The sequence below is a fragment of the Brevundimonas sp. UBA7507 genome, assembly GCF_002478355.1.
Classification (GTDB): Bacteria; Pseudomonadota; Alphaproteobacteria; order Caulobacterales; family Caulobacteraceae; genus Brevundimonas; species Brevundimonas diminuta_D.
Genome location: NZ_DLNP01000005.1, coordinates 56520 through 110641 on the forward strand (window position 1 = coordinate 56520; position 54122 = coordinate 110641).

The window sequence follows — 54122 nt, forward strand, 5'->3', positions numbered from 1 at the left end:
GACCTATAAAGTCGGACTGAACTGGTCCATCACGCCGTCGTATAGAATACGCGCGTCTTACGGCACGTCGTTCCGTGCGCCTGCGCTTTACGAATTGTTCCTAGCGAACCAGACCAGCTTCTTGGGCCAAGCTTCGATCGACCCTTGCATCAACTACGGCACGTCCAACAACAATGAGCTGAAGGCCAACTGCGCTGCTCAAGGCATTCCGGATGATTATAGTGCAGCGGGGTCTTCGTCTGCGACCATCATCACTGGCGGTGGTTTGGGCATTCTGGATCCAGAAACGGCTAAAGCAACCACGATCGGCCTGATTTGGACCCCATCGTTCATCGATCTGAGCATTGCGCTCGACTATTGGAAAATCCAAGTTAACGATCAAGTCGACCAGTTTGGTGCAAGCAATATCGTGTCGGGCTGCTACACTTCGGAGAATTTTCCAAATGAAGCGCTCTGCTCGTTGTTTCAACGCGACCTCAATCCCAACTCAACGAGCTATCTGCAGATTCTGCGAGTTAATGACAGCTACGTGAATATATCGGAGCAGCAAAACGAGGGTCTTGATCTCAACATTCGCTACAAGAAAGAGTTCTCGTTCGGCGACCTGACGGTCAATGGTCGCGCCAGCTATATTCTTGATTGGACCCAACAAACTTTCGGCGATTCCCAGGTTACACAACTTGAAAGCCGAATCGGACGCCCTGAACTAAACGGTCAAGTCTCCGCTCGTTTTGACCGAGGAGACTGGACGGGCTTCTACAGCGTCGACTTTGTCGGCGAAACAGACAACGCGCCGTTCTTCGCGACTCCGGGGAACCAGGGCACGTATCTGGGTCAACCGGTATGGTATGAGCGTTCCACACCCTTCTACATGTCTCATAATATGTCCGTGCGTCGCCGTATTGACGACCTGACTCTGCAGCTCGGCGTCCGCAACATCTTCAACGAGAATCCGCCGTTGGTCTCGGCAAGCAGCGGCTCTACGAGAATCGGTAATACGCCATTGGTCAGCCAATACGACTGGCAAGGCCGCTCAGTAACGTTTACGGTCTCCTACAACTTCTAAGGTTGCCGTAACACAGACGACAGAAGGGCGACGGCTTTGCCGTCGCCTTTTTTCATTTAATTGTCGAAAATATGACAAAAAATCTAGGACGCACTCACCAGCGCCCCTCACCACTCTCAATCAAAAGTAATGGTTGTTTTTTACAGGTTATCCCGCAGCCACCCCGCCGCGCGCGCCACCATGCCGCCGCGGTGAACCTTTGGCGCATCCGCAGCCGTGATCTGGCGGGACATCAGCTTGCGGGCGGAGACGGCCTCGCGCGGGCCATAGGCGGCGCGCAGGAGGACGCCTGCGGCTGAGCAGAAGGCCGGGCCGGCGGCCGCGTCGGCCAGGTGGGGCGCGCGTTGCGGGCGGCCCAGGCGCACCGGGCGGTCGAAGACGCGCACGGCCAGTTCGCGCACGCCGTTCAGTTGACTGGCGCCGCCGGTCAGGACCAAGCCCGCGCCGGGCTCGAGACCCATGCCGGCGTGTTTCAGGCGATCGCGCAGCAGCTCCAGCGTCTCTTCCACGCGCGGAGCGATGACGGTCTTGAGCATGGCGCGCGGGACGATGACGGGACCGGCGGAGGCGTCCTCGCCGCGCGGCGGGGCCTCAAGCATTTCGCGGTCTTCGTTGGCGCTGGCCATGGCCGAGCCGTGCAGGGTCTTGAGCCGTTCGGCGCCGACGCGCGAGGTGGACAGGCCGCGCGCGATGTCGGCGGTCACATGGTCGCCGCCGACGTTCAGGCTCTCGATGTGCAGCAAGGAGCGCCCGCCCCAGACGGCCGCCGAGGTCGAACCGCCGCCCATGTCGATGCACAGGGCGCCCAGCTCCATCTCATCCTCTTCCAAGGCGGCGAGGGAGGAGACGACCGGCGCGGCGGCCACGCCCTGCAGGTCCAGGTGCGCCAGTTCGAGGCAGTGGCTGAGGGCGTTGAACGAGCCCTCGGACATGGAGACGACCAGCAGGTCCAGCCCCAGCGAGCCGCCGCGCATCGAGCGCGGGTCGTGAACGCCCCTGGCGCCGTCCACCGACCAGGCGATGGGCAGGACGTGGATCGGGCGCCGGTTCGGCAGACGGATCTGGGCCAGGGCCATGCCGATGGCGCGCGCCAGATCGGCGTCGCTGATCGGGTGAGAGCCGAGCGAGACGCGCGCCTGCACCCGGTGGCTGGCCATCTGGCCGATGGCCGTGGTGACGACGACGCCGGAGACGGGGGCGCCCGCCGCGCGCTCGGCGCGTTCGACGGCGTGGCCGATGGCCTGGGCCGTCTCGTCCATGTTGACGATGGCCCCGCCCTTGACGCCGCGCGACTGGACGTGGCCGGCGCCGGCGACACGGATGGTGCGGTCGGCGTGGCGCACGCCGTCGGGCTTCATGATGAAGCAGGCGACCTTGGCCTGGCCGAGATCGAGCGCGGCCACGACCGGCGCGCGCGGCGCGCCCCTGCCCTGTTCCGGCTTGATGTCTCGGCTGCGTCCAACCATGGGGTCGTGTCCTTGAGGGTCAGATAGTCAAACGGCGCCTTCGGAAGGGCGGACGGCCACTTCTTCCGGCGTGCGAAGGTCGATACGGGCAAAGCCCAGGTCCAGCAGGCGTTCGCGCTGATCCAGGGCGTCGAGGCGGATGAGGGCGGATTCCTGATCCACGGCGGGCAGCTGGATCAGGGCGCCGTCCTTGAGGCGCAAGTCCCAGCGGCGCTCGTCCACCCGGACCAGGGCGTCGACCTTGGCCATCAGGCGCGGACGCTGGGCCAGCAGGGGCAGGACGTCGGAGGCCGCCTGATCGGCGCCCTTGCCCACCACCAGCGGCAGGCGCGGGTATCGGCCCGCGTCGGCGCCGGGAATGACGATCCCTTGCGCGTCGATGACATGAGCCTTGCCGCCGACCTGCCAGACGGCGAGGCGATCGTGCTCCTTGACGTCCACGATCAGGGTGTCGGGCAGCAGGCGCACCACGCGCGCCTCCTTGACCCAGCCGACCGACTGCACCCGGTCGCGCACGGCGGCCAGATCCAGGCTGACGATAGGCTGATCGGCGTGGACGCCGACGGCGGCGCGCACGGCGGCGGCGGCCTCGGGCGAGGCGCCGGTGACGTGGACCTGACGCACCTTCAGGCCCATGCCCGTCGTCACGGCGTCAAAGCGTTCGGTGACGGCCGTCGAGATACGCTCGGCCCGCGCGCCGGTGGCCAGCACGGCCGCCAGTATGCCGACGCCCACCACCAGGGTCGCCGCCACGACGCGCGGCGACATGTCCAGACGGCCGATCTCGGCCGCGCGGCCGGACGGAGCGCCGCGCGCGCCGCCCTTGCCCGAAGACTGTCGCCGACCGCCGCGCACTACCGCGGGCATGAGGCGTCCTCCACCATCCAACGAACCAGTTCGCGATAATCCATACCGACAAAGGCCGCCTGCTCGGGAACGAGCGAGGTCGGGGTCATGCCGGGCTGGGTGTTCACCTCCAACAGAACGAGAACGTCGTTAACATCGTCATAACGGAAGTCGGCGCGGGAGACGCCGCGGCACCCCATGGCCGCGTGGGCCAGCTCGGCCTGACGTAAAGCCTTGTCAAAGACGTGCGAGGGCAACTCGGCGGACAGGACGTGCCGCGAGCCGCCGGGCGCATATTTGGCCTCGTAGTCGTAGAAGCCCTTGGTCGGGGTGATGTCGGTGATGGTCAGGGCGCGCGGGCCGGTCGCCTCGCCGATCACGCTGACCGCCAGTTCCTTGCCGGGGATGAAGGGCTCGACCATGACCTGATCGCCATAGGCCCAGTCCTCGGCGCCGACCTCGACCACCGGGCGGTTGGCGCCCTCGCGCACCACATAGACGCCGACGGAAGACCCCTCGGCGTTCGGCTTGACCACATAGGGCGGGTCGATGACGTGGCGGCTGGCGACCTCATGCCGGTCGAACAGGCCGCCGCCGGGCACGATGACGCCCGCCGCCTGCAACACGGCCTTGGACTTGTCCTTGTCCATCGCCAAGGCCGAGGCCAGGACGCCGGAGTGGGTGTAAGGAATCTTCAGCGTCTCCAGGATGCCCTGGACGCAGCCGTCTTCGCCCCATTTGCCGTGCAGGGCGTTGAAGACGACGTCGGGCTTCAGCACCGTCAGCACCTGGGCCAGATCGCGCCCGGCGTCGACGCGCGTGACCTTGGCGACCTGTCCTTCCAGGGCGTCCGCGCAGCCGCGCCCCGAGGACAGCGAGACCTCGCGTTCCGACGACAGGCCGCCCATCAGGACAGCGACATGGAGGGTGTTCAGGGGCGTACGCATGGCGACATCCGAAGACTAGCCCACCCCTATGCCCTGAATACGGTTAACCGGTTGGAAACGATAGCGGCCAGAAGCGGAATTTAAGCGCCTACTTCCGCCCGATCCGCTTGATTTCCCAGTTCAACTGCACGCCCGTCTTTTCCAGCACGTCGGCGCGGACGGCTTCGCCCAGGCCCTCGATGTCGGCGGCGGTCGCCTCGCCGGGGTTGATCATGAAGTTGGAGTGCAGCTCGCTGAACTTGGCGCCGCCGCCCCCATGCGGTGCAGGCGCGGCGTGCAGCTTGCCGCGCCAGCCCGCCTCATCGACCAGCTTCCACGAGGAATGACCGTCGGGATTCTTGAAGGTCGAGCCGCCGGTCTTTTCACGGATCGGCTGGGTCTTCTCGCGGCGCTCGGTGATCTCGCTGATCCGGGCGGCGACGGCCTCGGGCGCGTCGGGCGTCCCGCGATAAGTCGCCTCGACCCAGATGATCTCGGCCGGGGCGTTGGAATGACGATAGGTATAGCCGAAGTCGGCCAGGGTCAGCTCGACCCGCTCGCCCTTGCGGTTCAGCCCCCAGGCCGAGACCAGCACGTCCTTGGTCTCCGAGCCGTAACAGCCCGCATTCATTGTCAGGGCGCCGCCGATCGAACCGGGAATGCCCGCATAGAACTCCAGCCCGGCGATGCCCGCTTTGGCAGAGGCGCGCGCCACCATGCTGTCCAGCGCGCCGGCGCCCGCCGTGACCGTGACGCCATCGGTCGCCACCTGCCCCCAGGCGCGGCCCGCCAGACGGATCACCACGCCCTCGACCCCGCCGTCGCGCACGATCAGGTTGGAGCCGACGCCGATGGCCGTCACCGGCACATCCTCGGGCAGGGCCTTGAGGAAGTCCGCCAGATCGTCGGCGTCGGCCGGAATGAACAGGGCGTCCGCCGCCCCGCCCACGCGGAACCATGTGTAGGGCCCCAGCGGCTCGTTCAGCAGCAGCTTGCCGCGCACGGCGGGGAGGTTGTCAGTCCAGGCCATCCAATAATCCGCTCATCCCGGCGGACGCCGGGATCCAGTGCTTTGGCTGCATCCAGCCGTTTGACGTTGATCCGATGTAGGGCGGCAAGGCTTCGTCGTGAAGCTCTCGCTGGATTCCGGCGTCCGCCGGAATCCAGCGAGAGCGTGAAATTCAGCCCAGCGCCTCCAGCTGCGCCGGCAGGGCGTAGGCCCAGCTGGTGATGTCGCCGGCGCCCAGAAGAACCACCAGGTCGCCCGGCTTGGCCTCGTCCTTGATGACGCGCGGCAGGACGGCGGCGTTCTCCAGCGCGGCGACGTGGCGGTGGCCGTAGCGGCGGACGCCCTCGACCAGGGCGTGCTTGTCGACGCCCTCGATCGGCTGCTCGCCCGCCGGATAGACGTCAGCGACCAGGACACTGTCGGCGTCCGAGAAGCAGGTGGAGAAGTCCTCCATCAGATCGCGCAGGCGGGTGTAGCGGTGCGGCTGGACCACGGCGATGACGCGGCCGGTGTTGTCGGCGTTCTGCACCACCTGGCGCGCGGCCTTCAGCACGGCGGCGATCTCGACCGGGTGGTGGCCGTAGTCGTCGATGACGCGCACGCCGTGGGCCACGCCCGTGGTGGTGAAGCGGCGCTTGACCCCACCGAACCCGGCCAAGCCTGTGCGGATGGCGTCATCGTCCACCCCGATCTCGCGCGCCACGGCGATGGCGGCCAGGGCGTTGGAGACGTTGTGCCAGCCCGCCATCGGCAGGTGCAGGTTCTCAATGCGCGCAGGCTCGCCCAGGGCGGCCATGCCCTGCCCCTGGATCACCACGTCGAAGCGCGAGCCGTCCGGGTCCATGCGCACATTGTCGGCGCGGACCATGGCCTGCGGGTTCAGGCCGTAGGTGACCAGGCGGCGGTTGTCGATCTGGGCCGCCAGCTTCTGCACCTCGGGGTGGTCCAGGCAGACCACGCCGAAACCGTAGAAGGGAATGTCCTCAATGAAGTCGCCGAACGCCTTCTTCACGGCGTCAAAATCGCCGTAGTGGTCCAGGTGCTCCGGGTCGATGTTGGTGATGATCGCCACGGTGCATTTGAGGCGCAGGAAGGAGCCGTCGCTCTCGTCCGCCTCGACCACCATCCAGTCGCCCTCGCCGACCTTGGCGTTGGTGCCGTAGGCGTTGATGATGCCGCCGTTGACCACCGTCGGGTCCAGCGAACCGGCGTCCAGCAGCGCTGCGACCATAGAGGTCGTCGTCGTCTTGCCGTGCGTGCCGCCGACGCCGATCGAGAACTGCAGCCGCATCAGCTCGGCCAGCATCTCGGCCCGGCGGACCAGAGGAATGCGGCGTTCGCGCGCCACCGCCAGCTCGGGGTTGGTCGGCTTGACCGCCGTGGAATAGACCACCGCCGAGACGCCCTCCGTCACATGGGCGGCGTCGTGGCCGATGTAGATGCGGGCGCCCAGCTTTTCGAGCCGCTCGGTGTTGGCGCTGGCCTTGGCGTCAGAGCCCTGCACCTGATAGCCGATCTTCAGCATGATCTCGGCGATGCCGCTCATGCCGATGCCGCCGATGCCGACGAAGTGGACAGGCCCGAGGGCGAACGGAACGGGGCGAAGACGACGGATCATCTTCGCCCCATAGCTCAAACAGGATGCGATTTGCACCATGCCTTCGCGGGGATGAGCGGGTTTATAAGGTCCACTCGCGCCAGAAGGCGTGTAGGGCCGCGATATCGCCGCTGCACAGCAGGGGCATGGCCTCGCCCAGGCGGGCGTCGTCCCAGTCCCACCACCTCATCTCCAACAGCATGGCGATGCTGGCGTCGTCGAACCGCTTGCGGATGACCCTGGCCGGATTGCCGCCGACGATGGCGTAGGGCTCGACATCGCGCGTCACCAGCGCCCGCGTGCCGATCACGGCGCCGTCGCCGACCTTCACGCCCGGCATGATGACGGCCTCGCTGCCGATCCAGACGTCGTTGCCGATGACGGTGTCGCCCGCCTTCTGGAAGGCGTCGATCGCCCCCGCGAAATGCGGAACCTCAGGCATGTAGAAAAACGGGAACGAGCTCGCCCAGTCGTTCCGGTGCCCCTGATTGCCCGCCATGATGAAGGCGGCCCCGCTGCCGATCGAGCAGAAGGCGCCGATGATCAGCCGGTCCACGCCCGGCTCGGTCATCAGATAGCGGGCGCAGTCGTCAAAGCCGTGGCCGTGATACCAGCCGGAATAATAGCTGTAGCGCCCGACGATGATGTTGGGATTGGTCGCCAGATCGGACAGCAGTCGGCCCTTGAACGGGCTTTCGAAAACCTGAGTCATGGAAATCTCTATGTGCGCGGCCGCACTCGCTCAGCGCCGGGCGGCCTTGGAATTTTATCGAGGGTATAAAGCGCGCAGCCTTCATGCGCCGGGCCAGGCCGGGTCGCACAGGGTGCGCCGCTCGGGGGCGTCAGGCCCGCACGGACGCTATCGGAGACGCTGAACCGCCATCTGCATGAGCAGGACTATGGCCGCACGCGCGGCAGACGGCAAATCGCCGCCGCGTGAATCTTGGTTACTCCGCCTTAACCGTAAGGATTCACCATAAGCGTCTCATCTGTCCGGGGCCGCTTTTCCATGTCCGAGTTGAAGACCGACGTCATCCTGCGTGGCGACTGCATCGAGGTGCTGAAGGGCCTGCCGGACAAGTCGGTGGATATGGTCTTCGCCGACCCGCCCTATAACCTGCAGTTGGGCGGCGACCTGCTGCGTCCCGACAACTCCAAGGTCGACGCCGTGGACGACGACTGGGACAAGTTCGACAGCTTCGCCGCCTATGACGCCTTCACCCGCGCCTGGCTGGGCGAGTGCCGCCGCGTGCTGAAGGACGAGGGCAGCCTGTGGGTCATCGGCAGCTACCACAACATCTTCCGCCTGGGCGCGGCGATGCAGGATCTGGGCTTCTGGGTGCTGAACGACATCATCTGGCGCAAGTCCAACCCGATGCCGAACTTCAAGGGCACGCGCTTCACCAACGCCCATGAGACCCTGATCTGGGCCGCCAAGTCGCGCGAGCAGAAGCGCTACACCTTCAACTACGACGCGCTGAAGGCCTTCAACGAAGACACCCAGATGCGCTCAGACTGGACCCTGGCCCTGTGCACCGGCGGCGAGCGGCTGAAGGACGAGAACGGCGATAAGGCCCACCCAACCCAGAAGCCTGAGGCCCTGCTGCACCGCGTGCTGCTGTCGGCCAGCCGCGTCGGCGACGTGGTGCTGGACCCCTTCTTCGGCACCGGCACGACCGGCGCGGCGGCCAAGCGTCTGGGCCGGCATTTCATCGGCATCGAGCGTGACGAGACCTACGCCAAACTGGCCGAACAGCGCATCAAGGCGGTCATTCCGGCCGCGCCGGAAGACCTGGTCGTCACCGGCTCCAAGAAGGCCGAACCCAAGGTGCCCTTCGGCGCCCTGGTCGAGGCCGGGCTGCTGGCGCCGGGCGACAAGCTCTACTGCCCCAAGGGCGAGCGCGAGGCGCGGGTGCGGGCCGACGGTTCGCTGGTGTCCGGCGCCCTGACCGGCTCGATCCACAAGCTCGGCGCCCTGCTGGAGAACGCCCCGGCGTGCAACGGCTGGACCTACTGGCGCTTCAAGACGGATACGGGGCTGCGCCCCATCGACGCCCTGCGCGCCGAAATCCGCGCAGGGATGCAGTAAGGCGGCCGCTTCTCACCGCCTCATAACCTACAGGCGGCGTTGAAGAATATCGTTCCAGCAACGCTGGAACCCGGCGATCCTGGGCGGATTGAGGTTTCGGCGTCGCGTCTTCACGCGACGCAGGAGCCTGCCATGAAAATCGCCCAAGTCACGCCTTTGTACGAGGCTGTGCCGCCCCGGCTTTACGGCGGCACGGAGCGCGTGGTCGCCCACCTGACTGACGCCCTGGTCGAGCTGGGTCACGACGTCACCCTGTTCGCCAGCGCCGATGCGCGCACGCGCGCACGCCTGATCCCCGTCCGGGATCAGGCCATCCGCCTGGACCCCGCGCCGCTGAAATCCGATCTGGCGGCCCACATGACCCAACTGGCCGAGGTGCTGGACCGCGCCGACCGCTTCGACGTCATCCATTTCCACACCGACATGATCCATTTCCCCTTCTTCGAGGGCTGGGCGGACAAGACGGTGACGACCCTGCACGGGCGGCTGGACCTGAAGGATCTGGCCCCGATCTACGAGCGCTGGACCGAGTACGGCCTGGTGTCGATCTCCGACGACCAGCGCCGCCCCCTGCCCCAGGCCAACTGGCGGGCGACCGTGCATCACGGCATGCCGGGCGATCTTTACCGCTTCTCGCCCCGGTCGCAGGGCTATCTCGCCTTCCTGGGCCGCATCTCGCCCGAAAAGAGGCCCGACCGCGCCATCGAGATCGCGACCCGGCTGAACAAGCCCCTGAAGATCGCCGCCAAGATCGACGCCGCCGACCGCACTTATTGGGAGACGGAAATCGAACCGCTGGTGCGCGGCAATCCCATGGTCGAGTTCGTCGGCGAGATCGGCGACGATCAGAAGTCCGCCTTCCTGGGCGGGGCCGAAGCCCTGCTGTTCCCCATCGACTGGCCCGAGCCGTTCGGCCTGGTGATGATCGAGGCCATGGCCTGCGGCACGCCTGTCATCGCCTTCGCCTGCGGCTCGACGCCCGAAATCATCGAGGACGGGGCCACCGGCTTCCTGGTCTCGACCATGGACGAGGCGGTCGCCGCCGCCGCCCAGGCGCATCGGCTGGACCGGGAGGCGATCCGCGCGCGGTTCGACCTGCGCTTCTCGGCTACGGCCATGGCGCGGCGGTATCTGGACGTCTACGCCGACCTTCTGGCGCAGCGGCCGTTCGCCGCCCCGATGCGGACGATCGAGGAAGAACGCAGCTTCGCCGCCCTGGCCTAACCTATCGGCCCGATGACGAACGCCGTTTTCATCTGAACTGAACCGCGCGCCGACCGTTCGCTTCTGATCCCAAGCGGGGGGACGAACCGCAAGCGGAGACGCTTATGGACGACGCCTATTCGGTCCAGGCTGCGGCCGCCGATACCAACGACCAGGACGGGCTTGAAACCCTGATGGCGCTGAAGGACGGCGACGCCTTCCTGGTCGCCGATCACTGGGGAGACGTGAAGTCGGGCGCCGACGGCCTGTTCGAGCGGGACACACGGCTGCTGTCGCGCTTCGTCCTGACGGTCGGGCGGGCGCGGCCGTCGCGGCTCAGCTCGGGCGTGACCAAGGACAACGTCTTCTTCACCTGCCACTCGACCAATCGACCCTTGCCGCCGATGGGCGGACGCTCGGCCCCCGCGGGGGTGCTTCATCTGGAGCGGCGGCGCTTCCTGTGGGACCGGCGGCTGTTCGAGCGGGTGCGGATGGTCAACCACGGCGTCGAGGACATCCTGCTGCCGCTGACGTTCGAGTTCGACGCGGACTTCGCCGACATCTTCCAGGTGCGCGGCACGGTGCGGCCCCAGCACGGCGAAATCCATCCGCCGGTGATCGACGGGCGGCGCGTGACCTTCAGCTACACCGGCCTGGACGGCGTAGGACGCACCAGTTGCCTGGCGTTCTCAGAGCCGCCCGCTCGCCTCAGCGCCAATCGGGCCGAGTTCATGTTCAGCCTGCCGCGCGGCCGCAGTCTGGACCTGTTCGTCGAATGCGGCCTGGACGCCTGCGAACAGCCGGACGAGGCGCGCTGGCGCTGGCACGCCATCCTGGCGCGGCTGGCCATGCGGCGACGGCTGCGGCGCGGCGCCATCGTCGAGGGCGGGCGCAACCAGGGCTTCAACGACTGGCTGCGACAGTCGCGCGCCGACATCGCCCTGCTGGTCACCGACCTGCCGACCGGCCCCTATCCCTATGCCGGGACGCCCTGGTTCTCGACCCCGTTCGGGCGCGACGGCATCATCACCGCCTGGCAGATGCTGTGGATCGACCCCGGCCTGGCCAAGGGGGTGCTGACCTATCTGGCCTCGCGTCAGGCGACCGAGACCAACGCCTTCATGGACTCCGCCCCCGGCAAGATCATGCACGAGACGCGCGGCGGCGAGATGAGCGTGCTGGGCGAGGTGCCCTTCGGCCTCTACTACGGCGGGGTCGATACCACCTGCCTGTTCATCGCCCTGGCCGGCGCCTACGCCAAGCGCACTAACGACTATGGGACCATCCGCGCCCTGTGGCCCCATCTGATCGCGGCGGCGGGCTGGATGAGCGACTACGGCGACAGCAACGGCGACGGCCTGATCGACTACGCCCGCGCGGCGGACACCGGCCTGTCGAACCAGGGCTGGAAGGACTCCGAAGACTCCATTTTTCACGCCGACGGCCGCTTTCCCAAGGGGCCGGTCGCCCTGCTGGAGGTCCAGGGCTACGCCTTCGCCGCCTGGAAAGCCCTGGCCGAGATGGGCGCGGTGCTGGGCGACGGCCGCGCCCTCGAATGGGCGACGCGGGCCGAGGCGCTGCGCGCCCTGGTCGAGGACCGCTACTGGATGGAGGACGAGGGCTTCTACGCCATCGCTCTGGACGGCGACGGGGAACAGTGCCGCGCCGTCGCCTCCAACGCCGGGCATCTGCTGTTCACCGGCCTGCCTTCGCACGAACGGGCGCGACAAGTGACGCGGCGGATGCTGACGGCCGAGTTCCGTTCGGGCTGGGGCCTGCGGACCCTGGCCAAGGGGCAGGCCCGCTTCAATCCGATGAGCTATCATAACGGCTCGGTCTGGCCGCACGACACGGCCCTGGCGGCGGCGGGGATGGCCCGTTACGGCGAACGGCGGGCGGTCGCCATGCTGCTGGGCGAGATCTACGGCTCGGCCGCCCATTTCCAGATGCGGCTGCCCGAACTGTTCTGCGGCTTCGTGCGCGAGACGGGAGAGCCGCCGATCGCCTATCCGGTCGCCTGCCTGCCCCAGGCCTGGGCGGCGGGGTCGATCTTCCTGATGATGCAGTCGGTGCTGGGCCTGAGCATCGACGCCGCCGAGGGGCTGGTCGAGGTCAACAATCCCGCCCTGCCCGCCGGGCTGGACCGGCTGTCGATCACGCGGCTGAAGGTCGGCGACGGGGTGATCGACCTGCACTTCCAGCGCCTGAACGGCCATGTCGTGGTCATGCCGCGCGAGCGCAGCGGCGCGGTGAATTTACGAGCCACCGGCTAACCCTCTCCCGATGGGAGAGGGCTTGAGCCTCCAAGAGCGAAGCGATTGGAACAGGCGAAAGGGTGAGGGTTCACAGGTGAAGTCGGCCAGAGGCCGTGGCAGAACGGCGAGACGGCAGCCTTCGGCCGATTGATGGGACAAGCCCCTCACCCTTTTCCGCCAGAACGACGGCTGCGCCGCCGTGCGCTCAAGCCGGCTCCCGCCGGGAGAGGGTTCCTAAAGCCCGCTCCAGCGCCTTCCTGAACACGGTCGGCAGGGCCTTCGCCGCCTCAGCCGCTGTCGTCCACAGGAAGTCGCCCTGCCCTTCGGCCACATGCACTTCCAGCGTCAGGCTGAAGTGGGTGAAGACGTGCTCGACCGATCCGGCCGCCCGCCAGTCGCCTTCTATCGGTGGAGCGAAATCCGGCGCCGCCCCCCAGTCCGAGGTCGGCAGCCCCGCCATGCCGCCCAGCAGCCCCTTGTCCGGCCGCCGCGCCAAAGCGACGCGCCCCGCATCATCTGTCAGCACATAGGCGTGGCCGCGCCGATGCGGCCGCTCGGCCTTCTTCGTCTTCAAGGGATAACGTTCGGGCGCCCCTGTCTTCAGCGCCTCGCAGCCGAAGGCCAGCGGGCACTGATCGCACAGCGGCGACCGAGGCCGACAGACGCCCGAGCCGAGATCCATCAGCGCCTGCGCCCAGTCGCCGGGCCTGTGGTCGTCGACGAACAGGGCGGCCAGGCGGCGCAGTTCGGGCCGCGCGGCGGGCAGCGGCGTTTCGACCGCGAACAGGCGGCTCATCACCCGCTCGACATTGCCGTCGACGACGTTGGCGGGCCGGTCGAAGGCGATGGCGGCCACGGCGGCGGCGGTGTAGGCGCCCACCCCCGGCAGGGCCAGCAGCTCGGCCTCGGTCTGCGGAAAGACGCCGCCGTGATCCGCCGCCACGGCGCGGGCGCAGGCCAGCAGATTGCGTGCGCGGGCGTAATAGCCCAGCCCCGCCCAGGCGGCCATCAGCTCGGCGTCCTCGACCGCCGCCAGGTCGCCCACCGTCGGCCAGCGCGTGGTGAACCGCTCGAAATAGGGGGCCGCGTGCGGCACCGTCGTCTGCTGCAGCATCACCTCAGACAGCCAGACGCGATAGGGATCGGTCTTCGCCTCAGCCCCCGGCGGCGCGCGCCACGGCAGGCTGCGCGCATGAGCGTCATACCAATCGAGCAGGGCGGCGCGGAGAGAGGGGACGTCGGTCATCGGTCAGGCTATATAGGACGAATGCGTCGTCCCCTGCCCACCGAAAGCGAAGCGCGCCAGATCCTGGCGCAACGGCGCACGCGTCCCGCTCCGCGCCCGCCGCCTCCGGCTGGTCGGTCGCTGGCGCCGCTGATCAAGAAGCTGGACGCCCAGTTCGGGCGCGGCGCCTCGGCGCTGGAGCCGCGCTGGGTCGAGATTGTGGGCGAGCGGCTGGCCCGCGTCACCCGCCCGCAGAAGCTGACCAAGGGGCGCGGCAATGCAGGCGGGACGCTGGAGCTGCGCGTCGCCGGCCCCGCCGCCCTGCTGGTCCAGCACCAGTCGGCCGACATCATTCAGCGCGTGAACCTGTTCCTGGGCGCCGGTTCTGTCGAGAAGCTGCGCATCGCCCAGGGGCCGGTGAAGCCTCTGCCCGTTTCGGGCGCCAAGCCCCGCCCGCGCGGCCGGGCCGTCCTGCCGCCCCTGCCCGCCGCGACGGAAGCCGAACTGAACGCCTCGGTCGAGGCGGCGCCCGACAGCCTGAAAGCAGCCCTGGGCAAGCTGGGCCGCGCCGTGCTGTCGCAGCCTCCACGCGACGAGGGGCGTTGACAAACCTTCGCCATCGGCGTTCTCGACATTCAGATGATTTCGCCTGCGCGCACGAATCGCGCGACGTTTCTGAATCTCATTTCTGACAAGGACCAGCCGATGGCCCCGATCTTCAAATACGCCGCCATGAGCCGCCGCGCGGCCCTGTCCGCCGCAGCCCTGGCCTCGATGGCCGTGCTGGCGGGCTGCTCGGCCGGCGGCGCTGGCGGCGAGGTCGAAGGCGACATGGCCAAGGGCGCCCCCGAAGGCGCCAAGGTCACGGTCGTGGAGTACGCCTCGGTCACCTGCGGCCACTGCGCCGTGTGGAATGAAGAGGTCTGGCCCGAGTTCAAGACGAAGTACGTCGACAACAACAAGGTCCGTTTCGTCTTCCGCGAATTCCCGACCCCGCCCCAGGACATCGCCGTCGCCGGCTTCCTGATCGCCCGCTGCGCCGGTCCGGACAAGTATTTCGACGTCGTCAGCGACATCATGGCCAGCCAGAAGGAATGGCAGGCGGGCGTCGCGCCGCGCACCACCCTGTTCCGCGCCGGTCAGGCGGCGGGCCTCAGCGAGCAGCAGATCAACGACTGCATCCGCGACAAGGCCGCCATCGAGGCCATGGAGAAGCGCATCCAGGCCGGCATCAGCGCCGGCGTGACCGGCACGCCCTACTTCACCGTCAACGGCGTGAAGGTGGCGGACAGCTCGCTGTCGGGCCTGTCGGAAGTCATCGACGCCGAGCTGGCGAAGTAAGTCGATGCTGCGGTCGCGCCTGACGTTCAAAGCCCTGTTAGGCGCAGCCGCCCTGGCGGCGGTCGCCGTCGCCAGCCCCTCGGCGGCTCTCGATCCGGCCGTGACGCGCGCCTCCGCGACGGCGGCCGTGCCCGCCGTCACAGCGGCGGACCGCGTGATGGGCCGGGCCGATGCGCCGGTGACGGTGATCGAGTACGCCTCCTTCACCTGCAGCCATTGCGCCCATTGGACCAACGACGTCCTGCCGCAGTTCAAGGCCCGCTACATCGACACGGGCAAGGTGCGGCTGGTGTTCCGCGACATGCCCACGCCTCCGGCCCAGATCGCTGCGACGGCGGCGGGCATCGCGCGCTGCGCCGCCCCGAACCGCTTCTTCGACGTGGCCCACAGCCTGATGAGCGGTCAGGCCGCCGCCTTTGAAAAAGGCGACGCCCGCGACTGGTTCGCCGCCGCCATCGCCGCCAGCGGCCGCACTCAGGAGCAGATCGAAGCCTGCATGAAGAACCCCGCGACCAGCCAGGCCCTGCAGGCCGAGGTCGACGGCGCCGCGGCGGCAGGGGTGACGGGCACGCCGTCCTTCTTCGTCAACGGCAGGCGGGTCAGCGACCATTCGCTGGAGGCCCTGTCAGCGGCCATCGACCCGCTGATCCGGGCGCGCTGATCGAGACGCGATGCAGTTCCAGCGCCTCCGGCTCGTCGGCTTTAAATCCTTCGTCGACCCGGCCGAGGTGCACATCGAGGCCGGGCTGACCGGCATCGTCGGGCCAAACGGCTGCGGCAAGTCGAATGTGCTGGAAAGCCTGCGCTGGGTCATGGGCGCCAACTCGGCCAAGGCCATGCGCGGTCAGGGCATGGAGGACGTGATCTTCGCCGGCGCCGCGGGCCGTCCGCCGCGCAACCACGCCGAAGTCCAGCTGACCATCGACAACGCTCAGAAGCGCGCGCCCCAGCCCTTCACCGACAGCCCCATGCTGGAAGTCTCGCGCCGGATCGAGCGCGGGCGCGGCTCAACCTACCGTATCAACGGCAAGGAGGTGCGGGCGCGCGACGTTCAGTTGCTGTTCGCCGACGCCTCGACCGGGGCCAACAGCCCGGCCTTGGTCCGTCAGGGCCAGATCAGCGAACTGATCGCCGCCAAGCCCCAGAACCGCCGCCGCATTCTTGAAGAAGCCGGGGGCGTGGCGGGCCTGCACACCCGGCGCCATGAGGCGGAGCTGCGGCTGCGGGCGGCCGAGACCAACCTCGACCGCCTCGACGACATCGGCAAGGAGCTGGAGTCGACGCTGAACCGGCTGAAGCGCGAGGCGCGTCAGGCCGAGAAGTACAAGAAGATCTCGGCCGAGATCCGCGCGCTGCAAGCGGCGCTGCTCTACGTCCGCTGGACCGACGCCAAGACGGCGGCCGAAACAGCGGCGGCCGAACTGCGCGCGGCCGACCGGCTTGTGGCCGAAACCACCACGGCGGCGGCGGCGGCCCAGACGGCGGCCCTGAACGCGCAGGAAGGGCTGAAGCCTGCGCGCGAGGAAGACGCGGTGGCCACCGCCCTGCTGAACCGCGCCATCATCGAGCGCGACCGGCTGGACATGGCCGAACAGGCTGCCCGCGCCGAGGTCGACCGCCTGAAGGCCGAGGTCGCCCGCATCGAGGCCGACCGCGTGCGCGAGGACGGCATGGCCGCCGACGCCGGGCGTGAGCTGGAACGGCTGGACCGCGAGCTCGAGAAGCTGAAGGCCGAGATCGCCGCCGCCCCCGAACGCGGCCCTGAACTGGAACGCGCCCTGCTGGAGGCCGAAGACGCTCGCAAGGCCGCCGACGCCGAGGTCGAACGGCTGGCCGGGACGCTGGCCGCCGTCGAGGCCCGCGCCAACGCCGAAAGCGCGAGGAAGCGCGACGCCGAGGCTCGACTGGCGCGCGTGAAGGGTCAGCACGAACAGGCCCGGCGCGAACGCGAGGCCCTCGGCCCGCTGGAGACGCCCGAGATCGAGACGGCCAAGGCGGCGCTGGAAACCGCTCAGGCCGAACTGGCCGCCGCGCGCGAAGCCGTCGAGGCCGCCGAGACGAAACGCAGCGACATCGCCCGCGCCGAGCAGGAGGCGCGCACCGCCGCCCGCGCCGCCGAGGACCGGCTGGGCCGCCTGCAGACCGAAGCGCGCGGGCTGGCGCAACTGCTGGTCACGGGCAAGCGCGAGCATCCCCCGGCGCTGGATCAGGTGTCGGCGGCCAAAGGCTATGAGGCCGCGCTGGCGGCGGCGCTGGGCGACGATCTGGACGCCGCGCTGGACGCCCGCGCCCCGGCGCACTGGGCGGGCGCAGACGCCGCGCCGCCGGACTGGCCGCAAGGGGTCGCGCCCCTGTCCGCCCATGTGACGGCGCCTGATCAACTGGCGGCGCGGTTGGCCTTCTGCGGCGTGGCCCCGCGCGAACGGATCGCCGAACTGGCCCGCGACCTGCCGCGCGGGGCGCGCCTGACGACGGTCGAGGGCGACCTCTATCGCTGGGACGGCTTCATCAGCCGCGCCGAGGCGCCCCGCCCCGCCGCCGTGCGTCTGGCCCAGCGCACCCGGCTGTCGGAACTGGAAGCCGAGATCGACCTCGGCAAGCCCGCGCTGGAGACGGCGCAAGCGTCGCTGAAAGCGGCGGGCGAAGCCTTCCGCGCCGCCGAGGACGAGGTGAAGGCCGCGCGTCTGCGCCCCTTCACGCTGGACAAGCAGGTCGTCTCGGCCCGCGACCGGCTGGAATCCCTCATGCGCGATCAGGCCCGCAAGGAGGCCCGCGCCCAGTCGCTGGACGAGACCGTGGCCCGGCTGGACGGCGAGGTTCAGGAAGCCGAGACCGCCTTCGCCGAAGCCAGTTCGGTGGAGGCGTCCTCCGACGTCGTCGTCGGCCTGCGTCAGGAATTGACCGAGGCGCGCGGCGGGGCCGAACGCGCCCGGCTGGCCGCGCAGGCCGCCCGCTCAACCCGCGACGAGGAGGCCCGCGACCGCGCCATGCGCGAACAGCGGCTGGGCAGCCTGACCCGCGCCCGCGAAGGCTGGGTCACGCGCTCGACCGACAGCAGCGCCCGCCTCAAGACGCTGGAGCGCGATGCGGAGAAGGCGCAAGCCGCCCTGACGAAGGCGCAGGCCGCGCCCGCCGGTTTCGCCGAGCAGCGCAACGCCCTGATGGACTCCCTGGCCGAGGCCGAGAAGCGCAAGCAGGCGGCGACCGACGCCGTCGCCGTGACCGAGGCGGGCGCGCAGGAGGCCGACCGCGCCGCGCGCGCCGCCGAAACCGCCGCCTCTCAGGCCCGCGAGAGCCGGGCGGGCCTGTCCGCCCGCGCCGAGGCCGCCGCCGAGAAGCTGGCCGAAAGCGCCGCCAACATCCGCGAGACGGCGCAGATGTCGCCCGAGGAACTGGGCAGGAAACTGACCGACGACGCCATCGCCCGTCCGCCCGACGCGGCAGGCGCCGAGAGCCTGCTGTACGGCCTTGAACGCGAGCGCGAGGCGCTGGGCGCCGTCAACCTGCGCGCCGAGGAAGAGGCGGCCGAATACGGCGACCGTCTCAGCGCCATGAAGACCGAGCGCATCGATCTGACACAGGCGATCGCCAAGCTGCGCGACGGCATCGACGAACTGAACGCCGAGGGGCGCGAGCGGCTGATCGCCGCCTTCGATGTCATCAACACCAACTTCAAGACCCTGTTCGAGGCCCTATTCGGCGGCGGCCAGGCCGAGCTGAAACTGGTCGAGAGCGACGATCCGCTGGAGGCGGGGCTGGAGATCTACGCCTGCCCGCCCGGCAAGCGGCTGTCGGTCATGAGCCTGATGAGCGGCGGCGAACAGGCCCTGACGGCGGCGGCGCTGATCTTCGGCGTCTTCCTGGCCAATCCGGCGCCCGTCTGCGTGCTGGACGAGGTGGACGCGCCGCTGGACGACGCCAACGTCGACCGCTTCTGCCGGATGCTGCACGAGATGCGCAGCCGCACCGACACCCGCTTCATCGTCATCACCCACAACCCGGTGACCATGAGCCGGATGGACCGCCTGTACGGCGTCACCATGCCCGAGCGCGGCATGAGCCAGTTGGTCAGCGTCGACCTGCAACAGGCCGAAGAGATCGTCACGGCCTGACCTGGAGGCGCGTGGTCGAGGCGGACGCGAAAAACAGAGTCCAATTCGTCTGAATCGTCTGAAATCGGCCCGGTCGTCTCCTTGTCAGCCCGCGCCGTCGTCGGCGCGCTGAGGAGTATGCGGGATGGCTAGAAGACGGCCGGTCGATCCCGTCCAGTCGAGACAAAGTCCTCGGAATTCAAATCCTCGACCAGCGGCATTGCGATGGCTGACAAGGGCGCGGTTCAGCGTTTCCTGCGCCGCATGGCCTCTCGCACATCCGCCAACGCCGGGCCGATCAGGAACCAGGGCTCGATGCAGTAGCGGGTGAACAGCCGCTTGGGATCAGCAATCAACCGGAACAGCCATTCGACGCCCAGCCGTCCCATCCAGCGCGGGGCGGCCTTCTGGACCCCGGCCTCATAGTCGAAGGCGGCGCCGACCGGCAGGATCGGAACCGGCGGCAGAGAGGCCAGATTATCCGCGATCCACAGCTCCTGGCGCGGCATGCCCATGCCGACGAACAGCACGTGCGGGGCGAAGTCCTTGATCGCCGCCAGAACCGCCGTATTGCCCAACGACCCCGGCGTCGCGTCGAAATAACCGCTGAGCCCCTTCACCATCGCGCCCGGATAGCGGGTCGTCAGTCGCCGCGCCGCCTCTTCGGCCACGCCGTCCTCGCCGCCCACATAGAGGATGCGCCAGCCCTTGCGGTCAGCCAGGCTCCAGAAATGATCGCGCCAGTCCAGATAGGTGCAGCGGTGCTGCGGGCGCGCCGGATGGCCCAGCAGGCGAGCGAAATGGATCAGCGGCGTCGAGTCCAGTTCGATCAGATCGGCCGCCTCGTACAGGCGTCGCATCCCCGGCGTGCGCCGGATCAGATAGAGGCTGTGCAGATTGTGGTTGGCGACGACGCTCTGCACGCCTGCCTCGACGCTGCGTTCGAGGTGCAGCAGCACCTCTTCAGGACGCACCAGGTCGACCGGCTCGCCCAGCAGGGTGATGCGTTCTTCCGGACGGCGCGTCTGACGAAACGGCGCACGAACCCGTCGCCGCCGATCAGGCGGAGGGCCGGAGGGATCGAAACCGGAAGGCGCGTGGTACATGACGTCTGTCTAGCGCAGCCGTTTCAACGGCGGGTATGCGGACAGGGTTAACCGCCGCCGCTCGTTCGGTCATGTAAAAGGACGTCATCTTGCCCCTCGCCCTGCTGTTGACCGCCGCCCTCGTCGCCGCGCCCGCCCAGGAGACGCCCGTGATGGAGTTGGCCCTGACCGGCGCGGGCCGGTTTGCGGTCTTCGCGGATCGGGCCTCGATCACGCCCGACGGCGACGGCATGCGGATGCGGTCCCTGCAGGTCAGCGAAGAAGACATGATGATCGGCGGCGTCGCCTATGTCGGGGGCTGGTCCTGGTGGCGGTTCGACTGCGCCGCGCGCACGGCTGACCGTCTCGACTTCGCCTCCCTGCGCGCCGACGGGACGGAAGGGCCGCGCACCGCGGAAACCGCCCCGCCCTACGCCTCCGCCCCCGGCGGCGACGCGGACGAACTGGCCGCCGTCGCCTGCGGCTCAGTTCGGCCCAAGACGCTCGCTTCCAGCGCGGCGGAGGCTGTGCTCATCGGCCGGGCGCGAATGACGGAAGACTGACCCTCTGCATTGACCCCCTGACAGCAAAACGCCCGCCCTTCGACCGAAGAGCGGGCGCTTCATGTCTTGGTCGATGAGTAGAATTACTTACGCGACGCGCGGGCCGGCTTACGACCGCCTTGCCCCAGACCCATCTGCTTGGCCAGTTCCGAACGCGCTTTGGCGTAGTTCGGGGCGACCATGGGATAGTCTTTCGGCAGACCCCACTTGGCGCGGTATTCCTCGGGGCTCATGTTGTATTTGGTGCGCAGGTGACGCTTCAGCGACTTGAACTTGCGGCCGTCTTCCAGGCAGATCAGGAAGTCAGGCGTGATCGACTTGCGAACCGGGACCGCCGGTTCCTGGGGCTCGGGCTCGGGCTCGACCGGAGCCACCGAAACGCCCGACAGAGCGGCGTGGATCTGAGCGATCAGACCCGGCACGGCGTCCGCCGAAACGGTGTTGTTGCTGACATAGGCCGACACGATGTCAGCGGTCATCTCGAGCAGTTCGGGTTTTTCTTCCATCTGCATCAGCCTCTTGCATGCCCCATTTTCAATCGACTGATCTGAATCGACCTGCCGTCGATCAGTTTCATACTTATGTTTCACATTGAAAGCAATGCAACGCGCGTTGCTCGCTTATGAAGCGAAATCAACGTCTGAATTCAGCTCGCACAGGAATGGCGATTTCAACGACCGAAGTTATCCGCCAAGGCGAGAGCCGCCGCACGTTCAGGCGCCGAGTATTCGTCGATAGTCTGGTCTTCTCCATCGCGGATCGCGCGTAACAAGGCCGGGGTCAGCGCCGATGACAGCGACCAGTTCCAGTAACGCAGCACTGTCTGAGCGCGATCGACCGCCAGCATTTCATAGGTCAGTTGAACTCGATCCCAGTCGGGATGCGCCGCGCCGTCGGCGGTCGTCTCAGGCCGCCGCATGGATCGCCACAAGGCCCGAAGATTTGGCCGCGTCAGCCCTGTCGCCTTGCACAGTATAGCCACGGGTTCTCCGCCAGGATCGCTCATGATCTTGGCGGCGGTCAGCGGTTTGACGCCTGACAGATAGCCGATCTCGCTGACCAGTTCGCGCGACAGGCCCTGCGCCGCGGCCGCCGCCACGGCGGCTTCAAGATCAGCAAAGGGGCTCTTCTCAATCGCGGCGCGGTTTCTCTGGCGCCGTTCAATGAACTGAAGGGCCTTGCGCGCCACGGGATCATCCCAGCCCTCTGCCGCCGCCATGGCGAAGACGTCCTCGACGCTGGTCTGCATCACTTCGCGCGAGACGGCGAACCGTTGCAGGATGACGCGTCGCTCGTCCGGCCCGCACCACCAGAACATGACATAGGCGCCGGAGGGTCTTAACTCGTGTCGCTTCAGCAAGGCCGCGCACAGGTCGCGCGACGAGCGGCTGAGGGCGATCACGCCCTCAAGGCTGGTCTGGGTCAGACGTGCGGAGGGGTTGGCCAGGACGGCGGCGATCACCGCCTCTTCACCCCAGCTCAGAAGAGTGTCCGTCACGGCCTCGGACAGGTCGCGCCGCGTCGCCATCATCAGTCGATGCTGGATCGTGGCGTCTCGCGCGCAGCCGATCAGGTCCGCATCCGACAAGGCGGCGCAGTCTTCCAGCAAGGGCGCCGCCACCTGAGGCTCGTCGCGAATGAGCAGGCGTTTCAGCGCATCCGGCAACTCGCCCAAGGAGGCCAGGCGCAGGGACACGCGACGACGTTCCTCCAGCGGCGCCGGGCGCAGGACATCGACCAGAAGATCGCCGGCCACCGCCCGCTCGAACGCATTGATCCGGCTGGCGGGCAGGCTGACGACATCGGCCAGCCGGCGCAGCAACACCTGCCGCGCCGTGCGGCTGCGCGGCGCGTGCGTCTCTTCCAAACTGGCCTGGATCTCGCCCATGCCCGCAACCTAGACGCCAGCGGTTAACCAGCAGTGCAGTTGCGGGGCCCGGACGCGCCGTTACAGCCCTTCGAACAGGGCCGTCGACAGATAGCGTTCGGCGAAGCTGGGGATGACGGCCACGATGGTCCGGCCCGCATACTCATCCTGGGCCGCAAGGCGGAAGGCCGCCGTCAGGGCCGCGCCCGAGCTGATGCCGACCGGAATGCCTTCCTCGCGCGCGGCGCGGCGCGCCATGTCGAAGGCGTCCTCGTTCGTGACCTGCTCCACGCCGTCGATCACGGCGCGATCGACCACGGCGGGGATGAAGCCGGCGCCGATGCCCTGGATCTTGTGCGGGCCGGGGGCGCCGCCCGACAACACGGGCGAGGCCGTCGGCTCCACCGCGATCATCTTCACCGAGGGCTTCTTCGCCTTCAGCGCATGGCCGACGCCGGTGATGGTGCCGCCCGTGCCGACGCCGGACACCACCACGTCCACGGCGCCCGCCGTGTCGTTCCAGATCTCCTCGGCCGTCGTGGCTTCATGGATGGCGGGGTTGGCCAGGTTCTCGAACTGGGCCGGGCTGACCGAGCCGGGGATTTCCGCCAGCAGTTCCTCGGTGCGGGCGATGGCGCCCTTCATGCCCTTTTCGGCGGGCGTCAGCTCCAGCCGCGCGCCCAGCAGGGCCAGCATCTTGCGGCGCTCGATCGACATGCTCTCGGGCATGACCAGGATCAGCTTGTAGCCCTTGGACGCCGCCACGAAGGCCAGGGCGATGCCGGTGTTGCCGCTGGTCGGCTCGATCAGGGTGGCGCCCGGCTTGATCTTGCCCAGTTGCTCCAGCGCCTCGACCATGGCCACGCCGATGCGGTCCTTGACCGAGGCGATCGGGTTGAAGAACTCCAGCTTGGCCAGAACCGTGGCCTTGGGCTGCAGCGCCGCCGTCAGATTGGGCAGCCGCACCAGGGGGGTGTCGCCGATGGTGTCGACGATGCTGTCATAGACCCGGCCCCGGCCCGCCTTCTTGTGGCGGCTGGCGTCATAGGCGGCTTGAGAAGCGTCGGACATGGGAAGGTCTCCGTGCGGCGATGTCGGCTCAACAGATAGGCCTTATACGCCGCGAGCAAAGCAGACCCGCGCAGGAATTCTGACGCAGGCTTTAGATGATCTCATCGCACCAGGGCGCGACGGGCGGGATCGAAGGGCAGAACTTCGCGGATCGAGATCAGGGTCTTGAAGGCGCGGACGCGCGCGTCGTCGTTCAGCATCTCGCGGGTGAAGACCTCATAGGCCTCCATCGTCGGCACCACGACATAGAGGATCAGGTCGGTGTCGCCCGTCACATACCAGGCGGCCTGAACCTCCGGTCGGGCGGTCAGCTTGTCGATCAGGGCGTCCAGCACGGCGGTGCCCTCGCGCTCCATCTCGACCAGGACGTGCATGGTCAGGGCGCGGCCCAGCCGGGCGGGATCGACCACGGAGACGTCGGCGATGATGACGCCCTCGTCGCGCAGCCGCCGCAGCCGCCGCGACACCGCCGATTCCGACAGGCCGACCTTTTCCGCCAACACGCGCGCGGGCTGAAGATTGTCGCGCCGGACCAGGGCCAGCAGTCGGCGATCGAAGGAATCGAGATCGATGTTTTCTTGCATTTGGTACAAACATACGCCTGTTTCTTGCGTCATGGCAGGTGAAATCAGCGAGAAACACAGACGGTTTTTGGTTAGGTTCCGCGCCATGTCCTCCCTGACGCTCGCCCTTCGCACGCCGCGCATCGCGGCCATTTTGCCCTACCTCGCCCTGATCGGCGGGATGGTGTCGCTTTCGGCCGGCACCTCCTTCGCCAAGACGCTGTACCCCATGGTCGGACCAGCCGGGACGGCGGCCCTGCGCGTGGGACTGTCGGCCCTGTTCCTTCTGCTGGTCTTCCGCCCCTGGCGCAGCGCCTTCACGCGCAGCGACCTGCGCGCCCTGGCCGTCTACGGCGGCGTCATGGGATTGATGAACCTCAGCTTCTACATGGCGCTGAACACCATTCCGCTGGGCGTGGCGCTGGCGATCGAGTTCATGGGACCGCTGTCGGTCGCCCTGTTCAACTCGCGCCGCCTGATCCATTTCGTCTGGGTCGGTCTGGCGATCCTGGGCCTGGGCCTGCTGTTGCCGCTGGACGGCAGCGTGGCGACGCTGGACCCGGTCGGCTGCGCCTATGCGGCGGCGGCCGCAGTGTTCTGGGCGGGCTACATCGTCTTCGGCAAGCGCGTCAGCCACCTGCCCAGCGGCGCGACGGTCGCCATCGGCATGTCCGTGGCGGCCATGACGGTGGTGCCGTTCGGCATCGCCGGCGCGGGCCTGGCGCTGTTCGACCCGAGGATCCTGGTCCTGGGTCTGGTGGTCGCCCTGGTGTCCAGCGCCCTGCCCTATACGCTGGACATGATCGCCCTGCGCCACATTCCCAAGCGCACCTTCGGCGTGGCGGTCAGCGGCGATCCGGCCATCGGCGCCCTGGCCGGGCTGTTCGTCCTGGGCGAGCACCTCAGCACCCTGCAATGGCTGGCCATCGCCGCCATCATCACCGCCTCGGTCGGCGCGGTGCTGACCTCCCCTTCCGATGAGGCTCAGCCGCTGCAAGATCCGGCCGCCCCCGCCTGACGACAGACGCGCGCGCATGAAATTCCTGCTGTCCCGGCTGCAACGGCCGGTCCCCAACCTGATCGCCTGCCTGGTGTTCGGCGCCGTGCTTGCCCTGTTGATGCGGGGCGCGGTGAAGCTGCTGTTCTAAACTCTAGAACTCCGTCCATTCCTCAACCGCCGGGCCGTTGACCACGGCGCGCAGGCGAGCGCGCTGTGCCTCCAGCGCCGGCGGCGGGCCGCCGCGCTTGGCCGGCTCGCGCACCACGCCGCCGTCGGCGCCGTCGGCGCCCGTGCGGAAGCGACCGACCAGTTCGGCCAGATGTTCGGCCTCGGTCTTCAGATTGGCGGCCGCCGCCGTCGTCTGCTCGACCATGGCGGCGTTCTGCTGGGTGACCTGATCCATCTGGTTCACCGCCTGATTGACCTGACCCAGGCCCGAGGCCTGTTCCTGGGCCGAGGCGGCGATCGCGGCGACCAGAGCGTCCATCTCATTGACCTGTTCCGCGATCGTCTCCAGGGCGCGGCCGGTCTCGGCGACCAGTTCGACGCCCTGCATCACTTCGGCGCCCGAGGCGGCGATCAGGGTCTTGATCTCCTTGGCGGCCTCGGCCGAGCGCTGGGCCAGGGCGCGCACCTCGGAGGCGACCACGGCGAAGCCGCGCCCGCTGTCGCCCGCCCGCGCCGCCTCGACCCCGGCGTTCAGAGCCAGAAGATTGGTCTGGAAGGCGATCGCGTCGATCACGCCGACGATGTCGCTGATCTCAGCCGAGCGGCGGCTGATGCCGTCCATGGCGGCGACCGCCCGGCGCACGACCTCGCCCGAGCGATCCGCCTCGGCGTGGGCCTGAGAGGCGACGGACGCCGCCTGACGAGCGCCCTCGGCGCTGCGCTGAACGGTGGCGGTGATCTGATCCAGCGCCGCCGCCGTCTCTTCCAGGCTGGCCGCCTGCTGTTCGGTGCGGCGCGACAGGTCGTCCGACGCCCGGCTGATTTCATCCGAACCGCCACGCAGCGTCGTCACCGCCGCCAGCACCTGCTCCAACGCCGCCCTGAGACTGGTCACAGCGCCGTTGAAGTCCGCCTTTACCGCCTGATGGGCGCCCTCCATCTCCTGTTCGATGGCCGCGCGCAGATCGCCGTCCGACAGGCGTGAAAGCTGTTCGGCCAGAGCGCCGACCAGCCGGGCCTGCGCTGCCTCAGCCGCCATGCGCGCCTGCTCCGCCCGCTGCGACGCCTGTTCGGCCTCAGTGATGTCGACGGCCAGCTTGACCACCTTCAGCGGCCGCCCCGCGTCGTCCAGCACAGGATTGTAGGAAGCCTCGAGCCAGACCTCGCGCCCGCCCTTGGCCATGCGGCGGAACTTGCGGGCGACGAAGCGACCCTCGTTCAGCTCGCGCCAGAAGGCCGCGTAGTCGGACGTCGCCGCCTCGGCCGGGTCCATGAACATCCGGTGGTGCTGGCCCCGGATCTCGTCCAGGCCATAGCCCATGGTCTGCAGCAGATTGTCGTTGGCGTCGCGGATCGTGCCGTCCAGGTCGAACTCGATCACCGCCTGGGATCGTCCGATCGCCGCCATGCGGCGGTCCAGTTCCTCGAGCCGCTCTCGATCCGCAGCCTGTTTTAACCGACGACTTCCACTGAACATCCGAACCGCTCCCTTTCAGAATAACGGCGATGGATTAGACGAGCCTGTCGATAACAACGGCGCTTCAAAGGTTTCATCTTTGTTACTTGCAATCATAGGTTGAAAAATTATGCCTGACTTCATCGCCTGTTAACCATGATCGGGCATGTTTGCGGGAACGGCTGCGCCTCTTGCGGCCAAGGGGCCCTCTTTGCGCAATCTCGTCGCCGCCGTCGAAGCGATCGACCCGCTGGTCGTCACCGGCAAGGTGGCGGGCGTCAGCGGCCTGTTGATCGAGTCGCGCGGCGGCCTGTCGCGTTTAGCCGTCGGCGCGCGCGCCGAGATCGAACGGCGCGGCCAGCCCCCTCTGCCCGCCGAGGTGGTCGGCTTTCGCGAGGCCAAGGCCCTGCTGATGCCCTTCGGCCCGGTCGAGGGGGTGGCGCCGGGCGCCGACATCCGCATCATCGACGCCGCCGCCAGCGTGCGCCCCACCACCGCCTGGCTGGGCCGCATCATCGATTCCTTCGGCGAACCGATCGACGGCCTTGGGCCGCTGACGCCGGGCCTCGTCCCCTACCCCATGCGCGCCCCGCCGCCGCCCGCCCATTCGCGCGGCCGGGTGGGCGAGCGGCTGGATCTGGGCGTGCGGGCGATGGACGTCTTCACCACCACCAGTCGGGGCCAGCGTCTGGGCATCTTCGCCGGTTCGGGCGTGGGCAAGTCGGTGCTGCTGTCCATGCTGGCGCGTCAGGCGACCTGCGATGTCGTCGTCGTCGGCCTGATCGGCGAACGGGGCCGCGAGGTCCGCGAGTTCATCGAGGAGACCCTCGGCGAAGAGGGGCTGAAGCGCGCCGTCGTCGTGGTCGCCACCAGCGACGAGCCGGCGCTGAAGCGGCGCCAGGCGGCATACATGACCATGGCCGTGGCCGAGTTCTTCCGCGATCAGGGGCTGGAGGTGCTGTGCTTGATGGACAGCGTCACCCGCTTCGCCATGGCCCAGCGCGAGATCGGCCTGGCGGCGGGCGAACCGCCGACGACCAAGGGCTATACCCCCACCGTCTTCACCGAACTGCCCAAGCTGCTGGAGCGCGCGGGGCCGGGGCCGATCCGGCCGGACGGCACCGAGGCGGGACCGATCACTGCCCTGTTCACCGTGCTGGTGGACGGGGGCGACCATGACGAGCCGATCGCGGACGCCGTGCGCGGCATTCTGGACGGTCACATCGTCATGGACCGCAAGATCGCCGAGCGCGGCCGCTTCCCCGCCATCGACGTGCTGAAGTCCGTCAGCCGCACCATGCCCGGCAACCAGTCCCCGCCCGAGCGCGAACTGAACCGCCGCGCGCGCCAGTGTCTGAGCGCCTATTCCAACATGGAAGAGCTGATCCGCATCGGCGCCTATCGCACCGGGGCCGACCCCATCGTCGACCGCGCCATCGCCCTGAACCCGGCCCTGGAAGGCTTCTTGACCCAGGACAAGGACGACGTGACGCGCCTGAACGACAGTTTCGACAGACTTGAAACCATCCTGAACCAGGGCATGGTGGACCAATGATCACGGGAGACGACGCATGACGACCTGGGCCCAATCCCTGATCCGCATCTCCAACTATGAGGTCGAGACGCTGCAGAAACGGCTGGCCGAGATCAGCGCCCGCAAGGCCGAGGCCGAGATGCGCGTCGCCGTGCTGGACGCCGAGGCCGAGGTCGAGCGTGAGAACGCGCGGCACGATCCGTCCTCCGGCATGATGCTGCAGGCCTATCTCAACGGCTGGAAGCAGCGCCGCGCCGGCGCCGAGGCCGAGGTCGCCGCGATCGCCGCCGAGGAAGAAGGCGCCCGCGACGCCCTGACCGGCGCCTTCGAGGAGCTGAAGAAGTTCGAGCACGTCGCCGAGACCACCCGGCTGAACAAGCTGACGGCCGCCGCCAAGCGCGAGGCCGCCGCCTATGACGAAATGGGCCTGCGTCGCCGCGCCGAGGGCTAGACGTGATCGACCGTCGCGCCCTGCTGGCCTCAACCCTCGCGCTCGCCTCCTGCGGCGCGGGCGAGGCGCCCGTCCCGCCGCCGACCGACCCTGTTCGGCCGCTGAAAGCCGTCGCCCCCTTCCCCGTCGGAACCGTCGCCATGTCGGGCCAGCTGTCGGATCAGGACTGGTTCCGGCTGGTCTCCACCCACTTCTCCCAGCTCACGCCTGAGTGGGAGATGAAGATGGAGTACATCCTCCAGAAGGACGGCTCCCTGCGCTTCGACGCGCCGGACCGCATCGCCTATTTCGCGCGCGATCTGAGCATCCGTCTCTTCGGTCACGCCCTGATCTGGTATGCGCAGGATCACCCTTGGTTCACCGCCCTCGTCGACGACCGCCCGCGCTTCATCGCCGAGCATGACCGCTATATCGCCGAGGTGGCCGGGCGCTGGCGCAGCCAGATCGTCGGCTGGGACGTGGTCAACGAACCGGTCGAGGATGACGGAAGCGGCTATCGCGACTGCGTATGGAGCCGGGGCCTGGGCGGCGTCGACGCCTATATCATCCGCGCCTTCGAACAGGCGCGCATCGCCGCGCCCGAGGCGACCCTGTTTCTGAACGATTACAATCTGGAGAACACGCCCAAGAAGGGCGCCGCCTTCCTGCGTCTGGTCGAGCGGCTGCTGAAGGCGGGCGCCCCGGTTCAGGGCATCGGCGTCCAGTCCCACCTCGACATCGAGATCCCCAAGGGCCAGATCGCCGCCTTCATGAACGAGGCCCGCCAGTTCGGCCTGCCCATCCATGTCTCCGAACTGGACGCGTCGCTGAAGCGCGGCGGCCGGATGCCGGACCTGCGTTCCCGCGCCCAGCGCCGCGAGCAGCAGACGGCGCGCGTGGCGGAACTGGCCGAGGCCTTCGTGAGCCTGCCCCCCGCACAACGCTTCGCCTTCACCGTGTGGGGCGTGCGCGACAGCGATTCCTGGCTGCGTCGCGGCGAGAATGACGACGGCCGGGACAGCCCCCTGCTGTTCAATGACGAGGGGCGGCCGAACCCGCTGTTCGGCGTGCTGTCAGGCGCGTTCGGCGCCTGACGCCTCTCCAGGGCCGGGCCTACAGGCTGATCGGGTTCAGCACGCGCACGGGCTGGCCACGCTCCAGGCCCAGTTCTTCGTAGGTCCAGCTGACCGTCTTGCCCTCAGGTACCAGGGCCTTGCACAGATCAGGCGAACGCCGGGTCAGGGTCAGTTCAACGGGATCGCCGTCCTTGATCCGAACCTCGAAGCTGGACGCCTCGGTGCAGCCGTTGGAGCCGACGACGACGTTCAGGCGCTGGCCGTCGAAATCGACCTTGCGGACGGCTTCCAGAGGCTCGGTCCGGGCGGCGCTCTGGTCCGTGATGACCGAGACCTTTTCGCCGCCCTCGTTGGAATAGATGATGCAGCCGCCCAGGAGCGGAAGCAGGGCGACGGCGGCGACAGCAGCGGTCAGGCGCATCAATTCGCCTCGGACGGGGTCGAGTGGATGACGCGGGTGGTCGGTTTTTCGCTGGCGATGATGATGCAGCCCGACAGCATGGGCGCAGCGACCGCGGCGACGGCGAGGGCGATGATGAGACGACGCATAGGTGTTCCCCTTTGATGCTTGGCGGCAAACTGCCAGCGTCGCGGTTGGGGATCACGTGAATAATCGGAAAGGGAGGGCTTGAACCAAACCGCCACAGTCATAGCTACTGAGACCCGCCTCCCCGGGGATTCATCAAGAGATTCCTGCATGAGCCTGCTGTTCACCCCGTACGCCGTCGGGCCGCTGACGCTGAAGAACCGCATCGTCATCGCTCCCATGTGCCAGTATTCCGCCATAGACGGCGTCCCTCAGCCCTGGCACGCCCAGCATGTGGCCAGACTGGCTCTGTCGGGCGCCGGACTGGTGGTGATCGAAGCCACGGGCGTCGAAGCGGCCGGCCGCATCTCCTGGGCCGACACCGGCCTGTGGAACGAGGAGCAGGAAGCCGCCTTCGCCCGGATCATCCGCGACATCCGCACCTATTCGGAGACGCCGATCGGGATTCAGTTGGGCCATGCCGGACGCAAGGCGTCGACCAATCCGCCGTGGATCGAGCGTGGCGGACCGGCGCCGGCGGACAAGGCGTGGGAGACCTTCTCCGCCTCGGCCCAGCCCTATCGCCACGACTGGCATACGCCGACCGCCCTGGACCAGCAGGGCATGGACCGCGTGGTCGCTGCCTTCGTCGATGCGGCCGAGCGCGCCGACCGCGCCGGTTTCGACCTGGTCGAACTGCACGGCGCCCACGGCTATCTGCTGACCCAGTTCCTGTCGCCGCTGTCGAACGAACGGACGGACGAGTACGGCGGCTCACTGGAGAACCGGATGCGCTTTCCCCTGCGTGTCGCACTGGCCCTGCGCGACGCCTGGCCCCGAACCAAGGCCCTGGGCGTCCGCTTCAACGGTTCGGACTGGACCGAGGGCGGGATCACCCCGGACGAGGCCGCCGCCTTCGGCCAGGCCCTGCACGAGATGGGCTATGACTATCTGCATCTGACCAGCGGCGGCAACGTCGCGACCGCCCGCATCCCCGGCGACCAGCCTGGCTATCAGCTCCCCTTCGCCGAGGCGGTCAAGGCGACGGTCCCCGAGGCCAGCGTCATGGCCGTGGGCATGATCGTTACGCCGCAGCAGGCCGAGGCCGTGCTGACCGAAGGCAAGGCCGACCTGATCGCCGTCGCCCGCGCGGTTCTGGACGACCCGAACTGGGGCCATCACGCCGCCGTCGCCCTGGGCGCGGAAGAGGCCCTGCCCGTCCAGTATGAACGGGCGGGCGCCGCGTACTGGCCGGGTTACGCCGCCGTGCACTCGACCTGAGGCCCGGCGGCTTCGGTCATCGCGACCCGGGCCGCGCCGTGGTGCAGAGCGTCAGCTTCGGGTTGGGGCCGACCCAGCAGATAGCCCTGCACCTCATTGCAGCCCTGGGCGCGCAGGAAGGCCAACTGCTCGGCGGTCTCGACGCCTTCGGCCAGCACGGGGATCGACAGGCTTTCGCCGATGGTCAGAACGGCGCGGATGATGGCTCGCGACTGCGGCGCCTCGCCGTCCAGTTCGGTCATGAAGGAGCGGTCCAGCTTGATCTTGTCGAAGGGGAAGGCCTTCAGCGTCGACAGCGAGGAATAGCCCGTGCCGAAGTCGTCCATGGCGATGGTCACGCCCAGCGCCTTCAGCTGACGCAGCACATGGGTGGTGCGCGCCATGTCGGTGATCATGGCCGTCTCGGTGATCTCCAGCTCCAGGCGCGACGGCGCAAGGCCGGTCTCCAGCAGGATCTGATGCACCAGGCGGGGCAGATCGACGTGGCTCAACTGCACCGGCGACAGGTTGACCGCGATGCGATGCGGCTCGTCCCAGGCGGCGGCCTGACGGCAGGCCTGACGCAGCACCCATTCGCCGATCGGCAGGATCAGACCGTTCTCCTCGGCCACGGGGATGAAGTCGGCCGGCGAGATGTAGCGGCCTTCATCGTTCTTCCAGCGCAGCAGGACTTCATAGCCCGTCGCCTTGCCGGTCTCGACCGAGGCCTGGACCTGATAGTGCAGTTCGAACCGCTCGTTCTCGAGCGCCTCGCGCAGGGCCTGGGTCACGCGGCGCCGGGCGCGGACCGCCTGGTCCATGTCGGCCTCATAGAAGCAGATATCCTGGGTCAGCGAGGCCTTGGCCCGGTACATGGCCAGGTCGGCGTTGTTGATCAGGGTGGACACGTCCTGGGCGTCTTCCGGCCACAGCGAGACGCCGATGCTGGCGCCGCATGACACATCGGCATGGTCGAGCGTCACGGTCTGGATCACAGCCTGACGCAGGCGCTCGGCCACCGCGCGGGCTTCGTCGCGGGTCGCGACCGAGGCCAGGGCCAGGAACTCGTCGCCGCCCTGGCGCGCGATGAACTCGCCCTCGCGCAAGGCGCCCTTCATGCGTTCGGCGATGATGCACAGAAGCTGGTCGCCGACCGCGTGGCCGTAGAGGTCGTTGACCTCCTTGAACCGATCCAGGTCCAGGGCGAACAGGGCCAGGCTCTCGCCCTCGGCCGCCGTCTGTTTCTGGCGCGTCAGACGCTCCAGGAAGGAGGCTCGGTTGGGCAGGCCGGTCAGGCTGTCGTTGCGGGCCAGGTGGGCGATGCGACGTTCCTGGGCCATGCGGGCGCGCAGGTCGCGCACGGCGTAGATCATGGTGCGGCCGCGCGCCGTCAGGTCGCGACGGGCCGACAGTTCGACCGGAATCTCCTGGCCGCCGGCCATCAGAATGGTCTGGGTCACAGCGCCGTCATCGAGACGGTGGGCGTCCTGCACCCAATCCCCCAGATCGGCGCCGATCAGGCTGTCACGGTCGGTTCCGGCCAACTCGGCCAGGACTTCGTTGACGGCCACGATGACGCCGTCGCGCTCGATCGCCATGCCGTCGACGCCGGTCTCGAGCAGGTACTGCAGCCGCTCGCGGTTCAGCGCCAGGGCTTCCCGATCCAGGGCGTGGCTGGCGGCGCCGGCGCCCAGCACCAGCAGACCGACGCCGGCGACGCCCAGCGCCAGCACATGGCGCGCGTCCTCGCCCGTCAGCATGCCGTCCAGCGGTCCCAGCGGAATGACGGTCATCGCCGCCATGGCCGTGAAGTGCAGACAGACGATGCCCAGCACCATGGCCGCCCCGCCTTTCAGCCGCGCGAAGCGTTCTTCGGTCGAGGCCAGGCGGAAGGCCAGGGCGCCGAACGTCACCGAACCGATGATGGAGATCGCCAGATAGACGGCCGACCAATGCACCACGCCCTCGACCGACAGGGCGGCCATGCCGACGAAGTGCATCCCGGCCACAGCCATGCCGAACAGGGCGCCGCCCGCCTCGACGGCGAAACGGCGGCGCATGGAAGCCGTCGCCAGGGCCAGGCCCACGCCCAGGATCGCCACCGCCAGGGAGACGCCCGTCAGCATCGGCTCATAGGCCGTCTCGACGCCCGGTCGATAGGCGATCATGGCCACGAAATGAGTGCACCAGATCGTCGCCCCGCCAGCGACCGCGCCCAGGAACAGCCACGAAAGGCGCGACAGCCCTCCGTTTTCGCGGACCCGCCGCAACAACCCTGTGGTGATGAAGCTGCCCAGCAGGCAGATCAGGGCAGCCAGGGCCACGAGCCCCAGATGGTGCTCGTTAGTCAAACAGGTCAGGACACGCATGGAAGACGCCGGAGGAAACAAGGAGTCCGGCGTCCTAAAGCCCAGGCGTTAACCCTGGCTGTTTCGATATGAATAATGAAGTTTGAAAAAAACGACCCTTAAGCCGCCTCAGCCCTTACTGGCTGACGACCACGGCCTCGCCGTCCATCATGTAAGGGTTGTTGACCAGCACGTTGGCGCCGGACGGAAGGCCCAGTTCCTGAAAGGTCCACTCCATCTGCACCCCGCCCCGAACCGGACGGCTGCAGCGATCCTCATCCAGACGACGCAGGGTGATGACCGCCGAATCCTTGAGCTGGGTGATGAAGGGCTTCACGTCGCTCTTGTCGGTGCAGCCGTTCGAGCTGACGCGGAACACAGCTAGATCGCGCGTGAAGGCGGCCGCATGGATCGGCTCCAGCTGCCCCGGCATGCCCTCGGTCCGCACCAGGGCGCCCGGCTGCGAGGCGCACCCGGCCAGGGCGGCGACAGACAGCGCCGCAGCGACGCAGAAAGCGATCCGATATCTCATCTCGGCCTCCTGCGGCTCGATCCTGACAGCGAGGGCAACATGCCTTGGTTTGGCCCAAAAGGGAACCGCCGCTGCGCCTGATTAAAAAAGAGGCCCCGGCGAGCCGGAGCCTCTTTTCTTGTCTTGAACCACGACCCGACGGATCGGGCGGGATCGTCGAACTTACGAGGAGTAGTATTCGACGACCAGGTTCGGCTCCATCTTCACCGGATAGGGCACGTCGGACAGTTCCGGCACGCGGCCGTAACGGACCGAGAAACCACGATCGCCCAGTTCCAGATAGTCAGGCAGATCACGCTCGCTCGACTGCTGGGCTTCGAGCACCAGCGCCATGTTGCGCGACTTTTCCTTGACCTCGACGACGTCGCCGACCTTCACGCGGTACGAACCGATGTCGACCTTCTTGCCGTTGACGGTGACGTGGCCGTGCGAGACGAACTGACGGGCGGCCCAGACGGTCGGCACGAACTTGGCGCGGTAGACGATGGCGTCCAGACGCGATTCCAGCAGACCGATCAGGTTTTCCGAGGTGTTGCCCTTGCGACGGGCGGCTTCAGCGTAGGTCGCCGCGAATTGCTTCTCGGTGATGTTGCCGTAGTAGCCCTTCAGCTTCTGCTTGGCCTTCAGCTGCAGACCAAAGTCCGAGACCTTGGACTTACGGCGCTGGCCGTGCTGGCCGGGGCCGTAGGAACGCTTGTTGACGGGAGACTTGGCGCGACCCCACAGGTTTTCACCCATGGCCCGGTCGAGTTTGTACTTGGCGCTATGGCGCTTGGACATGTGTCACTCTTCATCATGATGCGGCCCGGCTGCTCCCCGATTGGAGCGGCGATCTCAACGGCGGTCCACGCATCGTCCGTAATGGACATCGCGCCTCGGGCGAAACCCGGTGCGAGAAGGCCGGGCTTATGAAGGCGACGGACCCTGGAGTCAATGTCGGCGGCCTCTGCTCCTAGATGACAGAAAGGAAACTTGAGCCTGAAGCCGCTGTTCGTGCAGTTGCCGCCGACAAGAAGAAACGACTCGGGAGGCCATCGGCATGACACGCAAACCCTGGCTCACGGCGGCGGCCCTGGCCGTTCTGGCGGCGACGGCGGCGCAAGCGCACGACGCGAACCGGCCCTCCGCCCTGGTGGTCTCAGGCCGGGTTATCGACGGCTCGGGCGCGGCGCCGATCGTCGGAGGGCGGGTGGTGGCCGTGGACGGCGTCATCACCTGTGTCGGCCGCGCGGCCGACTGCCCGACGCCGCCCGGCGCCGCCGTCATCGACGCCGGCGACGGCAGCATCATACCCGGCCTGATCGACCTGCACGTCCACCCGCGTCCGCACTACTACGGCTGGTTCCTGGCTTCGGGCGTGACCACGGTGCGGTCCGCCAACACCACAACGGAGATGGCCCGCGCCCTGAACGACCTGCCCGCGCCGCACGCGCGGCTGGTCTGGGCCGGGCCGATGCTGGACGGCGAGAACAGCATCATCAAACGCTTCTACCCCGAGGCGACGCCGGACGCGCCCTCGCCTGCGCGCGCCGCCGACGGTCCCTCGCTGGATGGAGTAGAACTGCTCATCGCCGCGACGCCCGAGCAGGCCGTCGCCGCCGTCGACGCCCTGGCCGCTGAAGGCGCCGACTGGGTCAAGCTGTACGAGCAGCTTCCGCCCGACGCCTTCGCAGCCGCCGTCCGACGCGCGAAAGACCTGGGGCTGCCGACGATGGCCGACCTGGGCATGGTCTCGACCCGCGGCCTCAGCGGCGCCGAAGTCGACCTGCTCCAGGCCGCCGCCCTGGGCCTGGACAGTCTTGAACACGCCAGCGGCGCGGCCCTGGCCTATCGCCGGCTGGGTGGCGACCTGGAGGCGGAAAGCCTGGATCCTGCGCTGATCGATCAGATGGCGCGCGCCCTGCTGTCGACGGATACGGCGCTGATCCCCACCCTGTCCGTCTTCCATTTCACCGCCGAGACGCAGTCGCCCGATCCGGTGCTGACCGATCTGCCGCTGGGCGATGCGGCAGGGACGGTCCGCGACGGCCTGGATCAGCAATGGCGCGGCGTTCATCAGCATTTCCACGCCAATGCCGAGAGCAACAGCAAGGCGAGGCGGGACGCCCGCGTCGGCGCAGCCGTGGCCCTGCGTCTGGCCCAACTGGGCGGCCGCATCGGCGCCGGGTCGGACACGCCGGCCGGCGCCTACAACCTGCCCGGCGGGGGCCTGCACCTGGAGATGGAGCTGATGACCCGCGCAGGCCTCAGCCCCCTGCAGGCGCTGTCGGCCGCGACGGGAACGGCAGCCGACATCCTGAAGCGCGACGACATCGGCCGCATCGCCGTGGGCCGCCGCGCCGACCTGCTGATCGTCGACGGCGACCCGTCGCGGGACATTCGCGACACGCGCCGCCTGCGCCACATCGTTCTGGACGGCCGCGCCTATGCGCCCGACGCCCTGAAGCGTCAGGCGATCACGGACGGCGAGGCGCGGCTGGCGGCGCTTCTGGCGGAAGAAGGCGACTGAGCGCCGATCAGGCGGCGGGCGCCGCCTCCGCGACCCAGACGTAGCCCTCGCCCCGGCGCTCGATCCGCCCCAGACCCGGGAAGGGGAAGTGAACGCCGTACAGACGCAGCCGTTCGGTCGCGCCGCGCTTGAGGATATCCTGGCGCGTCGCGGCGCCTACAACGCGGTCGTTGTCCCAGACCAGGGCCAGGTCGGGACGAGGCACCGAGATGATGGAGCTGTGCAGGGCGTCGCCGAGATAGAGCAGACGCTCGGAGCCGGAGGCGATCTCATAGCCGGAGTGACCCGGCGTGTGCCCCTTCAACGGCACGGCGCGGATCGAAGGCGTGACCTGCGCGCCCGGCTGGAAGGTTTCCACCTTCGACTTAATGGCCGCCACCAGAGGCCCGGCGCCGTGCGCTTCGGCGTCCGCCTGGGCCGCGTCCCATTCCGGCGCGCTCATGCGGATCACCGCATTGGGAAAGACCAGGGCGCCCTTGGCATCGACCAAGCCGCCGACATGATCGCCGTGGGCGTGGGAGATCAGAATGTCCGTCACCTGGGCCGGGTCGACGCCCGCAGCCCGCAGCGAACCGACCAGCAGATTGGCCGTGCCCATCTGACCGCCCGCCCCGGCGTCGATCAGCACCACGCGATCGCCGTCGCGCACCAGCAACGGCTGCACCGGCAGATGGACCGCGTCCGTCGGCGCGCCGCCCGCCGTCAGCAGGGCGGTGATCTCTTCGGCCTTGGCGCCGGCTTCGACCCACGGAGTTTGCGCCACCGGCACGACGATCTCGCCGTCCCGCAGGGCCGCCAGCTTCAGCTCGCCCACCGTAAAGGGACGCACGTCAGGCGAGGCCGCGGCGACGACCGCCTGTCCCTGCCCCTGTTCGCCGGACCTAGGCTGCTGCTGGCAGGCGCCGGCGCCGATCAGAAGGCCCAGCACAAGCCCCGAAGCGGCCAGTTTCAAATATGGAGTCATCCTCGCCCCCGAAAGAAAAAACGCCCCGCCGGGATCGGCGGGGCGTCTGGTCTGCATCAGCCCTTGGCGGCTTCGTACAGTTCGTTGACCTTGTTCCAGTTCACCACCGACCAGAAGGCCTTCAGGTAGTCGACCCGGCGGTTCTGGTACTTGAGGTAGTAGGCGTGCTCCCACACGTCGGCGGCCAGAAGGACGGCGCCCTTCTCGGCCGCGTCGTCCATCAGCGGGTTGTCCTGGTTCGGGGTCGAGGTGACCTTCAACTTGCCGTCCTGAAGGATCAGCCAGGCCCAGCCCGAACCGAACTGACCGGCGCCGGCGGCGTCGAAGTCAGCCTTGAACTTGTCCATGCCGCCCAGTTCGGCGTCGATCTTGGCGGCCAGTTCGGCCGAGGGCTCGCCGCCCGCGCCGACCGGGGCCAGCAGCTCCCAGAACAGGCTGTGGTTCCACACGCCGCCGCCGTTGTTGCGGATCGACTTGGGCAGCTTGGACATGATCGCGAAGATTTCTTCCAGCGACTTGCCCTGCGCCTCGGGCGTGGCGTCGACGAACTTGTTCAGGTTGTCGACATAGGTCTGATGGTGCTTGTCGTGGTGGAAGGTCATCGTCTCCTTGTCGATGGCCGGCTCCAGCGCGTCATAGGCGTAGGGCAGCGGGGGCAGGGTGAAGGCCATGGGAGACTCCTCTTTACGGCGTTTGATTCCTCTGGACCCTATCTAGGGCCGCGCGCGCCATACCCAAGCCTTGAACGTCGCCTTTGTTCATAATTCTCGGGGTGAAACCGCTTTTCGGAACCCAAAGCGCGAAACAGCCGTTTCCCGAACGCCCCAGACCCTCTTTTCAGGTCGCTTATTCAGGAGGATGCGTCGTGCCTGATCGCGCCTCTTCGCGAAACGCCCTGCTGTCGGACGCCGAAGCAGAAAGCCTACGCCTGCAACTGCTGGAAGTGATTCCGCGCCTTCGCCGCCATCACCTGCTGGACCTCGCCGACACCCTGCATGAGGCGGCGCGGGAACGGCGTATGGGCGAGCCGCATCAGTTCGACGTAAGAATTTAGGGTTCTCCCGTCACAGCCGAAGCTTGTTCAGCGCCTGAAATCAGGTAAATTCGCTGAACGAGAAATTGTGAAGAGGCCCATCATGTTCCGGCTCCGCGTTATCCTGGCGGGTCCATTGATGCTGTCCGCCTGTTCGACAGACGCGCTTGAACCAGGGCGCACCGCGGACACCCTCGCCGCCGACACTCAATGCCGCACCACGCGGCAGCCGGATGGCGGTTTATCCGTCAACTGCATTCTGTGGGAGCGGACCACGACAACAACGACCACCACAACGACCCTGCCGAACGGGGAAACCGTCACAACAGTGCAACGCACACAAACCCGCGACGATCTCTAGAGGCAGGCCAAGCGTCGCTTCTTAAGCGATCAGCCCGCGTGCAGTTCCTGCTTCACCCGTTCAGCCAGGGTCTTGATGTCCAGCGGCTTTGGCAGGAAGGACACCCCGACTTCGTCCTGCAACAGGTCCGAAAAGTCGCTTTCGGCGTAGCCCGAGATGAACATCACGGGGGCGTCTCCCAGGAAGGGCCGCGCCTTGCGCAGCAGCGAAGGTCCGTCCAGCCCCGGCATGATGACGTCCGAGATCAGCATGTCGATCTGGCCCGCCCATTCCTCGGCCAGGATCAGGGCCTCCTCGCCGTCAGCGGCCTCGATCACCTCATAGCCGCGCTGGCGCAGCAGGCGGGCGGCGATGCCGCGCACGGCGGCCTCGTCCTCCACGAACAGGATGCGGCCCGCGCCCGACAGGTCGCGCGGCGCCTTGACGGCCTTTTCGACCACGGGGGCCTCGACCAGCTCCTCGGCGGTGGCGGCGGGCAGGAAGATGCGGAAGGCGGCGCCCGTGTTCTCCAGATTGGCGACGGTAATGTGCCCGCCCGCCTGCTGGGCGATGCCGTAGACGGTGGCCAGCCCCATGCCCGTGCCCTCGTTCACCGCCTTGGTGGTGAAGAAGGGCTCGAAAATCTTGTCCAGCAGGGCCGTCGGCACGCCGGGGCCGGTGTCCGACACCTCGATCAGGGCGACTTCGTCCGTCGCCTCGCGCCAGCCCATGTCGCGAGCCTGGGCGCCGGTCAGGCGGCGGGTCTTGATCGTAACCACGCCAGCGCCGGGTTCGACCACGCCGCGCATGGCGTCGCGGGCGTTGACGGCCAGGTTCATCACCGCCGTCTCCAGTTGGCTCTTGTCGGCCAGCACCAGCGGCAGGTCACGGCCGTAGTCGGTCTCCAGACGCACGTCCTCGCGCAGCAGGCGACGCAGCAGGACGGCGAACTCGCCGACCAGCTCGCCCAGATCCAGCCGCTCGCGCCGCACCGTCGACTTGCGCGAGAAGGCCAGCAGCTTGCGCACCAGATCGGCGGCGCGGATGGCCGTCTGGCGGATCTCGTTCAGCCCCTCATAGGAGGGATCGCCCACGGGGTGACGTTCCAGCAGGCCCGACAGTTGCAGTTGTATCGCCGTCAGCAGGTTGTTGAAGTCGTGCGCGACCCCGCCCGCCAGCTGGCCCACGGCCTGCATCTTCTGGGCCTGCGACAGCTGCAGCTCCATCGACTTCTGCGCCGCCACGTCGAACAGCCAGACGCGGCGCCGATCGCCTTCGGGCGCGACATAGAGGTGCAGTTGCCGATCCGGGTGGGCGCGGGCGATCAGTTCGATGGGGCCGGACGATCCGGCCTCCAGCTTGGTTCTGGCCTCGGCCACGCCCGCCGGGTCGAACAGATGGCCGAAGGCGGCGTCGCCCGAGGCCGCCGGGCCGGTCAGCAGGGCCAGCGCCGCGTTCGGCTCCTCGACCCGGCCCGCGAACAGGTCTTCGCCGCCGATGACGGCCGAGCCGAACGGCGCGCCGGCGGCCATGGCCCGCGCCTCGCCGGTCGGGGCGGCGGGCTGGGGCGCGGCGGGCGCGGACGGCGCCAGCGGCAGGACCGCCTCCGGCGCGGCGCGGACGAGGAAGCGCCCCTGCCCCGCCTGGCCGATCAGCACCTCGATCTCGCGCGCGCCGATCTGGACGATGGCGCGGCCCTGATGCCCCTCGCGCGCCTGGGCGAAAGCCATGTAGAGGGCCTGGGCGGACTTACCGCCCCCCTTGCCGGCTCTGGGCAGGGTGGTGACGGTCCCGTTCTCCTCGGCCCAGGCGGCGTTATAGGCCAGCACCTGTCCTGACGGCTGCACCAGGGCGGCGGGCTCGGCCATGGCGTCCAGCATCTCGACCGCCGTATCGCCTGAAGGCGAGCGACGCTCTGACCGGCCGAACGCCGACAGCCAGATCAGCGCCGTCGCCCCCGCCGCGAAGATCAGGATCAGCCCCGGCGCGGTGAAGGCGCTGGCCCGGAACGTCGGATAGGCGATGGCCGCGATCGCCAGGGCGAAGCCGACCGCCATCACGACCAGCCACGGATCGAAGCGCGGGCGGCCCGCGATTCTGGTCTTCTGGCGGTCTTGCGGTCGGGAAATGGTCATGGCGTCTCGCCCGCGCGAATCAGGGTTCGTCAGCATACGCCGTTCCTCCGCCGTCGCCTTCATCGCCGCTTCCTTTGCTGCATGACGAAGCCGATGACCTTGGCGGCAGCCTCGAAATGTTCGCGCGGGATGACGCCGTCCACCTCGACCGCCGCATAGAGGGCGCGGGCCAGTGGCACGTTCTCGACGATGGGCACCTTGTGCTCCCTGGCCACCTCGCGGATGCGCAAGGCCAGGGCGTCCACGCCCTTGGCGACGCAGACCGGCGCGCCGTCGCCCTTGTCCGGCTCATAACGCAGGGCGACTGAATAGTGGGTCGGGTTGGTGATGATGACGGTGGCGTCCGGCACAGCCTGCATCATCCTCTGGCGGCCGCGCTGCATGCGGATCTGACGCAGCTTGGCTTTGACGTGCGGGTCGCCGTCGGACTGTTTGAAGTCTTCTTTCAGCTCTTCCTTGGTCATCCGCATCCGCTTGGCGAAGCGCATCCGCTGCCACAGATAGTCAGCCCCCGCCGTCAGCGACAGGAAGACCAAGGCCGACAGCATCAGCGCCAGCGCCAGATCGCGCGCGAACGGCAGGATCATCGCCGGGCTCATGGCGGCCAGGTTCTCGAGCTCGCGCGCGTGAGGCTTCAGCACCCACCAGCAGACGGCGCCGATGGCGACCAGCTTGATGAAGGTCTTGAGGAACTGCACCAGGCCGTCCGGGCCGAAGATGCGCTTGAAGCCCTCCAGCGGATTCACCTTGGACCACTTCGGCTTGACCTTGTCGGCGGTGAAGATGAGGCCCGACTGGGCCAGATTGCCGCCGACCCCGCCCAGGATGACCGCGAACATCAGGGCCGCCAGGAACGGCGCCGCCGCCCAGACGGCGTGCATGCCGATCTCGACGCCGCCGCCCGCCTCCAGCCCGCCGATCATGGCGTGCGGCTGGGCCAGAAAGGGGGTCAGCGCCTCGGCCATCTGCGTCGAAAACCAGCCGCCGCCCGCCAGCAGTACGCCGGCCGCCCCGGCCAGAGACAGGGCCGCCGCCACGTCCGGCGACTTGGCGACGTCGCCCTTTTTCCGCGCCTCTTCGAGTTTTCGCGGGGTGGCGTCTTCTGTTTTCGACTCGGGATCGGGGCCGTCAGCCAACGGCGCCTCCCGTGAAGAAGGCCGCCACCGAACGGTAGCGGTCGATGAAGACGGTCCCTACCACGCCCAGGCTGAGCGTGAACACCGACAGGCCCAGGATGACGCTGAGCGGCGCGGCGGCGAAATAGACCTGGAAGCTGGGCATGACCCGCGCCACCAGACCCGAGGCCAGGTTGAAGATCAGGGCGAAGACCAGCACCGGCGCCGCCAGCTGCACCCCGAGCATGAAGCTCTGGCTCAAGGTCTTCACCGCCATCTGGGTGAAGTCCGATACGATCAGCGGCTTGGCCGGGGCGATGGCCTCATACGATCCGACCATGCCGCCGATGAACAGGTGATGGGTGTTGGTGGCGAACACCAGGGTCACGCCCAGCAGCATCAGAAAGGCCGAGAGGGTCGTCCCCGGCTGGGCCTGCAGCGGATTGGCGGTCTGGGAGAAGCCCAGCGTCGTCTGCAGGGAGACGATCTCGCCCGCCGTGGTCAGGGCGGTCATGAAGCTGCGCAGAATGGCGCCGATGGCCAGGCCGGTCAGCACCTCGCGCATCACCCAGCCGACGGTGGCGCCCAGGGTCGCGGGCAGCGCCGGCAGGCTGGCGCCTACGATGGGCCACAGCGCCAGCGACAGCACCAGGGCCAGCGACAGACGGACCCGCGGCGGCACATAGGATTCGCCGAAGCCGGGCAGCATCATCAGGATCGCGCCGACACGCGCGAAAATCAGCCCCCCGGCCCAGACCTGTTCCGCCGTGGCGTAAGGCTCCATGTCCCTGCCCTACAGCCTCGCCCTACATGCCCGCGATGCGGGCGGCGATCTCGCGCATGAAACCGCCCAGCAGCGCGCCCATCAGCGGCAGGAACAGCAGCAGCGACACGAAGATGGCGATGATCTTGGGCGCATAGACCAGGGTCTGCTCCTGGATCTGGGTCAGGGCCTGAAACAGGCCGATGGCCACGCCGACCACCAGGGCCACGATCAGGGCCGGCAGGCACAGCTGGATCGTCAGCCACAGGGCGTCGCGACCCACATCCAGAACTTCCGCGCCGCTCATCGCCGATCCCCGAAGCGCCCCGAACACACGCACGGGACAGTGGGCAGAAAATGCCGACAGGATGGTTAACGCGACGTTAGGACGATGCAATGAGACCGATGTTGCGGTCGATGCCGGCTCATTCGATTGACAACAGCGGCGACTAGACGAACGTTTTCACCCTCCCCCCGATCAACGCCTGAAGGATGCCTCATGAAACCGTTCCTGCGTCTCGCCTCCGTCCTGACGATCGCGACCTCGGCCTTGCTGGTCGCCGCGTGCGACAACAAGGCGCCGGAACAGACTGAAACGGCGACGGCTCCGGCCGAGGGCGCCTCGGCCGCCGCCGCCGGTCCCTTCGACGTGAACAGCGTGGCCCTGTCGACCGCCAGCCTGGGCGACTTCCCCTATCTGCGCCTGCCCGAGGGCTACAAGCCGCAGAACAGCGAGGCGCACGACTTCGCCGACTTCCCCTTCTGGACCGGCGCCCGGTTCGAAATGATCGAAGGCCGCGTTCATCAGACCCAGATCACCAACGACACCGGCAAGAGCTTCTCGCGGCTGGAGCTGCTGCGAAACATGGAGCACGCGCTGAAAGAGGCGGGCGCCGTTCGCATCTTTGACGGCCAGATTCCCAGCGACGCCGCCCACGCCCTGCCCGAGGCGGTGCAGATGGCGTCCCTGAACGGCATCGGCGACATCTATAACGGTCCGTCGCAGACCTGGGTGATCCGCCAGGCGGACCGCACGGTCTGGGTTCACCTGTATGTCGGCAGCGCGCAAGGCTCGATGGCGGTGGTCGAGGCCAAGGCCCTGGCGCCGACTGCCGGCCTGCTGCCGGCCGGCGAACTGGCGCGCAAGATCGCCGCCGACGGCCGCGTCGCGGTGCCGGTCGAGTTCGCGCTGGACAAGGCCGACATCCTGGACGCCTCGCGCCCCCAGATCGACGCCATGGCCCAGATGCTGAAGGACGAGGCGGGCCTGCGCCTGTCCGTCGAGGGCCACACCGACAACACCGGCGCGCCCGCCCGCAACCGTTCGCTGTCCGAAGAACGCGCCCGCGCCGTGGTCGCCGTCCTGACGCAGCAGGGGATCGACGCCAAGCGGCTAGAGGCCAAGGGCTTCGGCGCCGACAAGCCTGTAGCCGACAACGCCAGCGACGAGGGCCGCGCCCGCAATCGCCGCGTCGAACTGGTCCGCCTGCCCTGATCGGGGCAGAAGCCGTTTTAAACAGCGGCGCCGTTTCCAAAACCTGTGCAGGGGAGGTATGCAGCCTGTCATGAGCGACCAGACCCCCTCCTCCCCCGCCGTTTCCCAGGAAGAAGCCGAAGCCGCCGTCCGCACCCTGATCCGCTGGGCCGGCGACAATCCTGCACGCGAAGGCCTGATCGAGACGCCCAAGCGCGTGGCCAAGTCCTATCGCGAGCTGTTCCAGGGCTATGAAGTCGAACCGCGCGACTATCTGGAGAAGACCTTCGAGGAGGTCGGCGGCTACGACGAACTGGTCGTCCTGAAGGACATCCGCTTCGTCAGCTTCTGCGAGCATCACATGCTGCCGGTGGTGGGCAAGGCGCACGTCGCCTATCTGCCGACCGACCGCGTCGTCGGCATCTCCAAGCTGGCCCGCGTCGTGCGCGGCTACGCCCGCCGCCTGCAGATCCAGGAGAAGATGACGTCCGAGATCGCCAACGCCATCCAGGACGTACTGCGCCCCCACGGCGTCGGCGTGGTCATCGAGGCGGAACACAGCTGCATGACCATGCGCGGCGTGGACGTTCCGGGCGCCAGCCTGACCACCAGCTGCCTGCTGGGCGCCGTCCGCGAAGACCCGCGCACGCGCGAGGAATTCCTCCGGCTGGTGCGAGGATAAAAGATCCTGCCCTCCTTCTCCCCGTGAGAAGGAGGGCCACGGCCCCGTTCTTGCGTAACAGCATTCGAACAAGGGGGTCGTGATGCTGCAGAACGTGTTTTCGTCCCGGAATGAGCCGCCGCCGATCATGCGCGGCGGCTGGCTGGACGCGCTGCGTTTCATCGTGGCCGCCCTGATCATCCTGCATCACTTCCAGATGTCGGCGCCCGTCCCCCTGGCCGAGGGGCTGCATCCCGTGTTCGAGCGGGGCGGCTTCCTGCTGACCAACTTCTTCCTGATCGACAGCGGATACGTGCTGATGCGGGTCTATGGCCGCGCGGTCGGCTCGGGCCGGATGTCCAAGACCGACTTCTTCATCAAGCGGGCCTTGAGGGTGTATCCGGCGCACCTGATGGTGCTGGGCCTGCTGGTGGCGCTGGTGCTGGCGGCGACCGCCGCGGGCATGCCGCCCAGCCATCCCGAGTGGTTCGCCTGGGATCAGCTTCCCGCCCAGGCGGCCCTGGTGCAGTCGTTCGGCGTGCACGGAGGCCTGGGCTGGAACGCCCCGACCTGGTCGATCTCGGCCCTGCTGGGCTGCTACGTCGCCTTCCCCTTCGTGCTGCGGGGTCTCAGCCGGATCGGGCCGTGGACGGCGCTGATCCTGGTCGTCGTCGGCTATCTGGCCGCCAATGAGCTGAGCTGGGCGATCCTGAAATATCCCGTCTATCAAATGCCGCTGAACCTGGGCATCTGGCGGGCCCTGCCCCTGTTCATCCTGGGCATGGGGCTGGCCTGGTTCGCGCAAGGCGTGTGGATCAACGCCCGCGTCGCCGGCTGGGCCGGGGTGCTGGCCGCCGTCGGCCTGGCTGTGGCCCAGTATTTCGACAAGAACGCCCTTCTGTCGCTGGTCTTCATCTCCATCATCATCCTGGCGGCGGGCGCCGTGCCGACCAAGCGGCCGTCGAAGCTGGTCGAGGCGGCGGCCATGGTCTCCTTCTCCATGTTCATCTCGAACGAGGTGGTGCGCATCGCCTGGTTCGGCCTGGCCGAGGCCTTCGCCGACAAGCTGGCGCTGGGCGAGGCCTGGCGCTGGGGCCTTTGGGTTCTGGGCGTGCTGGCGGCCTTCGTCTTCGCCTTCGGCCTGCACTATCTGATCGACCAGCCGATCCAGAACCGCATCCGCGCCTGGCTGAAGGCGCGCGGCAAGGGCGCCGCCGTCAGCCAGCCGGTCGTCTCTCTGGAGGGCTAGGCCCCGCCCGCGCCGCCGACCAGGTGCAGGATGTTGCCGTCCGGATCCTTGAACCAGGCCAGACGCAGCGGCCCGGCGACATGGACATCGCCGTCATGCGCCATGCCGTCATAGCGTTCAAAGACGACGCCCTTGGCTTTCAGGCTGGCGACGATGTCGTCCACCTCAACCCCCACGTCCCACATCACGGCGTTGGCCTGGTTGGTCCCGGCGAAGTCCGAGCGGTAGACCGTCAGCCAGGTGTTCCCGGTGCGATAGCCCAGCACCCCGTCCATGCCGGTGTCCGCCAGGTTCAGACCCAGCACGTCGGAATAGAAGGCCCTGGCGCGCTCCAGATCCTTCACCGCAACGATGGCCGAAGAGTTCTTGTCCTTGAGCATGGTATTTCTCCCTTGTGGGAAGACAACCAACCGCAGGCGAGGTCGATCCCTGCCGCGTCGTCCGCGCTTAACATTACCGGCGTTTCATTTGACACAGAAGTCGTGTCGGTTCTCCTTTTCCGACCCCTTGAGAGCAGGAAAATCTATGCGCCGACTGGCTTTGACGATCACCTTGGGCCTCAGCCTGATGGCGACCGGCGCAACGGCCCAATCAGGATCATCGCCGATCCAGTTGGAAGACAGCGACGTCGCCCGTTTCTGGACGGCCTACGACGCCGTCCGCGCGGAAACGTCGCCGGAGGCCCAGAAGGCGGCGTTCCAAAGGCTCTATATCGACGCCGGAACGCCAGGCCTGACCGCCTTCATGGAGGCCAAGGGCTATACGGCGGACACCTATCTTCAGGCCATCCGCGCCTATCCGGCCTATTGGGACTCGGTGCGGCCTCGCACGGCGCTGGCCGCCGGCGCCCTGACGCGGCTCGAGGGGCATCTGGAACGGTTCCGCGCCCTCTATCCCGAGTTGCGCCCGGCCGGGATCTATTTCGAGGTCGGCGCCTTGCGCTCCGCCGGAACGACGCAGGCCGACAAGGTTCTGCTTGGCGTCGAAATGGCCACCGGCGACGAGAGCGTCGACACCTCCGAGATGCCGGCCGGACTTCAGCGCTTCTTCGCCTCCTACTTCGCCAGCAAGCCGCTGGAGAACCTGGACCTGCTGGCGGTGCATGAGGTGGTCCACACCCAGCAAGAAGGCGAGCGCCCCAACCTGCTGGCCCAGGCCGTCTATGAGGGCGTGGCCGACTTCGTCGCCGAACAGGTGACGGGCCGGATGCCCGACCTGGCCTATGTGACCTATGGCCCGGCGCATGACGCGGCGATCAAGGCCGCCTTCCGCCAGGATATGGCGGGCGAGGACTTCAGCGGCTGGCTCTACAACAGCGCCGACAATGTCTTCGGCGTCCGCGATCTCGGCTACTACGTCGGCTATGCGATCACGCGCGGCTATCATGATCGCGCGCCGGACAAGGCGGCGGCGCTGAAGACCATGCTCGAACTGGATTACTCGGACCCGGCAGCTGTCCAAGCCTTCGTAGACGCCTCGGGCTATTTCACCGATTAACCGCCGAGCAGAACAGCGAGGCTCAATAAAAAAGACGCGGAGGTCGCCCTCCGCGTCTTCTTCTTTTTCACGAACCAGAAGGTCCGTAAGGCCTTAGAGGAGCTTGAGATCCACGGCCGAGGTCTTGCCGCGCTGGGTTTCCAGCTCGTACTCGACCTTGGCGTTGTCATCGAGACCCACCAGGCCCGCCTTTTGCACGGCGGTGATGTGGACGAAAACGTCCGCGCCGCCCGTGTCGGGTTGAATGAAGCCGAAGCCCTTCGTGGGGTTGAACCACTTGACCGTGCCGGTCGCCATATTGCGTCTCCGTAAACGCGCTTTTCCAGGCGGACGTCCTAGCAGGATCGCCCGTCAGCCCATCTGGACAAGCTCGTTCAGGCGAAGGAGCAAGACGCGGGTTTGGACCCCACGTGAAATCCGGACTGCGGCGATGTTGTCACCCGACTATCCACAGCGGTCAACTGTAAAGCGAAACCGAGCCGACAGGCTTTACAGTTAATTTCGCCGCGACGCGCGCAGCTTGCGCTTCTTGGCGTCCAGCCGACCACGCACCGACGCGCAGTGATGGGATCCGACGACTGCACATGGCCGAACAGACGACGTTCCGCCCCGTGCAAACACCGAAGAAACGCCGCTCCTGAAGCGCACAAGCGACTATGTCGGGCTCAGATACGCAGCATTTCCATAGCCATGGCCTGACAGGCCGGGCCGCCGCGCCCGCCGTCGTTGGACAGGCCGAAGACGGCCCGGCCGCCCGCCGGATCGACCAGGGCGATGGCGCGCCACAAGGTGTTCGAGCCCTCATGCGCGATTACAGGGCCCTTGGCCCACGGCTGGGGCAGCAGGACGATCCAGCCATGCGCGTAGTTGCGCCCCTCGCCCGGCGTGACGAGACGCCGCACCGTCTCCGGCTTCAGCCAGCCGCCGCCTTCGGTCAGGAAGACCTGCAGAAAGCGGGCGTAGTCGGTCGCCGTCATGTGAACCGTGCCCGCCGGGCCGAGCGCCAGAGGATTGTCCGAACCCGGATCGACCGGGTCCATCGGCACGGCCGTCTCGCCCATGCGGCGGTGCCCCCAGGCGTTGTCGCTTCCAGCCGGCGCGCCGAACCCCGCCGAGGTCAGGCCCAGGGGGCCGAACACCTCGGCCTGCATGGCCTCTTCCCATGAGCCGCCGGTGACGGCCTCGATCGCCGCTCCGACCAGAACATAGTTGGCGTTGCCATAGACGAACGCCCCGCGCTCGCCAGACGGCGGGGCGGCCAGCGCCTTCTCGACGATGGCGCGGCGCTGTGCGGGCAGGGATTGAGGGTCAGCGCGGGCGGTCATCAACCAGGCCATGCCCATGACCGCCTCGTCCTTCAGCCCCGCCGTGTGGGTCATGAAGTCGTCCAGCGTCGCGCCGTCCCAGCCCGCGTCGATCGTCAGGTCGGGAAAGGCTTCAGCCAGCGGCATGGCCCAGCGCGCCCGTCCCTGCTCGACCAGGCGGGCGAACAGCGCCGCCGTCATCGCCTTGGTGTTGGAGCCCAGGTGCCAGCGGTCGTCCGTCGTCGCCGGATCGTCCCCTCCCGCGCGCCGCACGCCGCGCACGCCGGACCAGGCCAGACCTTGAGCCGTCACGACCCCGCCCGCCAGGGCGATCGGCCTGACCCCGTCGAAGGCTGTCGTCAGGGCGGCGTCGAACGCTCCTTCGCCTTGGGCGCGCGCCGCCGATGGCGCGACTGCGGCCGCAGCGCCGACGGCCAGGACATGACGACGATTGATCATTTTCGGCTCCTTTTGCGTTGCACCCTGAACGGCGAGGCTGGCGACGCCAGTGAATTCGCCGCAAGGTTAGTCGATCGCGACACAAGGACACGCCCATGGCCAAGGACGACTACGCCGACATCCTGGAAGCCCTGCAGATCCAGATGGTCGAGACCCAGGCCTGGGCCATCGAACAGGGGCTGAAGGTCGTCATCGTCTTCGAGGGGCGAGACGCCGCCGGCAAGGACGGGGCGATCAAGCGCATGACCGAATACATGGCCCCGCGCCAGACGCGCGTCGTCGCCCTGCCCAAGCCGACCGAGCGCGAAACGACGCAATGGTATTTCCAGCGCTACGCCGCCCATCTGCCGGCGGCGGGCGAGATCGTGATCTTCAACCGCTCCTGGTACAATCGGGCCGGGGTCGAGGCGGTCATGGGCTTCTGCACGCCCGAGCAGCATGAGCGCTTCCTGCACGACGCCCCGCACTTCGAGCGGATGCTGACCCAGTCGGGCGTCATCCTGATCAAGCTGTGGCTGGACATCAGCCGCGGCGAACAGGCCCGCCGCCTGGAGGAGCGCGTCGACCATCCGCTGAAACGGTTCAAGGTCTCGTCCCTGGACGCCGAGGCCCAGGCCCGCTGGAGCGCCTATTCCGCCGCCCGCGACGAGATGCTGAAGCGCACGCATCTGGACTATGCGCCCTGGACCGTGGTGGCGACGGATCAGAAAAAGACGGCGCGGCTGAACATCCTGCGCCATGTCCTGCGCCGCCTGAACCGCCCCGGCCTCGAGTGCCGCGAGCCGGACCCGTCGGTGGTCTTCTCCGCCGATGAGGCGAAAGAGCGGCTGGCGGAATAGGCCTCTTCAGCCGCCGAACAGCCGCCGGTTCTTGTCGATGAAGGCGCGCATGGCCCGCACCAGCGGCCCGCCCTGGCGCCCTTTCAGATAGGCCCAACCGGCGCCCGCCCCGATCAGGGCGCCGATGGAATCCACGATCAGATCCCACATGGTGTCGACCAGGCCGGACTTCTGGGTGTTGAGGCCGAACACCTGGTCCAACATGAACTCCCAGATCTCCCACAGGGCGCCGATGGTCACGGCGAAGCAGAAGGCGAAGAAGGCCACCGTCAGGGGCGCGGCTTTCAACTGGCGGCCCTGCACCAACATCAGCATCAACAGGGCGCCGACCAGGCCGAAGGCCACGGCCGAACCGCCGTGCAACACCACGTCCCACCACCAGTAACGCTCGTAGAAGTCGCCCATCTCGCCCAGGAACAGGGTGGCGCACAGGAAGACGGCGATGGCGGTGACGAAGCCGATCGGCAGGTTCAGCCCGATGCTCGGCGCCAGCCAGAACGGAATCAGGGTCAGTAGAAACGTCCCGGCGCCGACGAAGGTGACGCTGAACTCGCCGGTCAGGAAGCCCCCGACAGCCGCGCCCAGCAGCACCAGCCAGGTCAGGGCCAGCAACCAGGGAAATGGGGGCTTGGTGCGTGTCGTCATCCGTCCTGTCCGACCGGCGGCTGTTCCTGGCGGTCGAGCCTAACGGGACGATCCCGACGCGCAAGCCCGCCGTCGCACCTAGCGGCTGCCTGCCATCTGAAGCCGCATCCAGCCGGCGACGCCCAGGACGCAGACAAGGCTCAGCACCGCCCCGACCGCAAAAGTCGCCTGCGGGCCGAAGCCGTCCCACAGCAGGCCCGCCGCCACATTGCCCGCCAAGGCGATCAGGCCCGAGATCAGCGCGAACAGGCCGAACGCCGAGCCGCGCAGATGGGCGGGCGCCGCATCGGCGATCAGGGTCATCAGCAGGCCTTGCGAAAAGCCCATGTGCAGCCCCCACAGCGCCACGCCCAGGTAGAAGACGACCTGATCGCTCGCCAGCGCCAGCGCCACGTCGGCGGCGGCCAGGAAGATCAGGCTGAGCAGCAGCAGGGAGGTGCGGCCGATGCGGTCCGACAGCGCCCCCACCGGGAAGGCGGCCAGGCCGAACACCAGGTGCAGCAGGACGATGGCCGCCGGCGCGAAGGCGGCGGGAACGCCGACGTCCAGCCCCTTCATCAGCAGGAAGGACTCGCTGAACCGCGCCAGGCCGATCACCGCCGTCAGGGTGATCATGGTCCAGGTGGCGGCGTCCAGACGCAGCGCCCCCTTCAGGCTCGGCGGCTTCCTGGCGCCCTCGTCGGGACGCGGCGGGTCGGACACGCCGCCGACCAGCAGGGCCACGGCCAGGAAGGCGGGGATGGAGGCCAGCCAGAACACCGCCTTGATGTCGTTCGCCAGCACCACCATCAGCCCGATCGCCAGCAGGGGGCCGACGAAACCGCCGACCGTATCCAGCGATTTTCTCAGGCCGAAGGCGCGTCCCCGAATGTCCGGCGGCGTCACCGCCGCCACCAGGGCGTCGCGCGGAGCGGTGCGGACGCCCTTGCCGATCCGGTCCACGCCCTTGGCCAGCAACACCCCCTCGACCGAGGCCGCCAGAGGGAAGATCGGCTTGGACAGGGCCGCCAGCCCATAGCCCGCGACCGCCAGCCACTTGGGCCGCGAAATACGATCCGACCAGAAGCCCGACAGGAACTTCACCGCCGTCGCCACGACGACGGAGAAGCCTTCGACCAGACCGATCATCACCGCCGAAGCGCCCAGCCCCACCACCAGATAGATGGGCAGAAGCGTCTGGATCATCTCTGACGAGACATCCATCAACAGGCTGACGAGGCCCAGAATCCAGACGCTGCGGGGGATGGAGCTGCGAGCCATTCGCGCCCAGTGGCGGATACGGCGGTCACTGTCCAGCCTGGGCCGCAAACTTCATAAATCTGCGACTTCGCCTTTCCGCCAGAGGGCGGTCAGAGCGCTATTTCAGTCCGTCTTCCGCCAGGGTGTGCGCCACAAGGGCGTTGGCGTGGCCGTGTCCCATGTCGTGCTCGTTCTTCAACATGGCGACCAGGTCCATGTGCTTGGCCGGGTAGCCGGCGCGAATCTCCGCCATCCACTCGGCGACGGGGCGGCCGTACTTCTTCTCGATGGAGGGGAAATAGGACGCTGGGCCCTTGATCGGCGCTTCGGTCATCGGCGGCTCGCTTCTGTCTGATCGCAAGTAAAGACGGCGCGGCGAGCCGATGCAATCGTTTGGAGACGCGGTTCGAAGCCCCCTCTTCACCCGCAGCGTCATCAAGGTCTAAGACGGTCCGCATGAACACAGCCCCGCTTCCCGACGCCGCCGGCCAGAACTGGGTCGACCGCCATGCGCCCGAGCGGCTGAAGCCCTGGCTGAAGCTGGGCCGCTTCGACCGGCCGATCGGGACGTGGCTGCTGCTGCTGCCCGGCTGGCAGGGGATCATGCTGGCGCTGAACCAGTATGACCGGCCGTTCGGCGGCTATGAGCTGTGGCTGGTCGTCGGCTTCGCCGTCGGCGCGGCCCTGATGCGCGGGGCGGGCTGTGCGGTGAACGACATCGTCGACCGCGACTTCGACGCCCAGGTGGCCCGCACCGCCCTGCGCCCCATTCCGGCGGGTCAGATCAGCGTCAAACAGGCCTGGGCCTTCGTCGGCGGCCTCAGCCTCATCAGCCTGTGCATCCTGCTGACGATGAACCTGACGTCGGTGCTGCTGGGCGCCCTGTCGCTGGGGCTGGTGGCGGCCTATCCCTTCATGAAGCGCATCACCTGGTGGCCGCAGGCGTGGCTGGGCCTGACCTTCAACTGGGGCGCCCTGTTGGGCTTCGCTGCGGCGACGGGGGGGCTGTTCGCGCTCGGTTGGCTCTATGTCCTAAGCGTGAAGGCCAGCGGGGACAGCTACTGGATGGCCGAGGGCCTGAACCGCATGGGGAACCTCGCCCTGTCCGCGGGCCTGCTCTACGCGGGCGGCGTCTTCTGGACGCTGGGCTACGACACCATCTACGCGCTTCAGGACATCGAGGACGACGTCATGGCCGGGGTGAAGTCCTCGGCGCGGGCGCTGGGCGGCAAGGTCAGGGAAGGCGTGGCCGTCTTTTACATCCTGGCCGTAGCCCTGGCGGGCGCCGCGGGCTACGTCGCCG

The 54122-nt window shown here is 67.9% G+C and carries 53 protein-coding genes (2 of these 53 cut by a window edge); 23 read left to right on the top strand and 30 right to left on the bottom strand.

What is annotated here, in order from left to right:
• Positions 1-1066 carry the 3' end of a TonB-dependent receptor plug domain-containing protein gene (locus tag B3D50_RS03430; RefSeq protein WP_286949422.1) on the top strand. It extends 2000 nt beyond the left edge of the window, so the window shows 1066 of its 3066 coding nt (coding positions 2001-3066); its start codon lies beyond the left edge, outside the window; the stop codon is at positions 1064-1066.
• A 140-nt stretch (positions 1067-1206) separates the two neighbouring features.
• Here the strand turns inward: B3D50_RS03430 and ftsA are convergent, their stop codons facing one another.
• The 6 genes from ftsA to catB all read right to left on the bottom strand — a co-directional run bounded on the left by ftsA (position 1207) and on the right by catB (position 7622).
• Positions 1207-2532, bottom strand: a complete 1326-nt coding sequence (gene ftsA, locus B3D50_RS03435; protein WP_087138786.1) for a cell division protein FtsA — start codon at positions 2530-2532, stop codon at positions 1207-1209.
• Positions 2533-2559: 27 nt separating this feature from the next.
• The gene (locus tag B3D50_RS03440; protein ID WP_200166105.1) at positions 2560-3399 is read right to left on the bottom strand and encodes a cell division protein FtsQ/DivIB; all 840 of its coding nucleotides are present in this window, start codon (positions 3397-3399) and stop codon (positions 2560-2562) included.
• Positions 3387-4325 carry a D-alanine--D-alanine ligase gene (locus B3D50_RS03445; RefSeq protein WP_286949424.1) on the bottom strand — a complete coding sequence of 313 codons (939 nt, stop codon included), beginning with the start codon at positions 4323-4325 and terminating at the stop codon, positions 3387-3389. The genes B3D50_RS03440 and B3D50_RS03445 overlap by 13 nt, the downstream gene beginning before the upstream one ends.
• Positions 4326-4413: 88 nt before the next feature.
• Complete coding sequence (gene murB / locus B3D50_RS03450) at positions 4414-5334, bottom strand: UDP-N-acetylmuramate dehydrogenase (protein WP_286949426.1); 921 nt, start codon at positions 5332-5334, stop codon at positions 4414-4416.
• Positions 5335-5485: 151 nt separating this feature from the next.
• Complete coding sequence (gene murC / locus B3D50_RS03455) at positions 5486-6931, bottom strand: UDP-N-acetylmuramate--L-alanine ligase (RefSeq protein WP_286949427.1); 1446 nt, start codon at positions 6929-6931, stop codon at positions 5486-5488.
• 61 nt (positions 6932-6992) lie between these two features.
• Positions 6993-7622, bottom strand: coding sequence for a type B chloramphenicol O-acetyltransferase (gene catB / locus B3D50_RS03460; protein ID WP_286949428.1), 630 nt, complete (start codon positions 7620-7622; stop codon positions 6993-6995).
• Between the two features lie 297 nt (positions 7623-7919).
• On the opposite strand from catB, the gene B3D50_RS03465 reads away from it, so the two are divergent.
• The 3 genes from B3D50_RS03465 (at position 7920) to B3D50_RS03475 (ending at position 12475) form a co-directional block, all read left to right on the top strand.
• Positions 7920-8999 (top strand): site-specific DNA-methyltransferase, encoded by a 1080-nt coding sequence (locus B3D50_RS03465; RefSeq protein WP_269300104.1) that lies wholly within the window; start codon positions 7920-7922, stop codon positions 8997-8999.
• A 132-nt stretch (positions 9000-9131) separates the two neighbouring features.
• Positions 9132-10223 carry a glycosyltransferase family 4 protein gene (locus B3D50_RS03470; protein ID WP_286949429.1) on the top strand — a complete coding sequence of 364 codons (1092 nt, stop codon included), beginning with the start codon at positions 9132-9134 and terminating at the stop codon, positions 10221-10223.
• Positions 10224-10327: 104 nt separating this feature from the next.
• Positions 10328-12475, top strand: coding sequence for an amylo-alpha-1,6-glucosidase (locus B3D50_RS03475; protein WP_286949430.1), 2148 nt, complete (start codon positions 10328-10330; stop codon positions 12473-12475).
• A gap of 187 nt (positions 12476-12662) precedes the next feature.
• On the opposite strand, the gene mutY is transcribed toward B3D50_RS03475, so the two are convergent.
• Positions 12663-13703, bottom strand: a complete 1041-nt coding sequence (mutY, locus tag B3D50_RS03480; RefSeq protein WP_286949432.1) for an A/G-specific adenine glycosylase — start codon at positions 13701-13703, stop codon at positions 12663-12665.
• A gap of 21 nt (positions 13704-13724) precedes the next feature.
• Here mutY and B3D50_RS03485 point away from each other — a divergent pair, with 21 nt between their 5' ends.
• From B3D50_RS03485 to smc, 4 genes are all read left to right on the top strand, one after another.
• Positions 13725-14288: a DUF721 domain-containing protein gene (locus B3D50_RS03485; protein ID WP_286949434.1), complete on the top strand. Its 564-nt coding sequence runs from the start codon at positions 13725-13727 to the stop codon at positions 14286-14288.
• Between the two features lie 99 nt (positions 14289-14387).
• Positions 14388-15023, top strand: a complete 636-nt coding sequence (locus tag B3D50_RS03490) for a thioredoxin domain-containing protein (RefSeq protein ID WP_003163571.1) — start codon at positions 14388-14390, stop codon at positions 15021-15023.
• Between the two features lie 4 nt (positions 15024-15027).
• A complete protein-coding gene (locus B3D50_RS03495) occupies positions 15028-15684 on the top strand; it encodes a DsbA family protein (protein ID WP_286949435.1) in 657 nt (218 codons plus the stop codon).
• A 10-nt stretch (positions 15685-15694) separates the two neighbouring features.
• Positions 15695-19135, top strand: coding sequence for a chromosome segregation protein SMC (gene smc / locus B3D50_RS03500; protein ID WP_286949436.1), 3441 nt, complete (start codon positions 15695-15697; stop codon positions 19133-19135).
• 224 nt (positions 19136-19359) lie between these two features.
• Here smc and B3D50_RS03505 read toward each other — a convergent pair whose 3' ends face one another.
• Positions 19360-20220 carry a WecB/TagA/CpsF family glycosyltransferase gene (locus B3D50_RS03505; RefSeq protein ID WP_286949437.1) on the bottom strand — a complete coding sequence of 287 codons (861 nt, stop codon included), beginning with the start codon at positions 20218-20220 and terminating at the stop codon, positions 19360-19362.
• 89 nt (positions 20221-20309) lie between these two features.
• Between B3D50_RS03505 and B3D50_RS03510 the strand changes: the two genes are divergently transcribed.
• Positions 20310-20762, top strand: coding sequence for a hypothetical protein (locus tag B3D50_RS03510; protein WP_286949439.1), 453 nt, complete (start codon positions 20310-20312; stop codon positions 20760-20762).
• Positions 20763-20845: 83 nt separating this feature from the next.
• Here B3D50_RS03510 and B3D50_RS03515 read toward each other — a convergent pair whose 3' ends face one another.
• The 4 genes from B3D50_RS03515 to B3D50_RS03530 form a co-directional block, all read right to left on the bottom strand.
• A complete protein-coding gene (locus B3D50_RS03515; protein WP_040344688.1) occupies positions 20846-21268 on the bottom strand; it encodes a MucR family transcriptional regulator in 423 nt (140 codons plus the stop codon).
• Between the two features lie 164 nt (positions 21269-21432).
• A complete protein-coding gene (locus B3D50_RS03520) occupies positions 21433-22650 on the bottom strand; it encodes a DUF2336 domain-containing protein (protein ID WP_286949441.1) in 1218 nt (405 codons plus the stop codon).
• A gap of 60 nt (positions 22651-22710) precedes the next feature.
• Complete coding sequence (cysK, locus tag B3D50_RS03525) at positions 22711-23700, bottom strand: cysteine synthase A (RefSeq protein ID WP_286949442.1); 990 nt, start codon at positions 23698-23700, stop codon at positions 22711-22713.
• 101 nt (positions 23701-23801) lie between these two features.
• Complete coding sequence (locus B3D50_RS03530; RefSeq protein WP_003163583.1) at positions 23802-24284, bottom strand: Lrp/AsnC family transcriptional regulator; 483 nt, start codon at positions 24282-24284, stop codon at positions 23802-23804.
• 85 nt (positions 24285-24369) lie between these two features.
• Between B3D50_RS03530 and B3D50_RS03535 the strand changes: the two genes are divergently transcribed.
• Complete coding sequence (locus B3D50_RS03535) at positions 24370-25281, top strand: EamA family transporter (RefSeq protein WP_040344449.1); 912 nt, start codon at positions 24370-24372, stop codon at positions 25279-25281.
• A 133-nt stretch (positions 25282-25414) separates the two neighbouring features.
• On the opposite strand, the gene B3D50_RS03540 is transcribed toward B3D50_RS03535, so the two are convergent.
• Entirely contained in the window at positions 25415-26908 is a 1494-nt protein-coding gene (locus tag B3D50_RS03540; RefSeq protein ID WP_286949445.1) for a methyl-accepting chemotaxis protein, read from the bottom strand.
• 190 nt (positions 26909-27098) lie between these two features.
• Here B3D50_RS03540 and fliI point away from each other — a divergent pair, with 190 nt between their 5' ends.
• Genes fliI through B3D50_RS03555 form a run of 3 tightly spaced genes read left to right on the top strand, consistent with a single transcriptional unit; the run spans position 27099 to position 29945 of the window.
• Positions 27099-28442, top strand: coding sequence for a flagellar protein export ATPase FliI (gene fliI / locus B3D50_RS03545; RefSeq protein ID WP_286949446.1), 1344 nt, complete (start codon positions 27099-27101; stop codon positions 28440-28442).
• A 16-nt stretch (positions 28443-28458) separates the two neighbouring features.
• Positions 28459-28872, top strand: coding sequence for a flagellar FliJ family protein (locus B3D50_RS03550; protein WP_286949447.1), 414 nt, complete (start codon positions 28459-28461; stop codon positions 28870-28872).
• Positions 28873-28874: 2 nt separating this feature from the next.
• Complete coding sequence (locus B3D50_RS03555; protein WP_286949448.1) at positions 28875-29945, top strand: endo-1,4-beta-xylanase; 1071 nt, start codon at positions 28875-28877, stop codon at positions 29943-29945.
• 19 nt (positions 29946-29964) lie between these two features.
• On the opposite strand, the gene B3D50_RS03560 is transcribed toward B3D50_RS03555, so the two are convergent.
• Positions 29965-30348, bottom strand: coding sequence for a hypothetical protein (locus tag B3D50_RS03560; protein ID WP_269300088.1), 384 nt, complete (start codon positions 30346-30348; stop codon positions 29965-29967).
• A complete protein-coding gene (locus tag B3D50_RS03565) occupies positions 30348-30476 on the bottom strand; it encodes a hypothetical protein (RefSeq protein ID WP_269300087.1) in 129 nt (42 codons plus the stop codon). The genes B3D50_RS03560 and B3D50_RS03565 overlap by 1 nt, the downstream gene beginning before the upstream one ends.
• Before the next feature lie 148 nt (positions 30477-30624).
• Here B3D50_RS03565 and B3D50_RS03570 point away from each other — a divergent pair, with 148 nt between their 5' ends.
• The gene (locus B3D50_RS03570) at positions 30625-31734 is read left to right on the top strand and encodes an NADH:flavin oxidoreductase/NADH oxidase (RefSeq protein WP_286949449.1); all 1110 of its coding nucleotides are present in this window, start codon (positions 30625-30627) and stop codon (positions 31732-31734) included.
• On the opposite strand, the gene B3D50_RS03575 is transcribed toward B3D50_RS03570, so the two are convergent.
• The 3 genes from B3D50_RS03575 to rpsD form a co-directional block, all read right to left on the bottom strand.
• Positions 31710-34082, bottom strand: a complete 2373-nt coding sequence (locus tag B3D50_RS03575; RefSeq protein WP_286949450.1) for a bifunctional diguanylate cyclase/phosphodiesterase — start codon at positions 34080-34082, stop codon at positions 31710-31712. The genes B3D50_RS03570 and B3D50_RS03575 overlap by 25 nt on opposite strands.
• Positions 34083-34197: 115 nt before the next feature.
• Positions 34198-34593 (bottom strand): hypothetical protein, encoded by a 396-nt coding sequence (locus B3D50_RS03580; RefSeq protein ID WP_286949451.1) that lies wholly within the window; start codon positions 34591-34593, stop codon positions 34198-34200.
• 162 nt (positions 34594-34755) lie between these two features.
• Positions 34756-35373 (bottom strand): 30S ribosomal protein S4, encoded by a 618-nt coding sequence (gene rpsD, locus B3D50_RS03585; protein WP_003163593.1) that lies wholly within the window; start codon positions 35371-35373, stop codon positions 34756-34758.
• A 259-nt stretch (positions 35374-35632) separates the two neighbouring features.
• Here rpsD and B3D50_RS03590 point away from each other — a divergent pair, with 259 nt between their 5' ends.
• Positions 35633-37102 (top strand): amidohydrolase family protein, encoded by a 1470-nt coding sequence (locus B3D50_RS03590; protein ID WP_286949453.1) that lies wholly within the window; start codon positions 35633-35635, stop codon positions 37100-37102.
• Positions 37103-37109: 7 nt separating this feature from the next.
• Here the strand turns inward: B3D50_RS03590 and B3D50_RS03595 are convergent, their stop codons facing one another.
• Complete coding sequence (locus tag B3D50_RS03595; RefSeq protein ID WP_286949455.1) at positions 37110-38066, bottom strand: MBL fold metallo-hydrolase; 957 nt, start codon at positions 38064-38066, stop codon at positions 37110-37112.
• A 56-nt stretch (positions 38067-38122) separates the two neighbouring features.
• The gene (locus tag B3D50_RS03600; RefSeq protein ID WP_286949456.1) at positions 38123-38737 is read right to left on the bottom strand and encodes a superoxide dismutase; all 615 of its coding nucleotides are present in this window, start codon (positions 38735-38737) and stop codon (positions 38123-38125) included.
• Positions 38738-38931: 194 nt separating this feature from the next.
• Here B3D50_RS03600 and B3D50_RS03605 point away from each other — a divergent pair, with 194 nt between their 5' ends.
• Both B3D50_RS03605 and B3D50_RS03610 read left to right on the top strand, forming a co-directional pair.
• Complete coding sequence (locus B3D50_RS03605; protein ID WP_269300080.1) at positions 38932-39120, top strand: hypothetical protein; 189 nt, start codon at positions 38932-38934, stop codon at positions 39118-39120.
• An 82-nt stretch (positions 39121-39202) separates the two neighbouring features.
• Positions 39203-39460 (top strand): hypothetical protein, encoded by a 258-nt coding sequence (locus B3D50_RS03610; RefSeq protein WP_286949457.1) that lies wholly within the window; start codon positions 39203-39205, stop codon positions 39458-39460.
• Between the two features lie 29 nt (positions 39461-39489).
• Here B3D50_RS03610 and cckA read toward each other — a convergent pair whose 3' ends face one another.
• From cckA to fliQ, 4 genes are read right to left on the bottom strand one after another with little or no spacing between them, the layout of a single operon-like run.
• Complete coding sequence (cckA, locus tag B3D50_RS03615; RefSeq protein ID WP_286949458.1) at positions 39490-41574, bottom strand: cell cycle histidine kinase CckA; 2085 nt, start codon at positions 41572-41574, stop codon at positions 39490-39492.
• A 59-nt stretch (positions 41575-41633) separates the two neighbouring features.
• Positions 41634-42710, bottom strand: a complete 1077-nt coding sequence (gene flhB / locus B3D50_RS03620; RefSeq protein ID WP_286949459.1) for a flagellar biosynthesis protein FlhB — start codon at positions 42708-42710, stop codon at positions 41634-41636.
• Positions 42703-43473: a flagellar biosynthetic protein FliR gene (gene fliR / locus B3D50_RS03625; protein WP_286949460.1), complete on the bottom strand. Its 771-nt coding sequence runs from the start codon at positions 43471-43473 to the stop codon at positions 42703-42705. Before fliR ends, flhB begins: the two co-directional genes overlap by 8 nt.
• A 22-nt stretch (positions 43474-43495) precedes the next feature.
• Positions 43496-43759 carry a flagellar biosynthesis protein FliQ gene (gene fliQ / locus B3D50_RS03630; RefSeq protein ID WP_003163604.1) on the bottom strand — a complete coding sequence of 88 codons (264 nt, stop codon included), beginning with the start codon at positions 43757-43759 and terminating at the stop codon, positions 43496-43498.
• A gap of 192 nt (positions 43760-43951) precedes the next feature.
• Between fliQ and B3D50_RS03635 the strand changes: the two genes are divergently transcribed.
• The 3 genes from B3D50_RS03635 to B3D50_RS03645 all read left to right on the top strand — a co-directional run bounded on the left by B3D50_RS03635 (position 43952) and on the right by B3D50_RS03645 (position 46836).
• Positions 43952-44947 (top strand): OmpA family protein, encoded by a 996-nt coding sequence (locus B3D50_RS03635; protein ID WP_286949461.1) that lies wholly within the window; start codon positions 43952-43954, stop codon positions 44945-44947.
• 70 nt (positions 44948-45017) lie between these two features.
• The gene (gene folE, locus B3D50_RS03640; protein ID WP_269300075.1) at positions 45018-45608 is read left to right on the top strand and encodes a GTP cyclohydrolase I FolE; all 591 of its coding nucleotides are present in this window, start codon (positions 45018-45020) and stop codon (positions 45606-45608) included.
• Between the two features lie 82 nt (positions 45609-45690).
• Positions 45691-46836, top strand: a complete 1146-nt coding sequence (locus B3D50_RS03645; RefSeq protein ID WP_286949462.1) for an acyltransferase family protein — start codon at positions 45691-45693, stop codon at positions 46834-46836.
• Here B3D50_RS03645 and B3D50_RS03650 read toward each other — a convergent pair.
• Positions 46833-47216 (bottom strand): VOC family protein, encoded by a 384-nt coding sequence (locus B3D50_RS03650; protein WP_286949463.1) that lies wholly within the window; start codon positions 47214-47216, stop codon positions 46833-46835. The two genes, B3D50_RS03645 and B3D50_RS03650, sit on opposite strands and share 4 nt — an antisense overlap.
• Before the next feature lie 145 nt (positions 47217-47361).
• Here B3D50_RS03650 and B3D50_RS03655 point away from each other — a divergent pair, with 145 nt between their 5' ends.
• Positions 47362-48333: a hypothetical protein gene (locus B3D50_RS03655; protein WP_286949464.1), complete on the top strand. Its 972-nt coding sequence runs from the start codon at positions 47362-47364 to the stop codon at positions 48331-48333.
• A gap of 93 nt (positions 48334-48426) precedes the next feature.
• Here the strand turns inward: B3D50_RS03655 and B3D50_RS03660 are convergent, their stop codons facing one another.
• Together B3D50_RS03660 and B3D50_RS03665 are read right to left on the bottom strand one after the other, a co-directional pair.
• Positions 48427-48630, bottom strand: coding sequence for a cold-shock protein (locus B3D50_RS03660; protein WP_003163611.1), 204 nt, complete (start codon positions 48628-48630; stop codon positions 48427-48429).
• Between the two features lie 368 nt (positions 48631-48998).
• Complete coding sequence (locus B3D50_RS03665; protein ID WP_286949465.1) at positions 48999-50096, bottom strand: serine hydrolase domain-containing protein; 1098 nt, start codon at positions 50094-50096, stop codon at positions 48999-49001.
• A gap of 95 nt (positions 50097-50191) precedes the next feature.
• Between B3D50_RS03665 and ppk2 the strand changes: the two genes are divergently transcribed.
• Entirely contained in the window at positions 50192-50935 is a 744-nt protein-coding gene (ppk2, locus tag B3D50_RS03670) for a polyphosphate kinase 2 (protein ID WP_286949466.1), read from the top strand.
• 6 nt (positions 50936-50941) lie between these two features.
• Here ppk2 and B3D50_RS03675 read toward each other — a convergent pair whose 3' ends face one another.
• The 3 genes from B3D50_RS03675 to B3D50_RS03685 form a co-directional block, all read right to left on the bottom strand.
• Positions 50942-51580, bottom strand: coding sequence for a hypothetical protein (locus B3D50_RS03675; protein WP_286949467.1), 639 nt, complete (start codon positions 51578-51580; stop codon positions 50942-50944).
• Positions 51581-51658: 78 nt separating this feature from the next.
• Positions 51659-52840, bottom strand: a complete 1182-nt coding sequence (locus B3D50_RS03680; RefSeq protein WP_286949468.1) for an MFS transporter — start codon at positions 52838-52840, stop codon at positions 51659-51661.
• 97 nt (positions 52841-52937) lie between these two features.
• A complete protein-coding gene (locus B3D50_RS03685; protein WP_286949469.1) occupies positions 52938-53153 on the bottom strand; it encodes a DUF4287 domain-containing protein in 216 nt (71 codons plus the stop codon).
• Between the two features lie 122 nt (positions 53154-53275).
• Here B3D50_RS03685 and B3D50_RS03690 point away from each other — a divergent pair, with 122 nt between their 5' ends.
• A protein-coding gene (locus B3D50_RS03690; protein ID WP_286949470.1) for a UbiA family prenyltransferase crosses the window boundary here: on the top strand, positions 53276-54122 show its 5' portion. The gene runs 173 nt beyond the window's last position; the window shows 847 of its 1020 coding nt (coding positions 1-847); it begins with the start codon at positions 53276-53278; the stop codon falls past the right edge of the window.

What these genes read in the sequence shown, in the direction of transcription:
- ftsA (WP_087138786.1), bottom strand. Translation starts at nt 2,532, where the DNA reads ATGGTTGGACGCAGCCGAGACATCAAGCCGGAACAGGGCAGGGGCGCG.
- B3D50_RS03440 (WP_200166105.1), bottom strand. Translation starts at nt 3,399, where the DNA reads ATGCCCGCGGTAGTGCGCGGCGGTCGGCGACAGTCTTCGGGCAAGGGC.
- B3D50_RS03445 (WP_286949424.1), bottom strand. Translation starts at nt 4,325, where the DNA reads ATGCGTACGCCCCTGAACACCCTCCATGTCGCTGTCCTGATGGGCGGC.
- murB (WP_286949426.1), bottom strand. Translation starts at nt 5,334, where the DNA reads ATGGCCTGGACTGACAACCTCCCCGCCGTGCGCGGCAAGCTGCTGCTG.
- murC (WP_286949427.1), bottom strand. Translation starts at nt 6,931, where the DNA reads ATGATCCGTCGTCTTCGCCCCGTTCCGTTCGCCCTCGGGCCTGTCCAC.
- catB (WP_286949428.1), bottom strand. Translation starts at nt 7,622, where the DNA reads ATGACTCAGGTTTTCGAAAGCCCGTTCAAGGGCCGACTGCTGTCCGAT.
- B3D50_RS03465 (WP_269300104.1), top strand. Translation starts at nt 7,920, where the DNA reads ATGTCCGAGTTGAAGACCGACGTCATCCTGCGTGGCGACTGCATCGAG.
- B3D50_RS03470 (WP_286949429.1), top strand. Translation starts at nt 9,132, where the DNA reads ATGAAAATCGCCCAAGTCACGCCTTTGTACGAGGCTGTGCCGCCCCGG.
- B3D50_RS03475 (WP_286949430.1), top strand. Translation starts at nt 10,328, where the DNA reads ATGGACGACGCCTATTCGGTCCAGGCTGCGGCCGCCGATACCAACGAC.
- mutY (WP_286949432.1), bottom strand. Translation starts at nt 13,703, where the DNA reads ATGACCGACGTCCCCTCTCTCCGCGCCGCCCTGCTCGATTGGTATGAC.
- B3D50_RS03485 (WP_286949434.1), top strand. Translation starts at nt 13,725, where the DNA reads ATGCGTCGTCCCCTGCCCACCGAAAGCGAAGCGCGCCAGATCCTGGCG.
- B3D50_RS03490 (WP_003163571.1), top strand. Translation starts at nt 14,388, where the DNA reads ATGGCCCCGATCTTCAAATACGCCGCCATGAGCCGCCGCGCGGCCCTG.
- B3D50_RS03495 (WP_286949435.1), top strand. Translation starts at nt 15,028, where the DNA reads ATGCTGCGGTCGCGCCTGACGTTCAAAGCCCTGTTAGGCGCAGCCGCC.
- smc (WP_286949436.1), top strand. Translation starts at nt 15,695, where the DNA reads ATGCAGTTCCAGCGCCTCCGGCTCGTCGGCTTTAAATCCTTCGTCGAC.
- B3D50_RS03505 (WP_286949437.1), bottom strand. Translation starts at nt 20,220, where the DNA reads ATGTACCACGCGCCTTCCGGTTTCGATCCCTCCGGCCCTCCGCCTGAT.
- B3D50_RS03515 (WP_040344688.1), bottom strand. Translation starts at nt 21,268, where the DNA reads ATGGAAGAAAAACCCGAACTGCTCGAGATGACCGCTGACATCGTGTCG.
- B3D50_RS03520 (WP_286949441.1), bottom strand. Translation starts at nt 22,650, where the DNA reads ATGGGCGAGATCCAGGCCAGTTTGGAAGAGACGCACGCGCCGCGCAGC.
- cysK (WP_286949442.1), bottom strand. Translation starts at nt 23,700, where the DNA reads ATGTCCGACGCTTCTCAAGCCGCCTATGACGCCAGCCGCCACAAGAAG.
- B3D50_RS03530 (WP_003163583.1), bottom strand. Translation starts at nt 24,284, where the DNA reads ATGCAAGAAAACATCGATCTCGATTCCTTCGATCGCCGACTGCTGGCC.
- B3D50_RS03535 (WP_040344449.1), top strand. Translation starts at nt 24,370, where the DNA reads ATGTCCTCCCTGACGCTCGCCCTTCGCACGCCGCGCATCGCGGCCATT.
- B3D50_RS03540 (WP_286949445.1), bottom strand. Translation starts at nt 26,908, where the DNA reads ATGTTCAGTGGAAGTCGTCGGTTAAAACAGGCTGCGGATCGAGAGCGG.
- B3D50_RS03550 (WP_286949447.1), top strand. Translation starts at nt 28,459, where the DNA reads ATGACGACCTGGGCCCAATCCCTGATCCGCATCTCCAACTATGAGGTC.
- B3D50_RS03560 (WP_269300088.1), bottom strand. Translation starts at nt 30,348, where the DNA reads ATGCGCCTGACCGCTGCTGTCGCCGCCGTCGCCCTGCTTCCGCTCCTG.
- B3D50_RS03565 (WP_269300087.1), bottom strand. Translation starts at nt 30,476, where the DNA reads ATGCGTCGTCTCATCATCGCCCTCGCCGTCGCCGCGGTCGCTGCGCCC.
- B3D50_RS03570 (WP_286949449.1), top strand. Translation starts at nt 30,625, where the DNA reads ATGAGCCTGCTGTTCACCCCGTACGCCGTCGGGCCGCTGACGCTGAAG.
- B3D50_RS03575 (WP_286949450.1), bottom strand. Translation starts at nt 34,082, where the DNA reads ATGCGTGTCCTGACCTGTTTGACTAACGAGCACCATCTGGGGCTCGTG.
- B3D50_RS03580 (WP_286949451.1), bottom strand. Translation starts at nt 34,593, where the DNA reads ATGAGATATCGGATCGCTTTCTGCGTCGCTGCGGCGCTGTCTGTCGCC.
- rpsD (WP_003163593.1), bottom strand. Translation starts at nt 35,373, where the DNA reads ATGTCCAAGCGCCATAGCGCCAAGTACAAACTCGACCGGGCCATGGGT.
- B3D50_RS03590 (WP_286949453.1), top strand. Translation starts at nt 35,633, where the DNA reads ATGACACGCAAACCCTGGCTCACGGCGGCGGCCCTGGCCGTTCTGGCG.
- B3D50_RS03595 (WP_286949455.1), bottom strand. Translation starts at nt 38,066, where the DNA reads ATGACTCCATATTTGAAACTGGCCGCTTCGGGGCTTGTGCTGGGCCTT.
- B3D50_RS03600 (WP_286949456.1), bottom strand. Translation starts at nt 38,737, where the DNA reads ATGGCCTTCACCCTGCCCCCGCTGCCCTACGCCTATGACGCGCTGGAG.
- B3D50_RS03610 (WP_286949457.1), top strand. Translation starts at nt 39,203, where the DNA reads ATGTTCCGGCTCCGCGTTATCCTGGCGGGTCCATTGATGCTGTCCGCC.
- cckA (WP_286949458.1), bottom strand. Translation starts at nt 41,574, where the DNA reads ATGACCATTTCCCGACCGCAAGACCGCCAGAAGACCAGAATCGCGGGC.
- fliR (WP_286949460.1), bottom strand. Translation starts at nt 43,473, where the DNA reads ATGGAGCCTTACGCCACGGCGGAACAGGTCTGGGCCGGGGGGCTGATT.
- fliQ (WP_003163604.1), bottom strand. Translation starts at nt 43,759, where the DNA reads ATGAGCGGCGCGGAAGTTCTGGATGTGGGTCGCGACGCCCTGTGGCTG.
- B3D50_RS03635 (WP_286949461.1), top strand. Translation starts at nt 43,952, where the DNA reads ATGAAACCGTTCCTGCGTCTCGCCTCCGTCCTGACGATCGCGACCTCG.
- folE (WP_269300075.1), top strand. Translation starts at nt 45,018, where the DNA reads ATGAGCGACCAGACCCCCTCCTCCCCCGCCGTTTCCCAGGAAGAAGCC.
- B3D50_RS03645 (WP_286949462.1), top strand. Translation starts at nt 45,691, where the DNA reads ATGCTGCAGAACGTGTTTTCGTCCCGGAATGAGCCGCCGCCGATCATG.
- B3D50_RS03650 (WP_286949463.1), bottom strand. Translation starts at nt 47,216, where the DNA reads ATGCTCAAGGACAAGAACTCTTCGGCCATCGTTGCGGTGAAGGATCTG.
- B3D50_RS03655 (WP_286949464.1), top strand. Translation starts at nt 47,362, where the DNA reads ATGCGCCGACTGGCTTTGACGATCACCTTGGGCCTCAGCCTGATGGCG.
- B3D50_RS03660 (WP_003163611.1), bottom strand. Translation starts at nt 48,630, where the DNA reads ATGGCGACCGGCACGGTCAAGTGGTTCAACCCCACGAAGGGCTTCGGC.
- B3D50_RS03665 (WP_286949465.1), bottom strand. Translation starts at nt 50,096, where the DNA reads ATGATCAATCGTCGTCATGTCCTGGCCGTCGGCGCTGCGGCCGCAGTC.
- ppk2 (WP_286949466.1), top strand. Translation starts at nt 50,192, where the DNA reads ATGGCCAAGGACGACTACGCCGACATCCTGGAAGCCCTGCAGATCCAG.
- B3D50_RS03675 (WP_286949467.1), bottom strand. Translation starts at nt 51,580, where the DNA reads ATGACGACACGCACCAAGCCCCCATTTCCCTGGTTGCTGGCCCTGACC.
- B3D50_RS03680 (WP_286949468.1), bottom strand. Translation starts at nt 52,840, where the DNA reads ATGGCTCGCAGCTCCATCCCCCGCAGCGTCTGGATTCTGGGCCTCGTC.
- B3D50_RS03685 (WP_286949469.1), bottom strand. Translation starts at nt 53,153, where the DNA reads ATGACCGAAGCGCCGATCAAGGGCCCAGCGTCCTATTTCCCCTCCATC.